Here is a 43,838-nt window from a genome sequence, read left to right as displayed (position 1 = left end):
GCCATCGTTGCATGAGCCTATGCCCGAGCAGGATACGCAACGTAGTAATGGAATCAGGAACGTGGCGTTGAGCGCGCTGGACTGCCCCGGGGGATGTAATCCGGGGGAAGGGCAGGCAGCGCGCGTTCGGGGAAGTTTTTTTTATCGCGCTCATCTGCGCGCATCCTGAGTCGCTGAGCCATCAGAAACCCATACGCAGCGATACTCAGTGTGGCGTGATGGTGAAAGCCACGCCAGCCTCGTCCTTCATAATGACCGAGCCCGAATTCCTGCTTCAGGTCCTGATAGTCGCGTTCGATGCGCCAGCGCATCTTGGTCACGAACACAAGCTGCTCAAGTGTCGCCTCCCCGGGAGCGGTAGTGAGAAAGTATTTGAGCGGCTCCGTATCGCCATCAGGCCATTCAATGAGTAGCCATTCTTCGTCGCGAACGGTACTTCGCCAAGTGTCGCGATGTGCGGGGCGAACCCGTACGGCGGCAAAGCGTGAGGAAAGTGCGGCGTTGCTGCCTTCCCGCCAGGTGACGGTTTGCCAGGCGTTCACGGGTAATTGCATGGCCAGTTCCTTCACCGCGATCGGTTCGTGTCCGGGCGCACGACGCAACAAGGTTGGCGGCTTGCCGCGCCCGCTCCATGGCTTGGGTGGAAGTGGTGCCGTGCCGGGCGCCCACACTGAGGTACCAGGCCGGATCCCTATCGCGTACAACAAACCCAGTTCCGATACGCCATCCCGGAAAGCGGTTTCATCACCGTACCCGGCATCGGCCAGCACGATGCCAGGCGCAACGCCGGATGCCATAGCCTCGCGAAGTTGTGCCAGCGCAATCTGGGGCTTGGTCGCGAAAGCCAGATCGTCGGGAATGCCTGCACGACGTGCACGGTCGCGGTCGTCATACCATTCCTTCGGGACATACAATTGCCAGGCAACCGGCAGGCTGCCGCGTTGCGTCGCGATCGACAGGCTCACGGCGATCTGGCAGTTATCCTGTTTGCCCAGTTGCCCACAATATTGCCGCGCTACGCCGACCGAATGCTTGCCCTTCTTCGGAAAGCCCGTGTCGTCGATAATCCAGTAATAGCCAGCCTCTTCAGCAGCGTGCAGGCCTAACGCGGGCATCACCCATTCGCGTACCCGCTCCAGGACCGCCCGGTCAGACCATTCTGCCTTGGCCACAAAATGGTGGAGTGACTGGTGCTTCGCACTCGCGTGCAGTGGATCAATGTGCGCGGCCATCGGCTCAACGCTCTTGCGTGACAACGGCATTACCAGGCCCGAACAATAACCCTTGAGGCCGGCATGGCGATCGGCGTGCCCTAACGCCTGCGCCAGATGATTCAGATACGCGTCAAATTCGTCCACATCTTCGCTCATCGCGATCGCCCGAAGTCTGTATTATTCAATACTACCAGGTATCGCTTCGCTGCAAATGGATTTTGTGACACAGTAAGACTAGGGTTATACATACCCTCCCAATTCAATTCATTTGCGGCAGGATGGTTGTGCCCGCACGCTTTGACCCGTTCCAATTCCCGATTCTGCCCAAGGGAATCAACGTGGACTATCCGCTTTCGGCAGAAAACAAGGCGCTGTTCGCGCATCCGAACGATCAGGCGCTCGACTGACGGATTGACGGCAAGACGCGGGGCAGGGACGCCGGGCAGGGTGCCGCGTTCCCTGTGTTTTGCCGCTCAACATCACACTGAAGGCAACGCCAGGAAGCCCGAGAAGTTCATCTGCCGCGACTGCGGCGCCCATGCGGGCAGACGCTCCCGGCCACGCGTCTGCCCATTGCGCATTGGCGCCCTTCAGTCGATCTTCGCGCGAACGACGCGGCACGCAGCAAGATCCCATGCGGCGCAGCCAACGCTCTTGAAGAAGACGGGTGCGTCGGGCTCGAGGTCTTTGCTGATGGCGTCGCCCAGCGAGTTCACTTTTGTCCAGTCGAAGCCTGCCTGAATCAGATCGCCCGCTTCGTACTTCGCACCGACCGGGTCGTCCACGACGATGAAACTGCTGTCGACCGTCGCTTTGCCCACTTCCGCGGCATCGGGAGTGAACGCGCCGACACCGACGACAAGGCGCCCGGCTCGAGCCGGTACGGCGTAGACGGGCGTTTTGCTCGTCGTGACAGTGACCACGACATCGACCGAGTCGAAGATACCGCCTTCGAGCGCGCTGAGATTGGGGATGACGCCGGCCATGCTCTCGACGAAGCTTCGCGTGCTTTCCTGCGACGATCCCCTCACGAAAATGCGCGCTTGCGGAAACAGGACCGAGAACGCTTCCACGTGGTTCGCCCCCTGCGTCCCTGTTCCGATGATGAGAATCTGCTTCGGCGCAGTGGAGTGGAGGGTCATGATGCCAAGCGCGCTGACCGCGGCGGTCCGGCGTCCGGTCACCGTGGGGCCATCGAGCACGAACAGCATCTCGCCCGTGAGCGAGTCGCACGCAATCACCTGGCCGTGGATGGTGGGGAGTTGGCGCTTGCGGTTGTCCGGACACACGTTGACCAGCTTGTGGATCGCGATATCGCTCGCGCTGGACGGCATCGACAGCATGACCCCGCCGTTCTGCAAGGGCACGCCCAGACGCTCGGGACTGACGATCTTCCCGGCGGCGTACTCCACTGTGGTCTCGCGCAGCACCTGGACTAGCGTTGGATAGTCCAGCATTGCGGCAGTGGCGTGTGCATCGAAAGTTCTGGGGTGCAGTGTGGTCATGGCTACGGTCGCTCGCCTCGTTAGCGTCATCGGTGAAGTGGATTGAATTTAAACCAAATGTGGCTATAATTCAATCCAGAATTGCCGTGCACACCGGAATGTGGCTAGATGTGGAGCCAATCCCCATAGGAATCGGTCTGGTTTTGCCTGCATCTCGAAGTGGTATATTGCAAACCAATGTATCGAAAGGTCGAACATGGCTTCCGCACGAATCGATTTGCCCGCGAATTTCCGGCCCCTCCAGATTTACGAGCAGGTTTCCGAGAAGATCCGGGCGGAAATCCAGGCCGGCAGGTATCTCCCGGAGTCGCGCCTGCCTTCCGAGCGCGAACTGGCCACCCTGTTCGGTGTCGGGCGTCCGGCCGTGCGCGAAGCGATCGGCGCACTCCAGAACGAGGGGCTGGTCGTCACGCGCAGAAACTCGGGCACCTATGTTTCGGAAAATGCACCCGAAGTGCTCGCACGGCTTGCCACGCCATCCGCGATTGCCGACGCGGGCCTTCAGGTGGACTACAGCCCGTCCGCGACGCTCGACGTTCGGCTGATTCTCGAGCCCGCCATCGCGCGCCGGGCAGCCGCACACAGGAAGCGCGACGCGCTCGCGGAGCACTATCTCGCGCAAATGGAAACGCTCACCGACGTTGCCGATGCGGAGGAGCGCGCGCTGTGGAATAACAGTGACCGCCTGTTTCATCGGCAGCTTGCGGTCATGACCGGCGACGCGCTCCTTGCGAAGCTCGCTCAGGAGATCGCCGAAACCATGGATCAGTCATTGTGGAAGCGCCTCAAGGATGACGGGATCTATGACCCCGCGCGCATCCGGCTCTACGTCGCCGAGCACCGGCTCATCTACGAAGCCATCGTGACGGGCGACGGCGACGCGGCCGCTTTCTACGTGGAGCAGCACATCCATCGCGTGCAGCGCGATATCGCGCCTGCCTGATACACCCCATACCTTTCACGACCCACGCAAAAAAGGCGCACGCGGAATGACCCGTCGTGCGCCCGAAACCCCGGTACAGGGGGAGAAGCGCTTCAGCGTACGAGGAAGCCGTATGTCAGGGGATCGCGCTCGTCGATGATCCATTGCGCGAAGCCGCAGATATACGCTTCGCCTTCGACTTCGGGTATCACGGCGGGAATGCCCTTCACCGAAGTCTCCTTCAGAACCCGGCCTTTGAAGACGGTGCCGACAATGGACTCGTTGACGATGGTTTCGCCAGCCTTCAATTCGCCACGTTGATACAGCTGGGCGACACGGCCGCCGGTTCCCGACCCGGTTGGCGAGCGGTCCACTTCGCGATCCGCGAAAACGCAGCAGTTCGCCTGCGTGGAGCCCGGATGCCGCGGCTTGTTGGCGATGATCGTTCCGTAGATGTGGTTGATCTCGGGGATCTCCGGGTGCTGTACCGGAAATGCCTTGTTCGCGGCTTCCTTTACCTCGGCCCCGAAGCGGATCAGCTGCTCGACGGCCGCCTCGCGAACCGGCAGATCGAAAGGCTCGCCGTCGACGTAAAAGTAGAAGGCGCCGCCATAGGCGATATCACCCGTGACCTCGCCGAAGGTGGGCGTTTGAACCGTCACGTCGCGCTTCCAGAGGAACGACGGCACATTCACGAAGCGGACCGTGCCGGCATGCTCGCCGTCCCATTTGACGAAGGCCTCGATGAAGCCGCAAGGCGCGTCGATGCCAACCCGGGTCTCGGGAATCGTTCGCTGAACCCAGCCCAGCTCGACGGCCGCGGTGGACAGCGCGATGACGCCGTGACCGCAGTGGTCGCTGTAGCCTTCGTTGTGCAGGAAGATCACGCCGAAGTCCGCGCCCGGGGAAACCGGCTCGGTGAGATAGCCGCCGTACATGTCGGCGTGCCCGCGCGGCTCGAACATCAAGGCGCGGCGCATGTCGTCGGCGTGCTCCTTGAGCCACGCGCGGCGCTGGACGATAGTGTTCCCCGGCAGGCGCGGCAGGCCGCTCGTGACGATGCGGAAGGCCTCGCCGCCGGTATGAACTTCGACGGTCGAAATGGTGCGGGTCGGTTTCATGTGCGTTGAATGGCTACACTTGTGGGAGACTTACTGAGCATACGGCACAGGAAACCCGTTGCGAATCACGTAGACCGTGGTCGGCGCGCCCACCAGATCGCCCTTTGCGTCGAACGAGTACGTGCCCGCTATGCCCTTGTACTGTTCCTTCGAAAGCTGGGCCATCAGCTTCGTCTTGTCCGTCGTCGTGCCCGCCTTGACCATGGCATCGGCCAGAAGCTTCACCCCGTCGTAATAGTTCACGCCATAGACCTGCGGGTCCGTGCGCCAGGTGTCGTGGTACTTCTTCAGAAACTCGCGGCCTTCCGGGGTTTTGTCGAGCGCGATGCCGCCTTGGGCGCAATACACGATCGAGGCCGCATCGCCGGCGACCTTGCCCATGTCCGGCGAGCAGATGCCATCGCCGCCGAGCAGCTTTGCACGAAGACCGCGCTGGCGCATCTGCTTGGCCATTGGCGCGCCCTGGGCTGCATAGCCGCCAAAGAAGATGACATCGGGATTCTTGCCCTTGATTGCCGTCAGGATGCCGAGGAAGTCGGTTGCCTGCGAATTCGTAAACTGACGGTCGACGATCTCCAGGCCGTTGGCTTTCGCCACCTGCTCGAATTGCTGGGCAACGCCCTGACCGTAGGCCGTTCTGTCGTCGATGATGGCTGCGGTTTTCACCTTGAGCGTCTTCACCGCGAACTCCGCCATCGTTCCACCAAGCTGCTCGTCGCTTGCACCGATGCGGAAAATATTCTTGAACCCCTGGCGCGTCAACGCGGGATTGGACGCAACCGAAAGGATGGGGATGTTCGCATTGTTGTACACGCGCGATGCGGGGATCGAGACGCCGGAGTTATAGGGCCCCATGACAGCGACAACGCCCCGGTCGGTCAGATTCTGGGCGACCTGAACACCCACTTTCGGGTCGGCCTGGTCATCCTGCGAATCCAGTTTGAACGTCACGGTTTTTCCGGCGACTTTGATGTTCTGCCTGTTCAATTCGTCGATGGCGAGGCGGGCGCCGTTCTCATTGTCCTTGCCATTTGCTGCCTGCGGGCCGGTAAGAGGTGCGGAATGCCCGATGACGACGACTTCCTGCGCGTGTGCCGTGATCGCGCCGAACGCCGACACGGCGGCCAGGGCGGTGAGAAGGTGCCGCATGGTTGGGTCTCGCTAGATTGGTTTTGGAAAGACCAATGTATTTCAATAGTGGTTTCATGGCAAGCAGTTTTCTCAAGAAAACCGGTATCTGGTTTTCTTTATAACCAGATCATGGGTCTGCCCGGTGGCAGTAAGGGCGACGGGATTTGTGAGATAAGGACGGCAGCAGCGGGGCCACGTTGGGCACTCGCCAGAGTCAATTGACATTCCCGAATGCCTCGGGGAAAACTCAAGACATGCGTCCATCAAAGATCGATCTGAATCTCTTCACCGTTTTCGAAGCCGTCTATCGCACGCGCAACCTCACGCGCGCGGCGGAGATGCTGTTCATTACACAGCCGGCCGTGAGCAATGCCCTCGCGCGCATGCGCAAGGCGTTCGACGATCCGCTTTTCGTGAGCACACCGGCCGGCATGATGCCCACGCCGGTTTCGGAGAACATCATCGGCCGCGTACGGGAGGCGCTTCAGCTGCTCGATTCGAGCACCCATGCCGGTGAACGCTTCGATCCGGCTTCGTCGCAACGGACGTTTCGCCTGAGCATGAACGACCTGACCGAGGCGTTGCTGCTTCCCGCGCTCGAAGAAGTGCTGCAGCGCCAGGCGCCTGGCATTCGCATCGAGAGCTACTTCACGACGCGCCGGGACGTTCCCGAAGCGCTCGCCAGCGGTGCGGTCAATCTCGCGATCGACGCTCCGCTAATCGACGATCCCCACCTCGAGCAGGAACCGCTGGGCCGGGACCGCTACGCGTGCATGGTGCGCCAGGATCATCCGTTCGCGAAGAAGAAGCTCACGATCGACGATTACCTGCGGCTCGGCCATATCCACGTCTCGAGTCGCCGGCAGGGGCCGGGCCTCGTCGATACCGAGCTCAACAAGCTCGGACTCAGGCGGACCATCCAGACGCGCGTTCAACACTATCTCGTCGCGCCATTGATCGCGATGCGGACCGATCTCGTGCTGACCGCGCCGCTCATGCTGCTCAAGCGTTATGACGCGCGTATTCTGGCGCTGCCGTTTGCGCTTCCCGATCTGGAGACGCATGGCTACTGGCACCGCAGCGTCGCGGGGGACCCGGCTCACCGCTGGCTGCGCGAGCAGATTGGCCGCCTCATGCGCAAAGCCAGGCAATAGAGGGTGTCACGAATCGTTATAGCCGGGTATCAATATAATAAATTTCCTGAATGCCGGCGCGCTCGCTATCCTTCCACTCATATTCAGACGAGGATGGCATGGCGGAACTCTATCTGGTACGGCATGGGCAGGCGTCTTTCGGCGCCGAAAACTATGACGAGCTTTCACCCTCCGGGCGCACCCAGTCATTGTGGCTGGGTGAATACTTCGCGCAGTCGCACCTGACGTTCGATCGTGTCGTGACCGGCACGATGCAGCGGCACGCGCAAACCGCTTACACCATCCTCACCGGCATGCGAGGCCAGCCTGTCGAGGTCGTGCAGGACGCGGATCTGAACGAGTACGATTTTCACGCGCTGTTTTCAGCGCTCGGCGAGAGCGGGCTTGCGCCGGGCCTGCTGGCCGAAAGCTCGATGAAGCCCTTCTATAAGGGGCTCAGACAGGTGTTGCAGCTTTGGTCCGAGGACCGCTTGCCTGGTCGCGTTCCCGAGACATGGGGGCAGTTTCAGGAGCGTGTCGAGCGGGCTCGCCTTGCCATTCAGCGTTTGGGCGGCAAGCGGGTGCTGGTGGTCAGTTCGGGCGGCCCGATTGCCGTTTTCGCGCAGCAGGTTCTACAGGCGCCGGCAGCCGCCGCAATCGCGCTCAACATGCAGATCCGCAACAGCAGCGTGAGCCAGTACGTCTACAACGACAGCGCAATGTCGCTGGTCACCTTCAATACGTTGCCTCATCTCGAACACGCCGAGAGGCGCGAACTCGTCACTTACGGTTGATTCGAATCCGGTTGCCCGCACCATCATGAATGCAAGTCTTCAGTTCGACGTCGAAAAGCTCACGCGCTATCTGGCGGCACACGTACCCGGCTTTCGGGGGCCCATGTCCGTCGAGAAGTTCGCTGGCGGGCAATCGAATCCCACATTCCTGCTCGAGGCGCAAAGCGGCCGCTATGTGCTGCGCAGGCAGCCGCCAGGAGAGCTGCTCAAGTCCGCACATGCCGTGGACCGAGAATTCCGCGTGCTGAGCGCGCTCAGCAATACGCCGGTGCCCGTCGCGCAAGCGCTGCATCTTTGTGAGGATCGCGAAGTGATCGGCAGCCTGTTCTACGTCATGAGCTACGAAGAGGGCGAAATCTACTGGGACCCGTCGTTACCCGCATTGCAGGTTGGCGAACGCGGGGCCTTCTACGATGCGCTGATCGGCACGATGGCGGCTCTCCACGACGTGGATGTCGATGCCGTCGGCCTTGCCGACTATGGCCGCGCGGGCAGCTACTTTGCGCGCCAGATCGACGTCTGGACGAGGCAGTATCGCGCGGCGCAGACCGATGAGTTCGATGCCATGGAAACGCTGATCGCATGGCTGCCGGCGCACTGTCCGGCCGAAACGGGCAAGGCTTCGCTCGTGCACGGCGACTTCCGCATCGACAACCTGATTTTCCGTCGCGGCGCGCCGCAGGTGCGCGCCGTTCTCGACTGGGAACTCTCCACGCTCGGCAATCCGCTGGCCGATCTCGCGTACTTCTGCATGTGCCTTCGGCTGCCTCCTCGAGGCCATATCATCGGGCTCGCGGGGCTGGACAGGGCCGCGCTCGGCGTGCCGGAAGAAGCCGCGATCGTCGAGCAGTATTGCCGGCTGCGGGGTATCGGAACGATCGAGAACTGGCATTTTTACCTCGCATTCAGCTTCTTCCGGCTTGCAGCCATCGCGCAGGGCGTGAAGAAGCGGGCCATGGCCGGCAATGCTTCGAACGACAAGGCGCGCCAGGTTGGCGAAATGGCAGGAGTACTGGCGGAAATGGGTGTCGAACTGATCTGAAGGCAGGCGATGAACGCGTGAACCGGAATACATCGAGGATAGTCGTGACTACTAATTTATTTGATCTGCAAGCCAAGATTGCATTAGTCACCGGCGCGAGCCGGGGCATTGGCGAGGAAATTGCGAAGCTGCTCGCGCAGCAAGGCGCGCATGTGGTCGTGTCGAGCCGCAAGCTCGAAGACTGCGAGGCGGTTGCGCGCGGAATCCGGGAGGCGGGCGGCAGCGCCGAGGCGTATGCCTGCCATGTCGGGCGTCTCGACGACATCCACGGGATCTTCCAGCACATTCGCACACGGCATGGCCGGCTGGACATTCTCGTGAACAACGCAGCGACGAATCCGTATTTCGGCCACATTCTCGACACCGATCTTTCGTCGTTCGAAAAGACCGTGGAAGTCAACCTGCGCGGTTACTTCTTCATGTCGGTGGAGGCGGGCAAGCTGATGCGCGAGCACGGCGGCGGCGCGATCGTCAATACGGCCTCGGTCAATGCGCTGCAGCCCGGCGACAAGCAGGGCATCTATTCGATCACGAAAGCCGCCGTCGTCAACATGACGCGCGCGTTCGCAAAAGAGTGCGGGCCGCTCGGCATTCGCGTGAATGCCCTGCTGCCGGGCCTGACGAAAACACGCTTTGCCGGTGCCTTGTTCGAAGACCAGGCGATTTACGAAAACTGGATGACGAAGATTCCGCTGCGCCGCCACGCGGAGCCTCGCGAAATGGCAGGCACCGTGCTTTATCTGGTTTCCAATGCGGCGAGCTACACCAACGGGGAGTGCATCGTCGTTGACGGTGGCCTGACGATTTGATCGTGGGAAGCGACGCGCTTCACCCACGCGCGCATCGCATGACATTCATCTGAATTTTGAAGGAAGAGCAAGATGGACTTTGCCTATAGCCCTAGAGTCGAAGCGCTGCGTGCACAGGTGCGCGCGTTCATGGATACGCATATCGTGCCGCGCGTGCGCCAATGGCACGAGGAAGTGAGCGCGGGACAATATCCCGTTTCGTTCATGGAGGAGCTGAAGGAAAAGGCGCGTGCAGAGGGCCTCTGGAACCTGTTCCTGCCGCATCTGCGCGACAACGAGCCAGGTACGCGCCTGACCAATCTCGAGTACGCGCCGCTTGCCGAGATCATGGGGCGCGTGGCGTGGGCCTCCGAGGTGTTCAACTGCAACGCGCCGGACACCGGCAACATGGAACTGCTTCACATGTTCGCCACGCCGGCCCAGCGCGAACGGTGGCTCGAGCCGCTGCTCGAAGGCCGGATCCGCTCGGCCTTCGCGATGACGGAGCCCGCGGTGGCTTCTTCGGACGCGACCAACATCACCACGTCGATTCGCCGTGACGGCGACGACTACGTCGTCGATGGGCGCAAGTGGTTCATCACGAACGCGGCGCACCCGAATTGCCAGCTGTTCATCGTGATGGGCAAAACCGATCCTGACGCGTCGAGCCACCGTCAGCAAAGCATGATTCTCGTGCCGCGCGATACGCCGGGCGTCAAGGTGATCCGCAATATCACGGTGGTCAATCACACGGCGCCGGAAGGCCACTGCGAGATCGAGTTCAAGGGCGTGCGCGTGCCGCGCTCGAATCTTCTCGGCGAAGAGGGCAGCGGCTTCGCGCTCGCCCAGGCACGCCTCGGACCTGGGCGCATTCACCACTGCATGCGCTCGATAGGCGCGGCGGAGCTGGCGCTCGAACTGATGGTCGAACGAGCCCAGGCGCGCACCGCGTTCGGCAAGAAGCTCTATGAGCACGGCTCGGTTGCGGAGTGGATCGCGAAGTCGCGTATCGAAATCGATCAGGCAAGGCTCTTCGTGCTGAAGGCCGCGTGGATGATCGACAACGTGGGCGCGAAGGAGGCGCGCAAGGAAATCGCGATGATCAAGGCGCTCGTGCCGGCTGTGCATACCGCCGTGACCGAGCGGGCCATACAGGTGTTCGGCGCGATGGGCTTGAGCCCCGACACGCCGCTCGCCGACAGCTGGACCTGGGGGCGTGCGCTGCGGTTCGCCGATGGTCCGGACGAGGTGCATCTGCAGAGCATCGCGCGCATGGAGATCAAGGCGCGGCCCTATGAACCGGGCCGCGACAATCCCTACCTGACGCCGGCGGCATAGGGCGCGGCCAGGTTCCAGAGCGTCCCGGCGCCATTGCCGCCACGAGTGAAAGGGCCGCCTGGCGCGCGGTACGCCAGGAGGCCGCCGGCCGTAGCCGCGCGTGCGGGACATCGCGGCCGCGCGCGCTTGACGAAGCCCGGCTCGCCCGAGCGACGCTGAACGGTCGAGCTGGTTGCGTCGAGCGTCGAGCGTCAAGCGTCGGGACGTCGCGAATGGCGAACCCCCGGTCAGGGCAAGGTTTCTCGGGATGACGTTTTCACAATATTCCTTCCATATCGAGCCCCGCCGGTGGCCGCGGCCAGTCGCGCTGCACGTCGAAGCCCTGCATAAGGTGCCTGATGACCGTCCGTTCGCCCGGCCGGGGCAACTGCCGGGCCGATGCCTCGCAATCTCATGAACACCCGCCCGTAAACCCTGCATTTCGGCCGATTAACCGCGGAGCCGGTACCCGACAATCTGTTGCTACGCGAGGTGGGCTGCATAGGGCGCCTACTGGTCGAACGACGAAACGGTATTCGTCACCACTCGCGACTTGTCGAGGCAGATATGTCAAGCAGCATTACGATTACTGACGAACTGATTGCTGAAATTGCGGACCGGATGGCCGACGAGGGCCAGAAGGTGTCACCTGTGGCCATCTGGTCCGAAGTCCATACCGGGTCGGTAGTCGCCGTGGCTGCGGCATTGCGCAAGTGGCGCGAAGCGCGCGCGCCGCGGGTGCCGCAGGTCGTGGAGCGTCCGGCTTTGCCGGAAGCCGTTACGGACACGATGCACGACGCGCTCGAGCGGCTGTGGACGTCGGCGCAGGACGAGGCTGAACGGGCGGTGGCGCGGCGTCTCGCCGCAATGCGTCAGCGCGTCGAGGACGCCTGCAGCGAGCGCGACGACGCGCTCGCGGAACTGCAAACCACCGTCCAGGAACTCGATGCGCTGCAAAGTCAGCTCGATCAAATGACGAGCGCCTACGACGCGAAGGTCGATGCCGTGGCGGGTCTGGAGGAGGACATCGCGCTCGCGGTGCAACGGACCGACGCCGCGGAGAGCCGCGCCCAGGAGCTTGCGGAGCGCGTTGCGGGCCTTCAGGCGGAGCTGGAAGGCGCGATGTCGGAACTGGCCGCGCAGCGTGAAGCGCGTTCGAGCCAGGGGCAGGGGCAGGAAGGGGCAGGCGTCGCAAACGAGGAAGAGGCGGCGACTACGGCGGCAGATGCGGTGGACGCAACCGAGCTGGACGAATCGGAGCGCGCAGCGCTGCAGGCGGCACATTCGGAAGCTGTCGCTCGCCTTGAAAGCGAGCTGGAAGCGATTCGGGCGGCGCTGCAAGCCGAGCAGGAAGCGCACGCAGCCCGGCGGGAAGAGGTTGCCGGCGCGCAGGCTGAACGAGATGCCGCCGCGCTCGAACTGCAAAATGCGCAGACGCAACTCGCCAGCCTGACCGACGAGCGCAATGCGGATGCGTCCGAAATCGCGAGGCTTTCGGCAAGCTTGTCCGAGGCGCAAGAGCAGGCAAGCATTGCGCAGCAACGCGCGGCCGAACTCGCCGAGAGCGCGGCGGCGAGCGAAGACGCTGAGGGCGTGGAAACGGCATCGTCGGCGGGTGTCGACCCGCAAGCACTCGAGGCGTTGAAGGCCCAGCTCGCGCACGAGGCGCAAACTCACGCTGCCGCGATTTCCGAAGCGCGCGAGAACATGAAGAAGTGGTCCGAATACGCGAACGGACTGAAGCAGCAATTGACTCAGGCCAACGAAAAGATGATCGTCGCCCTTGCACGTGGTGCAGGCGAGGCCTCGTTGAGCCGCCGGCTCGTCACCGAGCTGAGCCAGGTCAGCCCGGAACATGAGCTGCTGCGCAAGGACGTCCAGCAGCAAGTGGTCATCGAAGCGATCAGCGCCCAGCTCGAGCAGCAAGGCTACCAGTACGATGCGAAGACGGGCATGGTGTCGAAGCTGAACACCGAAAACGCGGCCGCATGACGGCGCCAATGGCGACGCAGGCAGTTGCACCGCCATGGGTGTTGGCGTTCGCCGACGAAGAGGCTTGTACGGCATCCAGCGTGAAGCCAGTCAGCGCATTGCGGTCAGTCGAATGACCGCATCGTGACGGTGGGGGACCGCGGTTGGCGGTCTCCCTCGTCGCCGGTCCTGGCGCGCTCGTTCAGGTTAGCCGCTGGTCGCTGCGGGAATCGAGTAAGGTTCTCATTGGTAGCGGCGGCCGAGCGCAGGAAGGCGATCCGGATGGCCAGCCGGCTGAAGAGCCGGGGGGCTGAAGTGTCCGTGCAGGACATCGGTCGTGAACCGCTCATGATGTTGTCTCGTCGTGCTTAACGGAGACGAAGAAATGGGCACAAGCGATGGCTACGCGGCGAATCGGGCGGTTCTCTATGCGGCATCGTTGATGCTACTCAGCTCGTGCGGGGGCAACTCCTGCATCGGGTTGGGCGAATGCGGCACAGCAAGTGGGCCGCCTCCTGTGTCCATATCGGGCACGGCCGCCACCGGCAAGGCGCTCGCCAATGCCACGGTCAGCCTGAACTGCGCACAGGGCGCGGGGACTGTGCTTTCCGACAGCGGCGGAAACTACGCCATCTCGTTCAACGGCGCTCCACCTTGTATCGTCACGGCGACATCGGCAGGCACGACGCTGCATTCCGTGGCGTTTGCTGGCGGCGTCTTCAATACGACTCCCGAAACCGAACTGGTGCTCGTGTATCTGGCGGCACAGCTGGGCACGAGCGAAAGCAGCTTGATTGCAAACTTTGCAGGCAACGGACAGTTCCAGAGCGTGCTGGGGAGCCAGTCCGACGTGCTCGCGGCGCAGTCCGCGGTGGTCGCGAATCTGCAAAGTGCCTATTCGTTGACACTGGCAGTGCCGGCATTTCTGACTACGCCATTTGTCACGGGGCAGGCGGGCGTGGACAGCGATCTCGTGGCCCTGCAGAACGCCGGCGCGATCGATTCCAACGGTATGCCCGGCGGCGCCGCTGTTTCGCAGCTAACTGCGGCGGGGCAGGCACATCCGCTGGTTGTCGCATCGACATCTTCGTCCGGATCAGGGGCCGGGGTTACCAGCATGGGGGCGGACCGGTAGCGGTTGGTTGTCGCGGTTGGCCAAGTGCGGGGTGCAATGAATCCAACGCGCCTCATGAGCGCATCATGCGAATCTCGATACGCAAGGCGGCAAGCCGGAGCGCCACCTTGCATGGCGCCGGCTGGATTGCTGGTGCCCTCTTTTGTTGAGGGCCCAGCAGTGGACTGCGCGTCAGTGCCTCGTAACGCCGATAGCCACGATTTCGTATCCGGGATCGGCGTGCTCGTTCGCCACTTTTTCCGCTTCCTCGAACGACAGAAACGACGTGGCTTCTCCTATCGCCGGTGCCATGCCGATGTCGCCGTCCTCCGCGGTGCAGAGGAACTGCTCGCCGGTTTTCACGACGTAGACGGTCATCATGTCTCCCTCCATGGTTTGCAGGGGAGTGTTCAGTCTAGCAGGCTGGAAGGGGTGCGCGCGGTTCGCCGGGTATTTTCCGTCATATGCCCGCCTGAGCCATGCCGGCCGCGATCCCGATTGTCGGAGCGTGATTCGAAGATCGCGTTCGCAAACTGATACTCGAATCTACATGGCCACTTTACCCAGGCACATCGCCGGGGAAACCACACCATCGAAAACGCCGCGGACTGCTTCGCTCGCGGGCCTGGCGCCGCACTGCCGCCAGAGTTCGTTACAGAGCCGATTGCTGCACCGGTTTGACCAGATGATCGTTGAAACCTGCAGCGCGGGTGCGCTGAGAGTCTTCGGTTGGCAGTCGCCCGCTATGGCGACGAGCCGCCATAGCGAAGCTGCGGGATGGCGCGGATTTTTTTGCGCGAGTTCGTAGCCGCTTATGCACGGAAGCCCGATGTCGAGCAGCGCCACGTCGGGGAGGAAAGCCTCGGCACGCTGGATCGCGTCCTGGCTGATGTAAGCCACGGCCAGCGTGTGCCCCTGCAAGGCGAGCAACGTTGATAAGGAATCCGTAGCATCATGTCCAGTCCGTCTCTCTTCTTCTGGTACGCGGCGGCCGTTGCGCTCGCCTCGCGCCGCGATGGCACAACGAAGGCACAACGAGCGAAGCCCCCCTCGCGAGGCTCAGGATTACCCACAAATTGTTCGTAATTCTGCGATGGGATGGCTTGTAAACGAAGACGGCGGATGTTAACTTTGGAGCCGTTCATGATCTGTGATGCCGGGCGTTGTCGGACACCCCTGACCTCGATGATTGGGCAAGTGAAGAGTTTGGTGCTGCCGAACTTGGCGACGCTCGCCTGACCAGACGGCTCGTGATGCTGGCGCGCAGGCTTTCGACGAGTCCTCATTGCTCTTTTCCGCAATCGTTCAATGTTTCTGAGCTGAAGGCGGCTTTTCGGTTTTTCGATAACCCGCAGGTGGATGTCGATGGCGTGCTGGGTGCGCACATTGGTCAAACGCTTTGTCGCATGCAGCAGGTGCCGATCGTACTTGCGGTTCAGGACACCACTGAGTTCAATTTGTCTCATTTGCGGGCAACCGACGGTCTGGGATATGGCTCCGATCCACACGTTCGTGGTTTCCTGATACACAGTCTGCTTGCGCTCACGCCTGAGGGGCTGCCACTCGGCGTGATCGGCCTGAAGACGTGGATACGTAGGCCGGAGGAGTTGGGCAAGAAACATCTGCGCGGGCAACGAAGCGTACAAGAGAAAGAGAGCGCGAAATGGCTCGAAGGTATCGAGCAGCTGGGCATACTCAAGACACACTGTCCGCATACGCAAGTCATCGGCGTGAGCGATCGCGAAGGCGATGTCTACGATGTGTTCCTGGCACGGCGGCCTGCCGGTGTCGACTGGCTGGTGCGCGCGTCGTGGAATCGACGCGTTGCGCACCCTGATCGATATTTGTGGGAAACCGTGCTCGCCTCGCCAGTGATTGGAGAAACGCAACTGCAGGTGCCTGCGCGCGAAAACCGACAGGCACGCACCGCACGGCTGGTTGTGCGATGCATGCCCGTACGCCTTCGTCCACCGCAAAATCGTCGTCGCGAGAGGCTTCCCGAAATTGAGGTATTTGCGATTCATGCGTTGGAAACGAACGTAGACAAAGGAACAGAGCCATTAGAATGGCTTCTGCTGACTTCGGTGCCTACCTATACGCAAGCACAGGCACTCGAGCGTCTGGCATGGTATGCACGCCGACGGACGATTGAATCGTGGCATCGTGTGCTTAAAAGCGGCTGTCGCATTGAAGCCCGCCAATTTGGCAATGTCGAACGATTTGTACGCGCCACCGCGTTGTTCGCCGTAGTAAGCTGGAGAATCCTGTACGCCATGCTGCTTGCACGGCTTGATGGAAACCTGTCATGCGAAGTATTGCTGCAGCCAATTGAGTGGCAGGCCCTGTACTGCCGTACGCACGGTAGTACCGAAATGCCCGATGAACCGCCCTCACTCGCGCAGGTGATTTTGTGGATCGCCAGACTCGGTGGCTATCTTGCCCGAAAGCGTGATCATCCGCCGGGTCCTACCGTCATCTGGCGTGGCTTTCTTGTTCTGCATGAAATTACGATGATGTACCGAATATTCAGGCAGAACGAATAGAACAATTGCGTTACTTGTGGGTAATCCTGAGCTCGCGAGGGGGGGCTTCGCTCGCGCGAGGCGCGTCGGTCACACGTCGATGGGACGATCATGCTCGCCCGCTAGCGGTTCCAGACCGGTCGTTTCCAGGCCCGTGGGGGCGGACAGCCAGTACGGTCGGCGCCCGTAGTAGTCGTGCAGCTGTGTGCCCCACGTTTGATCGGCCATCGAAGGCCAGTGGTCCTTGTCGAATCCGGGGTCGTCCTTGATGCGTTGCGCGGAGACATCGACGCGGAAGCACTTTTGCGCGGTGTCGAGCGTGAGTGCGCCCCAGGGGATCGCATGCAGCGTGGTGCCCATGCCGAGGAATCCGCCTTCCGATAGCACGGCATAGGCGACCCGGCCGCTGCGTACGTCGAGCATGATGTCGGAGATCTTGCCGACGTGCTCGCCGTCGGAGGACATGACCTTGTCGCCGTCGAGCGTCGCCGCAGCCATGATCTCGGGGCCGGGACCCTCACCGACGCCGCCGCCAACAATATTCACACCGGTACCGGCTGATTGGGATTGGGATTGAAGCGTAGTCATTTTGAACTCCTGTCTTTGGTGGAGACCTGTGGAGCGCAATTTGTATTCCGCATGCCCGCTCCGCGCTTGGCGTCCTCCCGGTGGCGGGCTCTTCCGTTTCAGCTACACCCTGTAAAACTGCGGCGTTTCTGTTCAAAGCTCCTTTGATTGCCGGCTTCCGGGCGGTGGAGGCACGCGCGTTGCTGTCGCCTTCGCAGGCATCGCAATCAACTGGCAGAGGCACCCCGTGGCAAGAACCCAACGGAGCACTGAAAAAGCCGCCGGGACTGGCACAGGCGGGAGCGCGCTCGCAGTGCAGGGCGCCAACGCCCGACTTTGTCCGGAAGACCTCCCTGCCGGCCTGCGCTATGTCGACGACTCGCATAGCGGCTATACGCGCAAGTGGACGGGCAGGGCATTCGTCTATTTCGACCGCCAGGGCAAGCGGATCGAGCAGGCAGCCGAGATTCGCCGCATCGACGCGCTCGCCATTCCGCCCGCCTATACCGATGTCTGGATCTGCCCGGACCCGCGTGGCCATCTGCAGGCGACGGGCCGCGACTCACGCGGGCGCAAGCAGTATCGCTACCACCCGCGCTGGCGCGAAACGCGCGACGCGAACAAGTACGAGCGCATGCTGGCCTTCGGCGCGGCGCTGCCGAAGCTGCGCGGCCGCGTGGCGCGCGATCTCGCGCTCGACGGCATGCCCCGAAACAAGGTGCTCGCCACGGTGGTGCGCTTGCTCGACCTGACGCTGATCCGGGTCGGTGGCGAGGAGTACGCGCGGGAAAACCGCACGTATGGCTTGACGACGCTGCGCAAGCGGCATCTCGAAGTTTCGCCGGGCACGCTGCGCTTGCGGTTTCGCGGCAAGAGCGGGATAGCGCACGATGTCGAAGTCAGCGATGCACGCGTGGCGCGCATCGTCAAGCGCTGCATGGATCTGCCGGGACAGGATCTTTTCCAGTATCTCGATGCCGACGGCTCATGCCATTCGGTCAGCTCGTCGGATATCAACGAGTATTTGCGCGAGATCACCGGCGCCGATTTCACGGCGAAGGACTATCGCACGTGGGCGGGCAGCGTGTTCGCCCTGGCGGCATTGAGAGCGCTCGACTGGGAGACGGTGACGCAAGCCCACAAGCACGTCGTCGCGACGATCAAGGAGGTCTCGCAACTATTGCGCAACACGCCGGCGGTTTGCCGCAAGTGCTATGTGCACCCGGCAGTGATCGAGGCCTTCGAAGCCGGTGAACTCGCACAAGCGCTTCCCGTTTCGCGCCGACGCGGCCTCAAGGCCGACGAGGCCGCGCTCGCGGTTTTTCTCGAGAAGGACGCGACGCGCCGCGCGCGCGAAGCGGCGTGCAAGAAGCGCGAGGGCGATGCCCGGCTGATCGGGCTGCTCGCGCAATCGCACGCTTGACCTGTGCTCGGACTAACGGGCACTGGAGTTGCGCTTACGCCCGCATGCGGCTCTACACGGCCGCCTGGTGGCCATTGCCTCTCATTCCCTCCCATTACCTTCTACGCAGATCGAGGACCTCGCATGATTGGTGTCGTCATTCCCGCGCACAACGAAGAATTGCTGCTTGCGTCATGCCTCGTCGCCGCCGTGCAGGCTGCGCGACACCCCGCACTCGGCCGCGAGACGGTGCGCGTGCTCGTGGTGCTCGACGCCTGCACGGACGGCTCGGCGGCCATTGCGCAACGCGCGGGCGTGGACACTTTGACCATCGATGCCTGCAACGTGGGCGTCGCGCGTGCAACGGGGGCGCGGCACATGATCAACGAGGGCTCGCGCTGGCTTGCGTTTTCCGATGCCGATAGCCGGGTCGCGCCCGACTGGCTGGCCGCGCAACTGGCGCTCGGCGTCGATGCCGTATGCGGACCGGTGATGGTGGACGACTGGAGCCACCACCCCGCCCGCACGCGCGAAGCGTGGCAGCGGCGCTATCGCGACGCCGACGGCCATCGCCACGTGCATGGCGCAAACCTCGGTGTTTCCGCGCAGGCGTACCGACGCGCGGGGGGCTTTGCGCCGCTCGCCTGCGGCGAGGACGTCGCCCTCGTCGAAATGCTCGGCGCGACGGGAGCGGTGATCGCATGGAGCGCCGCCCCGCGCGTCTTCACGAGCGCGCGTTTGGACGCGCGCGTGCGCGGCGGCTTCGGCGACACGCTCTCCGCGTGGGCGCGCGGCGAAGCCGGAGACGAAGCCGCGCATGCGCTCGCCGCGCCCTAGAGCAGCTTGTCGAGCGTGATGGGCAGCTCGCGCACGCGCCGGCCGGTGGCGTGGTACACCGCATTCGCTATCGCGGCGGCCACGCCCACCACGCCGATCTCGCCCACGCCCTTGGCACCGAGCGGATTCACCACGTCGTCATGCTCGTCGACGAACAGCACGTCGATGTCGCCGACGTCGCGATTGACCGGCACGTGATACTCGGCGAGGTTGTGATTCATGATGCGCCCGAGCGTGTGATCGAATTGCGCGTGCTCGTGCAGCGCCATGCCGATGCCCCAGACCACACCGCCCGAAATCTGGTTCGCCGCCGTTTTCGGTTTGACGATGCGGCCCGCCGCAATCGTGCTTACCACGCGCGCCACGCGAACCTGGCCGAGCGTCTCCTCCACGCGGACCTCCGCGAACACGGCCGAATGCGTCGCCATCGAATAGCGCTTCTGCGCGTCTTCGGGCTTGAGCGTGACCACCTCTTCCAGCGTTTGCATGCCCGCGTGCGTGAGCAGGTCGGCAATGCGCACGCGCGCGGCGTTGCCGCACAGGCGCACTTCGCCGTCCTCGACCGAGAGCGATTCAATCATTGCAGAGGCATCCAGATTGGCGAACGCGACGCCGCCATGCGCGCCCAGCAATTGCGCGAGCCGCGAGCGCAGCCGCGTGCATGCGAGCGAAGCGGCGCTGCCCACCGAGGAAACCGTCCACGAACCGCCCTGGATCGGCGCGGGCGGCAGCGCCGTATCGCCAGGCGCGAACTGCACGTCCTCGATGCGCATGCGCAGCGCGTCGGCGGCGATCTGCGAAATGGCGGTGTACGCTCGGTGCGGTTCTCGTGCGTGAGGACCAGCAGTACGCCGGGCAACGCCTGCGCGGCGCTGGCGTCGATGGCCACGATCTCCCCGCGTGCGATCGCGGCGTTGACGAGCGCGCCGTGCACGAGCCCGGCGGCGTCGAATTCGGCGGCGTAACGCGCGCTGCCGGTGACCTTGCTGCGGCCGTCCACGCGAGACAGCGGCGTGCCCATGCGCGCGTCGAGCGGCGCGCCGGATGAGGGCTCGCCGGCGCGGCGAGGGTCGAAGGCGGTGTTCATGCTGAGTCCTCCCCGCGGGCTTGTGCGGATAACGGCCGCGATTCGTGCGCACGTGCCAGCTCGAACGCGCGCACGATCGCGTGGCGCGCGAGATCGACCTTGAAGCCGTTGCCGGGGCGCGGGTCGGCCTGCGCGAGCATGGCGTCGGCGTAGCGTGCTATGGCGCGCGTATCGTCGGCGGCGCGGCCGATGAGCAGCGCCTCCGCTTCGCGGTCCCGCCACGGCCTGTGAGCGACTCCGCCCAGCGCGCACGCCAGGGTGTGCATCACGCCATCCTCGATCCGCAAGCCCAGCGCGACCGGCACGAGCGCGAACGCGAACGCATACGACTGGCGATCGCGCAGCTTCAGATACGTGAAATGCCGCGCGTAGCCTTCGTGCGGCAGTTCGACCGCGGTAATGAGCTCCTCGTCGGCGAGCGTCGTCTCGCGGTGCGGCGTGTGGCCCGGCAGGCGGTGCAGCGCGTCGAACGGCAGCGCGCGCATGCCGCGCCGGCCCGCCACATGCAGCGTGGCGTCGAGCGCTTCGAGCGCCACGCACATATCGGACGGATGCGTGGCGATGCAACGCGCGCTCGCGCCGAGAATCGCATGCATGCGGTTCACGCCGTCGAGCGCGCCGCAGCCGCTGCCGGGCGCGCGTTTGTTGCAGCACGTGGCGGTGTCGCAGAAGTACAGACAGCGCGTGCGCTGCAGCAGATTGCCGCCCACGGTGGCGGCATTGCGGATCTGCGCGGACGCGCCGGCGAGGATTGCCTCGGCGAGCAACGGATAGCGCTCGCTCACGCGCGCGTCCCAGGCGAGCGCGCTATTGGTCACGAGCGCGCCGATGCGCAGGCCGCCCTCGGGCGTGGCCTCGATGTCGCGCAGCGGCAAGCGCGTGATGTCGATGATCGCGGTGGGACGCATGACGTTCTCGCGCATCAGATCGACGAGATTCGTGCCGCTGGCGAGGAATTCGGCGTCGGGCGTGGCATGGTGCAGACGCACGGCGTCGGCTACGCTTTGCGCGCGCGCATAGGAGAAGCGGTTCATGGTTCGTCTCCTTCTCCCTGATCCGCCTTTTGCGCGCAGCGCACGGCGTCCACGGCATTCGCGATGTTGACGTAGGCGCCGCAGCGGCACAGATTGCCGCTCATCTGTTCGCGGACGTCGTCGCGGCAATGCGCGTGGCCCTCCGCGAGCAGCCACGCCGCCGAACAGATCTGGCCTGGCGTGTAATAGCCGCACTGAAACGCGTCGTGATCGATGAAGGCTTGCTGCAGCGCGTGCAGTGCTTCGGCTGGTGTCTGGTCAGCAAGGCCTTCGATGGTCGTGATTTGCGCGCCGTCGTATGCCACGGCCAGCGCGAGGCACGCATTGATGCGCGTACCGTTCACCCGCACCGTGCATGCGCCGCACTGGCCGTGATCACAGCCTTTCCTGGTGCCGGTGAGCAGGAGCTGTTCGCGCAGCAGGTCGAGCAGGCTGGTCCACGGCTCGATGCGCAGCGCGTGGCGCGCACCGTTGATCGTGAGTTCGACCGACACGGCTTCGGGAGATGAACGGGGTTCGATGGCGCGCGCGCCGGTCTTGCGTCGCGCGGGTGCGAGTGACTGTGTGCATGGCGGCCTCATTGCGTGGCAAGGATCGATGAATCGGGAACGACGCGTGCGTTACGGGCGGCCCCTCGCGGCGCTCGCGTTTCGCGGCGTTCAGCGCGGTAGTGCGCAATGATCTTGCCTGCCATGGCGAGTCGCGAGCGAGCGCGCGCGATGCGGAACGTCGCTTGCGCGACGTCAGAACGGCGCGCGCCACTGCCGCGTCGGCTTGCTCGCACGGCGCGAAGGCCGCGTCCGCCGCGTCCGCACGAAAGCACTACATCAAGAGGCCAAGCCCGCGATGCGCATCGAAACTGAAAGCGCCCCAAGGCGCAGTACCGTGTCGCCGCTCTTCGTGATCTCTCCCCATCTCGACGACGCGGTATTCAGTTGCGCCGCGCTGCTCGCCGCGTATCCCGGCGCGCTTGTGTGCACCGTATTTGCGGGTACGCCTGCCAATGCGCGGAGTACGTCATGGGATCGCGCGGCCGGCTACGGCGACTCGACGCAGGCCATGCGCGGCCGCTGGCGCGAAGACGATCGAGCCCTCGAATGGTGCGGTGCCCAGCCGCTGCGGCTCGATTTTCTCGACGGGCAATACGGCCCGCTGCCCGACGTCGCCGCGCTCACCGAAGCGCTCGCCGCGCAATTCGCACGGGTGCGTGGCGCGACGCTCGTCGTGCCACTCGGTGTGCATCATCCCGACCATGTGCGCGTGGGCGACGCATGGGTTGCGCTACTGCGCGCGGGCGGCATGGCGTCCTGCATTGTTTATGAGGATGCGATCCATAGAACGGCGCGCGGCGCGGTGGCGAAGCGGCTGGCTGAACTCGATGCGGCCGGGTTGCCTGTGACACCACTTGGCGAGAACTGGCGCGCAGCGCGGTTCGGTGCGCGCGCTCAGGCGCTGCGGCGCCACGGCATTCGCGCCTACGGGAGCCAGTTGCGCGCATTCGGCGCGGACTTTCCCGCCGATCTGGCCAGAGCCGAGCGCTATTGGCGCGTGGCGCGCGCATAGTGCGGGGCATCACCCAGAATGCTTGCCGTGCTCGTACGGTTCCGGCTCGAAGTCCACTCAGCGCACCGCCGGGAATGCTTGCTGAAGCGCATTCTCGCGTTTGAAGCCGAACGGATGCTGCTCGCCGGGTAGGCGGACTCGGCAAATCGGAAGGGGCAATCGCGGGGCTGCGAGCTCAGCGCCCGCGTTCGCGCCGCGCGACGCTCAGTGGATCGGCGCTCCAGACATCGAGCAGAAAGTCGGCATCTTCCGTGTGCACGACGCGATGCAGCGCGGCACGCTGTGCCTGTGATGCAAAGATGTCGTGCACGTCGCCGCTATCGAGCATCCACGCTTCGCCGCCGTGCCGCCAGTGGCAGCACACGAGGGTGCCATCCGCTTCCAGCGTCGATGTGGCGAGCGCCGCAAGCGCCGGGCAACCCGCCTCGCCCACGTAATAGGCGATCTCGCTCACCACAATCAGGTCGAAGCGCCCAATGGGCCACTCGTCGGGTATGGCAAGACGCTCCACACGCACATGCTCGAACGCCGCGAGCCGCAGGCGCGCGATCTGCACGGCGCGCGGCGCGAAGTCGGCGCACAGCAATGCCTCGCAGCGAGGCGCGAGCGCGGCGGAGAGCTCGCCCGTCGCGCAGCCCGGTTCGAAGGCACGTCGGTAACGGTCGCGCGGCAGCGCAGCGAGCGTCAGCGCGCGCTTGCGCGCCTCGTACCAGCTCGTGCGGTAGCGCCACGGGTCGGCGTCTCGTGCGAATTGGGCGTCGAAGTAGCCGGCGAAGGACGAGGGCGTGCTTTCCATGGCGTCAACGCAGATCAGAGCGACCAGTCTTCGGCGGCAGCAGCGATCTGCTTCGCGAGCGCCGCGAGATCGTGCTCGGCGTGGCTTTGGCGCACGAATACGGGTAGATCGGCCGCCATGCGCGCGAACCAGCGGTCGCGGCACAACGGCCCCGCGCCAAGCGAGCGTGCGCACGCGCGCAACGTGACCTCCACCGCGCTTTCCGTGGCGGCGCGCACGCGTAGCGCGAGCGGCATCGCGTCGGCCAGCGGTGAGGCGTCCAGCGTGTGCGCCGTTTCGCGCAGCAACGCGCGCGCAGCGCAGAGCGCGGTGTCCGCCGCGCCGAGGTGGGCTTCCAGATGCGGGTCGTCGCGCCGCTGCGCCGCTTGGCGTAATCGCACCGCGAGCGCGGCCGCGGCGCCATACCAGCACGCGGCAATGCCCGCGCCGCCATGCCAGAAGCCGCGCCGGCGCAGGTAAGCGCCGCTTTGGCCGATGAGCGTCGCACGCGCATCGAGCACGTCGACCTCCACGCTCTGCGTGGCCGCCATGCCGACGGCTTCCCAGCCGCGCGCCGTCACGGTCACGCCGGGCTGGTCGATGGCAAGCGCTGCCAGCCAGTCGTGCCCATCGCCGTCGACACAGGTCACGAGCGCATGCGTGACGAATGCCGCGCCCGAGCACCACGGCTTGACGCCCGAAAGCGATACCTGATCCCCGTGCCGCGAGGCGAAGCACAGCTCGCTTCGGGGGGGACGCGCTGCCCATACGCCCCAGATTTCGGGCTGCGCGCATCCGGCAGCCGACGCGCGCGGCGTGTCGAGTTCGGCATGAATCGCGAGTGCGTCGGCATGCGCCTCGTAGATCTTCGCGAGCGAGAGGTCATGGCCTGCCAGCCCTGAGAGAAACTGCCAGCGCGCGAGCGTGCGGCCGCTCCCGGGTTGCGGCAGCGACGGACAGTCCGCGACGAGCTGGCGTGCCGCGTCGCCTAGCGTCTGCGCATCGAGCGGCAGCGCGAAACCCCGGAGCAGCGCCGGAAAATCGGGCGCGCCGCGCTCCGCGCCGCGGGTCAGCGTGCGTACGCAAAGGGGCGCGTGTTGTTCCTGCTGTTCCATCAGAGCCCCAGGATGGCGCGCGCCGAATCGGTGGAAAGCGGTTCGCGCATGCGCTCGCTCAACAGCGCCATTTCGTGCTCGCAGCCACAGGCGAGTACGGCGCGCAGGCGGCCGAGACGGGAGTAAAGGACAACGAATCGATCGTCTCCCGGCCGCCCGGATATGGCCAGGTCGTCCCAGTGTTCGACGTGACCCAGATAGTCGCAGCGCTTGTCGTAATGCTCGGTCCAGAAAAACGGCACGCCGTCGTAGCGCGTGTCCTCGCCCAGCATGTTGAGCGCGGCAATGCGAGCCTGCTGTTGCGCGACCCGCCAATGTTCGATGCGGATTTTCTGGGGCGTGGCTCCCGTGCCGTTCAGGGGGAAACGGGCGATGTCGCCCACGGCATAGACGCCTCGGCCCGCGCGCATCGCGGCGTCCACCGTCACACCGCCGTCCTCGTCGAGAGGGATGCCGCTCACGAAGTGAGTCGCAGGACGCACGCCGATACCGGCAATCACGGCCTTCGCGGGGAGCGTGGCACCGTCGTCGAGGGCGACGGCTTCGACTTCGCGCGACCCTTCGAAACGCAAAGCCTTCGCGTGCCGGAATACGACGCCGTTCGCCTCGTGCCATTCGCGGAAGAGGGCACCCACGCGCGCGCCTAGTGGGCGCTGCAGCGGGAGTCCGTCGGGCGCGGCGATCGTCACCTCGACGCCGCGCTTGCGCAGGGCCGAGGCCGTTTCCAGGCCGATGAAACTGTCGCCCAGAATCACGGCGTGCTCGCCGGGCGAGAGCGCATGCAGGATGGCCGCGGCGTCGTCCACACTGCGCAGCGTGAAGACATGACCGAGGCCTGCGCCGGGCACATCGGGCCGCCGGGCCACTGAGCCGCTTGCGATCAGCACCGTGTCGAACGCAAACTCGCGACCGTCGGCGAGCGTCACCCGTTTCGTCGGGACATCGAAGCGCTTGACTTCGGTGTGGTCGATCCGCAGGCGCGGGTCGCGTGCCACGCCTTCGGGCAGGATGGGCGGGACGTCGCTCGGCGCCATCTCGCCCGCGGGTACGAACTTGCTGAGGCAGGTGCGGTCGTAGGGCGCTTGCGATTCGGCGGCAAACATCGTCACCTCGCCATCGAAATCGCCTTCGAGCAGCGTGGCGGCTGCGGCGGCGCCCGCCGCTCCGCCGCCCACGATGGCAAGACGCCGCGCTGAACCGGCATTCGCGCGGGTGACGTGCGGCTTGTGCAGACGTTTCGGCTCCAGTTCGACGAACACGCCGTTATTTTCGACCCGCACGGGGTACGAGAGCAGGCCCTCCAGCGCGGGCGGTTCGAGCCAGCGGCCATCGTCGATGGCGAAAGCCGCCTTGTGCCAGGGGCAAACGATGCGACCCTCGCATAGCGCGCCCTGATCGAACGGCGCGCCCGCATGCGGGCAATCGCCGGTGAATGCGCGAATGCGCCCACTGCTATGCACGATGAGGATCGGCACGCCTTCGATCTCGACGCGGCGCATGCCGTCTGCCGGCAATGCCGCGCTCTCCATCGCCTTGATCCATGCAGCCATTACGTGCTCCTGTCGGTCGTTCCGACAGGAGGCGCGCAAACGGCGTGCCGCAAAGCGCGAGGAATAGCGAAAAGCGCCAAAAAAAGCCGCGCCGTGTCGGCACATCGCTTGCGCGGCAATGGGAGATCGTCCCCAGCACCCGAAGGCGTACCCCAAAGGAGCAACCCATGCCACACCGCAATCGCACCAACGGCAAGCATCCCGGTGCCGACGCAAAGTCGCAAAGCCTCGAATCGCTTCGCGCGCATGCGCAGGACGAAGCGCTGCGCACCAATCAGGGCGTCAAGATCGCCGACAACCAGAACACCCTGCGCGCGGGCGCGCGCGGTCCGTCGTTGCTGGAAGATTTCATCATGCGTGAAAAAATCACGCACTTCGATCATGAACGGATTCCGGAACGTATCGTGCATGCGCGCGGCTCGGCCGCGCACGGCGTGTTTCGGGTGTATGAGTCGCAGTCCGAACTGACGCGTGCCGCGTTTTTGCAGGACCCCGCGAAGGAAACGCCCGTGTACGTACGCTTTTCCACGGTGCAGGGACCACGCGGCTCGTCGGACACCGTGCGCGACGTGCGCGGCTTCGCGACGAAGTTCTACACGGACGAGGGCAATTTCGATCTGGTCGGCAACAACATGCCGGTGTTCTTCATCCAGGACGCGATCAAGTTTCCCGACTTCGTGCATGCCGTGAAGCCCGAGGCACCCGACGAAATGCCCACCGGCGGCACGGCGCACGACACGTTCTGGGACTTCGTCTCGCTCGTGCCGGAAAGCGCGCACATGGTCGTCTGGGCCATGTCCGACCGCGCAATTCCGCGCAGCCTGCGCATGATGGAAGGGTTCGGCGTGCATACGTTCCGCTTCGTCAATGCCAGCGGAAAGGCACGCTTCATCAAGTGGCACTGGCGGCCCGTGCTGGGCTCGTACTCGCTCATCTGGGACGAAGCGCAGAAGATCGCGGGCAAGGACCCCGATTTCCACCGGCGCGATCTGTGGGAGGCGATCGAGCGCGGCGACTATCCCGAGTTCGAACTCGGCGTGCAGGTCATCGAGGAGCGCGACGAGCATGCGTTTGGCTTCGACCTGCTCGATCCGACCAAGCTGGTACCAGAAGAACTCGTGCCGGTGCAGATCATCGGCAAGATGACGCTCAACCGCAACCCCGACAACTTCTTCGCGGAAACGGAGCAGGTAGCGTTTCATCCGGGGCATGTCGTGCCGGGCATCGACTTCACGAACGACCCCTTGCTCCAGGGGCGTTTGTTCTCCTATATCGACACGCAGATCAGCCGGCTCGGCGGCCCGAACTTCCACGAGATTCCGATCAACCGTCCCGTTTGCCCTTTCCACAACAACCAGCGCGACGCCATGCACAGGCAGACCATCAACGTGGGCCGGGCTTCGTACGAGCCCAACTCAGTGAGCGGCGGCTGGCCGAAGGAGACGGCGCCGAAAGACGGCGGCTTCGAGAGCTACCAGGAGCGCATGGACGGCGTGAAGATTCGCGTGCGCAGCGAATCGTTCGCCGACCACTTCTCTCAGGCGAAGCTCTTTTACGGCAGCATGTCCGAACCGGAAAAGGAGCACATTCAGGCCGCCTACGCATTCGAGCTGGGCAAGGTCACGAAGCCGGAAATACGCGAGCGCACGGTCAATGAAATTCTCGCGAACATCGACGCCGGCCTCGCCGCGAACGTGGCGCAGGCGCTCGGCCTGCCAAAGCCGAAGCCGGGCAGGAAGCCAGGCAAGCCCGAACCGGCGAACTCGCCCGCGCTGAGCCTGCTCAATCGTGGGCAGCCCGGCATCAAGACGCGGAAAATCGCCTTGCTCACCGCGCCCGGCGCAGACGCCGATCTGCTCAAACAACTGCGCGACGCCTTCGCGAAAGAGGGCGCCACAGCGCTCGTCATCGCGCCTACGCTTGAACCGATTGGCGAGATTGCACCTGATGCCACCATCGCGGGCATGCCTTCGGTCATGTTCGATGCGGTGTTCGTGCCAGGCGGCGAAAAGGCGACGGAGGCACTCACGCAATCGGGCGACGCGCGTCACTTCGTGCTCGAAGCATTCAAGCATCTGAAGGCGGTCGGCGCGATCGATACGGGCCGGCTATTGCTGGCCGCCGCGCAGCTTCCCGAACAGGCAGCGGGCGTGGCGACCGGCGACGCCGGCGATCTCAAGCGCGTACTCAAGGCGTTCATCGAAACGGCGGGGCAGCATCGCGTGTGGTCGCGTGCGGCGCAGGCACGAGCAGTGGCCGCCTGAAGACGCGGCGTAGTGTGGGGCCGCACGAGCGGCCTCATCAGAGAGGAAGGAACGAGCGAGGCGCGGGGCACGGCGCACCCACGCGCAATCGCGCTTCTGGCGCTACGCAAGAGCGCTTCTGGGCGAGGCGCTGCCGTTCACCTCTTCACTGATCGCAAGTCACCTCGCTCTTGGGCGCGACGATAATCACCGGGTAGGTTCCGCGATCGAGTTCCACGCGCACGACCACGGTAGTCGTGGTGGGGTCGCTATCGTCGTAGACGCTGACCTTCTCGTCCTTCAGCAGCGTCACTCCCGTGCAATTGGAGGCATGGTTTCCATCATCGGAAATTTTGCATTGAATTTCGTTTTCGCTGAGGTAGCGATACCTGTCCCTTTCGGGCGTGGCCAGATATTCGCGTACGCTTTGCATTGAGCCCGCAATACCTGTGACGTAGCCGATAGCGCACTCGCGCTGTGCGTTCGAATCGCCAGCCGATGTCTGGGCTATCGCGAGGGTGGGAACCAGGGCGATGGCGGCGAAAAGAGGCGAGATGATGACGCGCTTCATGATTCTGTTTTTGTCACGGAATTGAGTTGCGCGATTTTAGCGCTATCTGGCGCACAGCGTCTTCGCAGCCCCGCAACCGTGGAGCCGCGCATGCCTGCCTTTCAGTGCGATGGCGATGTCAGGAACTTAGGCGAATGGGCTTATCGGTTGTAAGCTGTCCATAGCGGCCGCCAAGCCCTATGAAGCTCGGGCCGGCCCTCGATCATTGAACGCAAGGTTGGGTAACATGCGCACTTTCGTTCAGAAGCCGCAGGCACGCCACGAGACTGCGACTACGCCCACGCAATCGTCGATACTGGGTCGGCCGAATTCCGCGCGCAGGACCAGGGCAAGCTCGAGCCCCTTCGTGCGCGATGAGGTACTGCCCAACGGCCGTGTGCGGTTGGCAAACGACTCACGCTGAACTACCCATTGCCGAAATTGAGCGAAGCCGCGAAAGCCGATGTCGAGGCGCGTGCGCAAGAGTTCGCTGCGTTGCCGCCCGATCAGCGCTCGACGATCGATGAGGAGGCGGACCGGCGCTTCTGGCCTCTGGCTAGCCGTTTCGCTGGTCGCGATCGGGCTGGACGGTGCGGCGCTCGTGAAGGCATTGAAAGTCGCGGCGCCGGCGGCCAAGGTATTCAGCGAAACCGGCAGCGCGGCAAAGTTCGAGGAGACGCTAGCGAAGGCCACTGAGCTTTCCGAGGGCGTGCGCAACGCGCTCAACAAGCAGGCGAAGGCTGAGGAGGCGTTTACCAGGGCGGCGGAAGACCTCAGCAACTACGTGCGCGTGAAGCTGTACTCGGGCCTCGACCCCATCTACCTGGACAAGGTGAGAAAAGCGGCGTACTACGCGGCCGAGGAGAAAATTCGTGACTTCCAGGTCTTCCTCGCAAAGCTCAAGCAGCAAAAGTTCGCCAAGGCCATCAACTTCGACAATCTGACTGCTGCCGAACTCGAGCAACTCGAGGCGGCGTTCAACACTGGCGTCAAGAACTTCGAGTCGGCCGTGCCTCCCTTCGCGGTCGAAGTTCCGTTCGCGTCCGGCAGTAAAGAGGCGACGTTCGGACCGGGGGTGAATTGCTGCTCGAGGGCGAGCAGCTCTCGTCAGAAGGCGCCAGGCACGCCGAAGTTTTCAAGCAACTCGGGCTATCGCACGCGTACGCGGGGCACGGCGCTGGACGCGACGTGCTCGCGATCGCCAACGAGGCGCTCCAGAACGCTGCCAAGCCCGGCGGCGCGGGCATGTCGAGCATTTTCGCCACCGACGAGGCGATGTTGCGCAGCCTCACGGCAGCACAGGCCGAGGTCGCGGCCGGCAAGGGTATCGAGAGCGGCGCGAAGACACTCATCGACATTCCGGCAACGCCGAACACTGGCCGTGTATTCATCGCCAAGTCTAAAATGCCTGCGGGCGTCACGCCGCTCAACGAAACGCCCCTCACAGCCCTGCCGGACGTCGCCGAAGTCCCCGCCACGCACGTGAGAGCGTTGTTCACCAAGACGGACAAGGGATTCGAGATCTTCGACATTTTCCCGGGATTCAGCCCATGAACCTTCGACTGGCCTACCAGGGGCCGTCAGCGCCCGCGACTCCGGTTGCCGACCCCGACGGCGCGGTCTACTCGCTGGCGGCCGCGGGCGCTAGCGCGGCCGTGGAGTTCGGAGAGCGCTACCGCCTGCCCCTCGACGGAACAACGGGACTTGCCGAGCTATACCAGCAAGTCGAGCGGCTGCTCGCCGTGCTGCGCACTGGCAAGCCGGCGCCGGGCGACGACCGGCTGCGCGCCGATTTGCCCGACGTCCCCGCGACCGCGATCATGCATTCATGGCACTTTCCGTCGTATATGGTCGAGATGCCGGTGATCGCGTTCGCCATCGACGGGCCGCTTACGCGTGTCTACACACGCACGCTCTCGGAGGCGCAGGGGCGCCCGCTAGTGGTCGGCGAGAAGCGTGATCTAGCCGATGCGGTTGTTATGCCGACGGCTGCGCTTCTAGACGAGGCCCAGACCTTCATCGACCGGATTGGCCGCGACGCCGCAGCGCTCATTCAGCGGCGCCGAGATTGAGCAGCCGCACCGCGTTCTCCTTGAGAATCAGCGGCCGCACCTCGGGCTTGATGTCGAGCGTGTCGAAATCCGCAAGCCAGCGGTCTGGCCGGATCAGCGGAAAATCCGAAGCGAACAGCACGCGTTCGCGCAGCAGCGTGTTCGCGTACTTCACGAGCTCCGGCGAAAAATATTTGGGCGACCAGCCGGAAAGATCGATATAGACATTGGGCTTGTGCAGCGCGATGGAGAGCGCCTGTTCCTGCCACGGCCACGACGGATGCGCGATCACGATCTTCATGTCGGGAAAGTCGGCGGCCACATCGTCGAGATAGATCGGTTCGGAGTACTTCAGACGCAACCCGCCACCGCCGCGCATGCCCGAGCCCATGCCCGAGTGACCGCTATGAAACACGGCCGGCAAGCCATACTCGGCGATGACTTCGTAGAGCGGCCACGCGAGCCGGTCGTTCGCGAAAAAGCCCTGCATCGTAGGGTGAAACTTGAAGCCGCGCACGCCGTGATCCTCGATCAGCCGTCGCGCCTCGCGCGCGCCCAGCTTGCCCTTGTGCGGATCGATGCTGGCGAACGCGATCATGATGTCGGCGTTCTGTTGCGCGAAGTCCGCGATTTCCTCGTTGGCGATGCGCCGGCGCCCGATGTTCGCCTCGCAATCGACCGTGAACATCACGAAGCCGATCCCGCGCTCGCGATAATGCTCGATCGTTTCCGGAATCGTCGGGCGGCGGCCCTGTTTGAGCACGGTGCCGAAGTACTTGTCGGCGGCTTCGTCGAACTCCTTCGCGAAGAGGTCGGGCGGCTGGCAACACGACACCTCCGCGTGGACATGCGTGTCGATGGCAACGAGCTGGTCGATGTTCATGCGTGTCTCCTGGTATTTTTAATCGCTGGCGCGCGTTCGCTATGCCGCGCGCAGGTTGCGTACGCACGCATGCAGCAGCGCGTGCAGTTGCTGAGCCGTTTCGGTGTCCATATCGTCGAGCATCGCGCCTTCCACGTGGTCGGCCGCGGCGTCGCATTCGCCCAGCAGTGCATTGCCGGCCTCGGTGAGCGAGAGCAGCACCACGCGACGGTTCATTGCGTCGGGCTCGCGCATGACCCAGCCGTTCGCTTCCATCGTCTTCACGACTTCGTTGGCCGCCTGCGGCGTGATGAACGAGCGCTCGGCGATTTGCGCGTTCGACGAACGGCCGCGCGCGCGCAGCACCGAAAGCGCAGTGTATTGGGGCAGCGTGAGGCCGTGGCGCGCGAGCACCTCGGAAAGCCGGCGCGAAACGATGCGGTCGAGCTGGCCGATCAGGTAGCTCAGGCGCATGGGCGGCACGGCATGCAGGTTGCCTTCGGCGGGCTGCCGCGTGGCTCGGGCGCGCGGCGCCGCGGCGGGAGTCTTTGGTGTCATCGCGTTCAAGGGCTGCTTACGGGGGGTTACGGGGGTTTACGGGTTTGTACCGACGAGATCATATTCTACTTTACATATCAGGTAGCCTGATAGTAAATTGATTTCAAGCCGCGAGTGCGGCAGTGTCCACGGAGATAGACGATGAGTTACGAAGGTCGCTGGAAAACGGTCAAGGTCACGGTGGAAGGCGGTATCGCCTGGGTGGCGCTCAATCGCCCCGACAAGCGCAACGCCATGAGCCCCACGCTCAACAAGGAGATGATCGACGTGCTCGAAACCGTCGAGCTCGATCCCGAGGCGCAGGTGCTCGTGCTGACGGGCGAAGGCTCGGCCTGGACGGCCGGCATGGACCTGAAGGAATACTTCCGCGAAGTCGATGCGGGGCCCGATGTGCTGCAAGAGCGCATTCGCCGTGACGCGAGCCGTTGGCAATGGCAGCTGCTGCGCATGTATTCGAAGCCGACCATCGCGATGGTCAACGGCTGGTGCTTCGGCGGCGGCTTCTCGCCGCTCGTGGCGTGCGATCTCGCCATTGCCGCTGACGAAGCCGTGTTCGGCCTCTCCGAGATCAACTGGGGCATTCCGCCGGGCAACCTCGTGAGCAAGGCGATGGCCGATACGGTCGGCCATCGCGAGGCGCTGTACTACATCATGACGGGCGACACGTTCACGGGCCAGCAGGCCGCGAAGATGGGCCTCGTCAACAAGAGCGTGCCGCTCGCGCAGCTGCGCGACGAAACCGTGGCGCTGGCCGCGAAGCTGCTCAACAAGAATCCGGTCGTGCTGCGCAATGCGAAGCATGGTTTCAAGCGCTCGCGCGAACTCACGTGGGAGCAGAACGAGGACTATCTCTACGCGAAGCTCGACCAGGCCAACCATCGCGATCCCGAAGGCGGCCGCGAAAAGGGCCTCAAGCAGTTCCTCGACGAAAAGAGCATCAAGCCGGGTCTGCAGGCCTACAAGCGCTGAGCGGCTGCATCGAACAGAACGAACGGAGGAGACGAAGACATGCATGAAACCGGCCTCTTGATCGGCGGCGCCGCGCGGCCCGCATCGAATGGCAAGACGTTCGACCGCATCAATCCGGCAACGGGCAAGGTGGCCACGCGCGCCGCCGCCGCCACGATGGAAGACGCCGATGCGGCGGTCGCCGCCGCGGCGCGCGCGTTTCCCGCGTGGGCCGCGCTCACGCCCACGGAGCGCCGCAAGCGTCTGCTCGCCGCCGCCGAGCGCATGGATGCCCGCACGCCGGAATTCATCGCCATTGGCGCGGCGGAAACGGGCGCGATGGCGAACTGGTACGGCTTCAACGTGATGCTGGCCGCGAACATGCTGCGCGAGGCCGCGGCGATGACGACGCAAATCGACGGGGCTGTGATTCCGTCGGACGTGCCCGGCAGCCTCGCGATGGCCGTGCGCCAGCCGTGCGGTGTCGTGCTCGGCATGGCGCCCTGGAACGCGCCGGTGATCCTCGCCACGCGTGCGCTCGCCATGCCGCTCGCGTGCGGCAACACGGTGGTGCTGAAGGCATCGGAGGGATGTCCCGGCGTCCATGCGCTGATCGGCGAGGTGCTGAACGAGGCGGGTCTCGGCGAGGGCGTGGTCAACGTGCTCACGCACGCACCCGAGGACGCACCCGCCATCGTCGAACGCCTGATTGCGAATCCGGCCGTCAAGCGCGTGAACTTCACCGGCTCGACGCGCGTGGGCCGCATCGTCGCGGAGCATGCGGCGCGGCATCTGAAGCCCGCGCTGCTCGAACTGGGCGGCAAGGCGCCCGTGCTCGTGCTCGACGACGCCGATCTCGACGCAGCCGTGGAAGGCATCGCGTTCGGCGCATTCTTCAATCAAGGGCAGATCTGCATGTCGACGGAGCGCGTGATCGTCGACCGGAAGATCGCCGATGCATTCGTCGAAAAGCTGGTTGCCAAGGCGCGCACGCTCAAGGCAGGCGACCCTACGCAGCCCGGCTCGGTGCTCGGTACTTTGGAGAGCGAAGCATCGGCTCGGCGCATACGCGCACTCGTGGATGACGCGCGCGAGAAGGGCGCGGGCCTGCCGCTGGGCTGCGAGGTGAACGGCGCCGTCATGCAGCCTGTGATCGTCGATAACGTCACGCGCGAGATGAAGCTCTATGCCGACGAATCGTTCGGCCCGGTAGTGACGGTGCAGCGCGTGGATGGCGACGAAGAAGCGCTGCGCGTGGCGAACGACAGCGAATACGGTCTTTCGGCGGCGGTGTTCAGCCGCGATATCGCGCGGGCGATGAACGTGGCGAAGCGCATCGAATCGGGTATCTGCCATATCAACGGGCCCACGGTGCACGACGAGGCGCAGATGCCGTTCGGCGGCGTAAAGGCGAGCGGCTACGGGCGCTTCGGCAGCAAGGCATCGATTGCCGAGTTCACCGATCTGCGCTGGATCACCGTGCAGACCGGCCCGCGTCACTATCCGATCTAGGTTTCGGGCGGTCTATCCACGCGGCCAGCCGGGCTGTGCCGCGCACGAAGCAAGTCATGCCGCCCGCGTGCATACACGTGAGGCGGCTCAACCAGGAGACAGGTTTTGGAATCGGACCAAAGCCACGCATTTGGCGGCGCGCCCGGATACCGGCGCGTGGCCATTGGTTCCGTCACGCCGCGCATCGAGCAGCGCGGCGAGTGCTGGTATATCGAAGCACGGGAACCACTCGGCGCCTACCCGGAGCGTTTCACGGATCGCCTCGCTAGCGGCGAGCGCGAACACCCCGAGCGGCTGCTGGTCGCACGGCGCCATGCCTCGGGCGCATGGCAGGGCATTAGCTACGCGCAGATGGCCGAACGCGCGCGCGCGATCGGCGAGGCGCTGTTGCAGCGCGGCCTCAGCGAAGAAAGGCCGCTCGTCATTCTTTCGGGCAACGGGCTCGAACACATGCAGATGGCGCTCGGCGCGATGTGGGCGGGCATACCGTATGCGCCGATTTCGCCCGCATATTCGCTGATGTCGGGCGATTACGGCAAATTGCGTCACGCGCTCGACCTGCTTACGCCGGGCCTCGTTTTCGCCGATGACATCGATGCCTACGGCAACGCGCTCAATGCGGTTCTTCCCGCCGATATCGAATGCGTGAGCGCAACGCCTTCCGTCACGCGCAGCGTGACGAGTTTTGCGTCGCTGCTTGATACGCCGCCGCGCGACATCGATGCCGTGCATGCGAAGGTGAGCGGCGACACCATCGCCAAGTTCCTTTTCACCTCCGGCTCCACGCGTTTGCCGAAAGCGGTCCCCACCACCCACCGCATGCTCTGCGCCAACCAGCAGATGCTGCTCGAAACGTTTCCGCAATTCGGCATCGAGCCGCCGGTGCTGGTCGACTGGCTGCCATGGAATCACACGTTCGGCGGCAGCCACAATGTCGGCATCGCGCTCTACAACGGCGGCACGCTGTATATCGACGACGGCAAGCCCGTAGAGGGCAAATTCGACGAAACGTTGCGCAATCTGCGCGAAATCGCGCCGACGATCTACTTCAACGTGCCCAAGGGCTGGGAAGAGCTGACGATCGCGCTGGAAACCGACCCGACGCTTCGTGAGCGCTTCTTTTCCCGCGTGAAGATGTACTTCTTTGCGGGCGCGGGGCTTTCGAAGGCCGCGTGGGAGCGGCTCGAACGCGTGACGCTCGATCATTGCGGTGAGCGCATTCGCATCATGGCGGGTCTTGGCATGACGGAAACGGCGCCGTCGTGTCTGTTCACGACCGGCCCCGTTTCCGGCGCGGGCTACATCGGCTTGCCTGCGCCCGGCTGCCAGACGAAGGTCGTCCCGGTGGACGGCAAGCTCGAAGTGCGTTTTCGCGGCCCGAACGTGATGCGCGGTTACTGGCGTGCGTCGCCGGAGCAGGCGCGCGACGTCTTCGACGACGAGGGCTACTACCGCACGGGCGACGCCGTGCGTTTCGTCGATCCGGCGCGCCCGGAAATCGGGCTGGCGTTCGACGGCCGCATCGCCGAGGACTTCAAGCTCGGCTCGGGCACGTTCGTGAGCGTCGGGCCGATGCGTGCGCGCATCGTCAGCGAAGGCGCGCCGTATGTGCAGGATGCGGTGATCACGGGCATGAATCGCGACGACGTTGGTGCGATGATCTTTCCCCGGCTCGACGCATGCCGCGAACTCGCGGGCGTGGGTGACAGCGCCACTGCACAGCAGGTGTTGAGCGCGCCGCCTGTGCGCGCGTTTTTCGCCGGACTGCTTGCGCGCCTGAACGCGCATGCAACGGGCAGCGCGACCTTTATTGCGCGCGCGCGCCTGCTGGTTCAGCCGCCATCGCTGGACCGTGGTGAGATCACCGATAAAGGCTCGATCAACCAGCGCGCGGTGTTGCAACATCGCGCGGCGCTGGTGGAGGTCATGCACGCGCCAGCCGGTGAAGACCCCGAGGTGATCTACGCGCCAGCGCGCGATCGCCGCAAGGAGACCACGCGATGAGTGCGAACTGGCAAGCGCCATTGCGCGACATGCGCTTCGTGATGGAAGACTGGCTCGACGCCGCATCGTGGTGGCGCGAAGTGCCCGAATGGGCCGATCTCGACGCGCAGATGGCGCAGCAGGTTCTCGAAGAGGCGGCGCGTTTCGTCGCGGAGCGCATCGCGCCGCTGAACGCAAGCGGCGATCTCGAAGGCTGCCGCTTCGAGCAGGGCGAAGTGCGCACGCCCTCGGGCTTTCGTGAAGCCTATGCAGACTACGTCGCGGCAGGCTGGCCGACACTCGCGCTCGGCACGGCGAGCGGCGGCCAGGGCTTGCCGCAGTTGCTCGATGTGGCGTTGCAGGAAATGCTCGCGGGCGCCAATCATGCGTGGCTGATGTCGCCGGGGCTCACGCACGGTGCCACCGTGTGCCTCGAAGCGCACGGCTGCGCACGGACGAAGCGCGAATGGCTGCCGAAGGTCGCGAGCGGCGAATGGCTCACGACCATGTGCCTCACCGAGCCGCAGGCAGGCAGCGATCTCGCACTGTTGCGCGCGCGTGCCTTGCCGGATGCAGATGGCGAGAGCTACCGCATCGACGGTAGCAAGCTTTTCATTACGGGCGGCGCGCACGATCTCACGGAGAACATCGTCCATCTCGTGCTCGCTCGTTTGCCCGACGCACCGGCCGGCACGAAAGGCCTCTCTCTGTTCGTCGTGCCGGCGTGGCTCGATGATGGCAGGCAGGGCCGCTCGCACAATGGCGTGCATTGCGAAGGCATCGAAAAGAAAATGGGCCTGAAGGCGAGCCCGACCTGCACGATGCGTTTCGATGAGGCGCGCGGCTGGCTGGTTGGCGAGCCGCATCGGGGCCTGGCGTGCCTGTTCGTGATGATGAATGCCGCGCGCCTGCAAGTGGCGATGCAGGGCGTCGGGCACGCGCACAGCGCGTGGCAGCGCGCGCACGCCTATGCGCGCGAGCGCGTGCAGATGCGCGCCGTGAGCGCGCCCGCGCATGCGGGCAGCGCACCGGGCGGTGCGGCGCCCATCGCGTTCCATCCGGCGATGCGGCGGATTCTCATGGAGTTGCGCGCGATCGTGGAGGGCGAGCGCGCGATAGGCTACTGGATCGCGCACTGGCTCGATATCGCCTCGCATCATACGGACTCCCAGGCACGCGCGCAGGCACATCGTATCGCTTCGCTGCTCACGCCGGTCGCGAAGGCGTTCTTCACGGCGAATGGCTTTGCGGCAGCTTCGAGCGCGCTGCAGGTGTTCGGCGGCTACGGCTACATTCACGAGTACGGCGTGGAGCAGACGCTGAGGGATAGCCGCGTTTCGATGCTCTATGAAGGCACCAACGAGATCCAGGCGATCGACCTGCTGATCCGCAAGGTGCTCGCCGACGAAGGCGCCGCACTCGGCATGTTGCTCGAGCATGTGTTGGCGGAGGCGCGGTGTTGCGCAGCGGGCGAGGGCGCGGTGCAGGCGGCCGGTGTGCGCCTTCTGGCGCTCGCGCAGGACGTCGAGCGCGTGACGCGCGCCATCGTGCAACGCCACGCCGCCGACCCCGAAACGGCGTATCGCGTCGCCGACGACTACCTCGCACTGATCGGCTGGCTGCTGCTGGCGTTCGCGTGGGCGCGTGCGTCGCGTCTCGCGTGGGCGCCCGAGCGGGAGGGCGATGGCTTCTACGCACAAAAACGCGAAACCGCGCGTTTTTTCTTCGACTATCCGCTGGCGGCTTTCGGCCATCGCCTCGCGCTGGTCGAAGCGGGCTGCGCGGCGCCATTGCCGCATCTGGCGGAAGTGGACTTCGTGCATTAGCGCCGGCGCAGCCCGAGCGGCGACAACGACCACTACGACAATTAAGACTACGAAGAAAACAAGGAGACAACGATGGAGACATCGACAACGCCGCTGGCCGCGCACCGCGTGACTGGCGCGGCGTGGGTGCTGGGTTTGTGTTTTGCCGTCGCCATGCTGGAGGGCGTCGATCTTCAATCGACAGGCGTGGCTGCACCGCGCATGGCGCGCGAATTCGGGCTTTCCATGAGCCAGATGGGCCTGGCCTTCAGCGCAGGCATGTTCGGGCTCCTGCCGGGCGCGATGATCGGTGGGCGGCTCGCGGACCGCATGGGCCGCAAGCGCGTGCTGTTGCTTTCGATGGTCGCGTTCGGCGCTTTCTCATTGCTTACCGCGCACGTCTCTTCGTTCGCCATGCTGCTGGTCGCCCGGTTGTGCACGGGACTCGGCCTGGGCGGCGCGATGCCCAACCTCATTGCGCTCTCGGCCGAAGCGGTCGCGCCGCGGCTGCGCAACACGGCGGTCAGTGTCATGTATTGCGGCATGCCGCTCGGCGGCGCGCTGGCCGCGATGATCGGCGTGCTCAGCACGGGCGACGCCGCGTGGCGGCACATCTTCTACGTGGGCGGAATCGCACCGCTGCTGGTCGCGCCGCTCGTCCTCGCGTGGCTGCCCGAATCGGCGGCTTATGCCGCGCAAGCCACGCGTGCGAACGCCGAGGACGGGCCTCCGCCCACGCTAGCTGTCCTCTTTGGCGAAGGCCGCGGCGCGCGAACATTGCAAATCTGGTTGAGCTTTTTCTGCACACTGATCGTGCTGTATTTCCTGCTCAACTGGTTGCCTTCGCTGATCGTGAGCCGCGGCCTCACGCGTACGCAGGCGGGCATCACGCAGATCGTGTTCAACGTGGGCAGCGTTGTCGGCGTGCTCGCCGTGGGCACGCTCACGGACCGCTGGAAGCCGCGGCGCGTGGTGGCCGCGATCTATGCCGCTATCGTGATTGCGCTCTTCATGCTTGCGGGAGTACGTGAGCTCAAGTGGATCTCCATTGCGGTCCTGCTTGCAGGCATGGGCGTGGTCGGTGCGCAATCCATGCTGTATGCGCTCGCGGCAACGAGCTATCCAACGCGTATGCGCGGCACCGGTGTGGGCGCCGCCGTGGCGGTGGGGCGCATCGGCTCGATCGTGGGGCCGCTCGTGGCCGGGCAACTGCTCGCCGGCGGCGCGAGCGCGACGACCGTGATTGGGGCGAGCGTGCCCGTTGCGGCGGTCGCCGCATTGACCGCGTGGCTCGCACAGCGTCCCGCCAACGTGGCTTGAGCGCATGTGCGAAGTCCGGGCAGAGGTGATCGAAACGAATCGGGGAGTTCACGGTTGCGATTCTTTTCGGCCTTTGCCCGGCGCCTTGTGTCGACAGGTGCCGGCACGCGTCGCATGCCGGCGGTCGTCAAGCCTCAACCGGCGTATCCGCTGTATCGGTTTTATCGGCTGTATCGGTGGTATCAGCCGTGACGGCGTGACGCAGCTTGCGCGTGACTTCATCGAGCTTGTCACCAAGCAGGCGACGCACCGTCACATAGAACACCGGAATCAGCAGGAGGCCGAAGAACGTGGCAAACAGCATGCCGCCGATCACGCCCGTGCCGATCTCATGGCGCGACGCGGCACCTGCCCCGCTGGAGATCACGAGCGGCACCACGCCGATGATGAACGCCAGCGACGTCATCAGAATGGGCCTGAATCGCTGCTTCGCCGCACTCATGACCGCCTCGTAAAGCGTCATGCCCTTGGCCTGCCCGTCCACGGCGAACTCGACGATCAGAATCGCGTTCTTGGCCGCGAGCCCGATCACCGTGACCATGCCGATCTTGAAGTAGATGTCGTTGGGCACCTTGAACAGATGGCAGAACGCCGACATGCCCAGCAGACCCAGCGGTACGGTCAACAGCACCGCAACAGGGATCGACCAGCTCTCGTAAAGCGCCGCCAGGCAGAGGAACACCACCACGATCGACAACGCCATCAACGCCATCGCCGAATTCCCCGCGAGGATTTCCTGGTAGGACTGGCCGGTCCAGTCGGACGCAAAGCCGGCGGGCAGTGACTTGCCGACGATGTTGTCGAGGATCTGCATGGCCTGGCCGGTGGAGTATCCGGGCGCCGGCGTGCCCACGATCTCGACGGCCGAATAGCCGTTGTAGCGCGGCAGCGCCTGCGGGCCGACATCCCACTTCGCCTTCACGACACTCGAGAGCGGCACCATGTTGTACGGGCTGATGGCGCCATTGCTCGCCGACGGATTGACGGGGCTCAGCGCGCCGCCTGTCGAGCTTGCCGTGGCACCCGTGCTACCCGTGCCGCTCGGGGTGTAGATGTGCCCCAGGGCGTCGAGGCCCATGCGGAACGGCCCATCGGCCTGGAGGAACACGCGCTTCACACGCCCGCCGTAGGTGAATTCGTTCACGTAGACGGGCGCGAGATCCATCTGGATACTGTTATAGACATCGGGCAGCGACAAGCCCATCGATTGCGCCTGAACGCGGTCCACGGCCAGTTCGAGCTGGGGGGCTTCCGGCAGCGAGTTCGGGCGAATGCCGAATAGCTTCGGGTTGTGGTTTGCCTCCTGAAGCAACTTGTTTTCCGCCTGCGTGAGCTCGGCGCGCGATTGGCCATTGCGTGCCTGCAGATACATGTCGACGCCGGCGAACTGGCTCAGTCCTCGAATCGTCGGCAGGTTGGTCACGAAGATCCGTGCGCTGTCAACGCCGTGCAGGATCTTGTTGGCCTGCGGGATCAACTGCATCGCGCTTTGCGAGCGTTTGCTCCAGTCGGTGAGCTTGATGAACGCCATCGCGACGTTTTCGCTCTGACCGACGAAGCTGAACCCTTCTACCGCGAAGACGCTGTCGATGTCTTTGCCGATCGGGCTCTTCTTGAGCTTGTCGCCGACTTCGTCCATGACCTGCTGCGTGCGCGTGAGCGTCGCGCCGGAGGGCAGGTTGACGATCGCCAGGATGACGCCCTGGTCCTCGTCGGGGACGAATGCCGTCGGCAGGTGTGTGTAAAGCACGCCGGCGAGTGCGCAGAGCGTGACGAACAGGATCATCCAGCGCGGCGTGCGCCGGACCATGCGCGCGACGCCGCCCACGTACCAGTTGCCGAACCGGTCGAACCCGCGGTTGAACCACTGAAAGGCGATGTTCTGGCTCGCATGATGCGAAGGCTTGAGGATCGACGCGCAAAGCGAGGGCGTGAAGGACAACGCAAGGAACGCCGAGAACAGCATCGATACGGCGATCGTCAGCGCGAACTGCGAATAGATGATGCCGGTGGCCCCCGGCTGCATCGCGGACGGCACGAACACGGCAGCCAACACGAGCGTGATCGCGACGATCGCCCCGGAGATCTGGCTCATTGCCTTGCGCGTAGCGGCCTTGGGACTCAGACCTTCCTCGCGCATGAGACGCTCGACGTTCTCGATCACGACAATGGCATCGTCCACGACAATGCCGATGGCGAGCACCATCCCGAACAGGTTGAGCTGGTTCAGGGAGAAGTGCATGAGCGACAGGCCGATGAACGTGCCGAGCAGCGCGACCGGAATGACGAGCGTCGGGATGATGGTGGCCCGCACGTTCTGCAGAAACAGCAGCATCACGAAGAACACGACGATGACCGCCTCGACGAGCGTATGCACGACGTCGATGATCGAGGCCGTGATGAACGGCGTCGTATCGTAGGGCACGGTCCACGTCACGCCGTCGGGGAAGTCGCGAGCCAGTGTGGCCATTTCGGCCTTGATGGCTTTGGCCACCTCGAGCGCATTTGCACCCGGCAGCAGATAGACGCCGAGGCCGCCCGCGGCTTTGCCGTTGTAGGCGGCGGAGGTGCCGTAGCTTTGCGCCCCGAAACTGACACGCGCGACATCGCTCAGGCGAACCACGCTGCCATCGGTGTTCGTGCGCAAAATGATGTCGCGAAACTGCTTGAGCGAAGAAAACAGCTTGTCGCCCGACACCGTCGCCTTGAACACCTGGCCGTTCACGGCCGGGTCCGCACCTAGCGACCCCGTTGCGAACTCGGCGTTTTGAGCCTGCACCGCGCTCATCACCTGCGAAGTCGAAAGACCGTAGCCCTGCAGCTTGTCGGGATTGAGCCAGATCCGCAAAGCGTATTCGGAGCCCAGCATGAACGTATTGCCCACACCGTTGATTCGGCCAACGACGGGTTGGATCTGCGAGGCGATGATGTCGCTCAGGCGCCCCGCATCGACGGTGGGGTTGCTGGAATTCAAGCCGACGAACATGAGAATGTCCGGGCTCGATTTCGCCACGACGACGCCTTCCTGCGTCACCTCGGGCGGCAGCAGCGGCTGCGCGAGCGCCACCTTGTTCTGGACCTGTACTTGCGCGATGTCCGCGTTGGTGCCGGGTGCGAAGGTCAGCGTGATGATCGCGGTGCCGTTCGCATTGGAGGTCGAGCTGAAGTAGAGCAGGTTGTCGATGCCGGTCAACTGCTGCTCGATCACCTGCGTGACCGTCGATTCCATCGTCGAGGAGCTGGCTCCCGGATAGGTCGCGGTCACCGTGACCTGGGGCGGGGCGATGTCCGGGTAGGAATCCACCCCGAGGTGCTGCAGCGAGATCGCGCCGAACAGGCAGATGAGAATCGGGACGACCCAGGCAAAGACGGGCCGGTCAATGAAAAAACGTGGCATGTGCGGCCCCTTACGATTTACTGCCCAGACGACGATCGCCCGATGCGGCTGCCGGGCTCGCCTGCGATAGCCTCGTGTCTTTGTCGGCGCCTTGCCACGGCGTGG

The 43,838-nt window shown here is 64.4% G+C and carries 38 protein-coding genes and 2 pseudogenes; 21 read left to right on the top strand and 19 right to left on the bottom strand.

All coding sequences use genetic code 11. The features are described 5' to 3' along the window. Positions 1 to 53 precede the first annotated feature (53 nt). On the bottom strand, positions 54 to 1,370 hold the full coding sequence (locus tag VMJ11_RS21570) for an IS701 family transposase (RefSeq protein WP_325621576.1): 1,317 nt from the start codon (positions 1,368 to 1,370) through the stop codon (positions 54 to 56). Between the two features lie 128 nt (positions 1,371 to 1,498). On the opposite strand from VMJ11_RS21570, the gene VMJ11_RS21565 reads away from it, so the two are divergent. Then, positions 1,499 to 1,621 carry a hypothetical protein gene (locus VMJ11_RS21565; RefSeq protein ID WP_414694442.1) on the top strand — a complete coding sequence of 41 codons (123 nt, stop codon included), beginning with the start codon at positions 1,499 to 1,501 and terminating at the stop codon, positions 1,619 to 1,621. 183 nt (positions 1,622 to 1,804) lie between these two features. Here the strand turns inward: VMJ11_RS21565 and lhpI are convergent, their stop codons facing one another. Next, positions 1,805 to 2,719, bottom strand: a complete 915-nt coding sequence (gene lhpI / locus VMJ11_RS21560; protein WP_325621574.1) for a bifunctional Delta(1)-pyrroline-2-carboxylate/Delta(1)-piperideine-2-carboxylate reductase — start codon at positions 2,717 to 2,719, stop codon at positions 1,805 to 1,807. Positions 2,720 to 2,915: 196 nt separating this feature from the next. Between lhpI and VMJ11_RS21555 the strand changes: the two genes are divergently transcribed. Further along, positions 2,916 to 3,662 (top strand): FadR/GntR family transcriptional regulator, encoded by a 747-nt coding sequence (locus VMJ11_RS21555; RefSeq protein WP_325621572.1) that lies wholly within the window; start codon positions 2,916 to 2,918, stop codon positions 3,660 to 3,662. A 92-nt stretch (positions 3,663 to 3,754) separates the two neighbouring features. Here VMJ11_RS21555 and lhpH read toward each other — a convergent pair whose 3' ends face one another. Continuing rightward, the gene (gene lhpH, locus VMJ11_RS21550; protein ID WP_325621570.1) at positions 3,755 to 4,762 is read right to left on the bottom strand and encodes a trans-3-hydroxy-L-proline dehydratase; all 1,008 of its coding nucleotides are present in this window, start codon (positions 4,760 to 4,762) and stop codon (positions 3,755 to 3,757) included. 30 nt (positions 4,763 to 4,792) lie between these two features. Then, the gene (locus tag VMJ11_RS21545; protein WP_325621568.1) at positions 4,793 to 5,911 is read right to left on the bottom strand and encodes a branched-chain amino acid ABC transporter substrate-binding protein; all 1,119 of its coding nucleotides are present in this window, start codon (positions 5,909 to 5,911) and stop codon (positions 4,793 to 4,795) included. Positions 5,912 to 6,147: 236 nt separating this feature from the next. On the opposite strand from VMJ11_RS21545, the gene VMJ11_RS21540 reads away from it, so the two are divergent. The 7 genes from VMJ11_RS21540 (at position 6,148) to VMJ11_RS21510 (ending at position 14,073) form a co-directional block, all read left to right on the top strand. Beyond that, complete coding sequence (locus VMJ11_RS21540; protein ID WP_325621566.1) at positions 6,148 to 7,047, top strand: LysR family transcriptional regulator; 900 nt, start codon at positions 6,148 to 6,150, stop codon at positions 7,045 to 7,047. Positions 7,048 to 7,145: 98 nt separating this feature from the next. Beyond that, a complete protein-coding gene (locus VMJ11_RS21535; protein ID WP_325621580.1) occupies positions 7,146 to 7,820 on the top strand; it encodes a histidine phosphatase family protein in 675 nt (224 codons plus the stop codon). A gap of 25 nt (positions 7,821 to 7,845) precedes the next feature. Next, positions 7,846 to 8,862 carry a phosphotransferase gene (locus VMJ11_RS21530; RefSeq protein WP_325621564.1) on the top strand — a complete coding sequence of 339 codons (1,017 nt, stop codon included), beginning with the start codon at positions 7,846 to 7,848 and terminating at the stop codon, positions 8,860 to 8,862. A gap of 44 nt (positions 8,863 to 8,906) precedes the next feature. Further along, the gene (locus tag VMJ11_RS21525) at positions 8,907 to 9,671 is read left to right on the top strand and encodes an SDR family oxidoreductase (protein WP_325621563.1); all 765 of its coding nucleotides are present in this window, start codon (positions 8,907 to 8,909) and stop codon (positions 9,669 to 9,671) included. Between the two features lie 72 nt (positions 9,672 to 9,743). After that, a complete protein-coding gene (locus tag VMJ11_RS21520; RefSeq protein ID WP_325621561.1) occupies positions 9,744 to 10,988 on the top strand; it encodes an acyl-CoA dehydrogenase family protein in 1,245 nt (414 codons plus the stop codon). A gap of 546 nt (positions 10,989 to 11,534) precedes the next feature. Continuing rightward, complete coding sequence (locus VMJ11_RS21515; RefSeq protein ID WP_325621559.1) at positions 11,535 to 12,959, top strand: DNA-binding protein; 1,425 nt, start codon at positions 11,535 to 11,537, stop codon at positions 12,957 to 12,959. Between the two features lie 364 nt (positions 12,960 to 13,323). Next, entirely contained in the window at positions 13,324 to 14,073 is a 750-nt protein-coding gene (locus VMJ11_RS21510; RefSeq protein ID WP_325621557.1) for a hypothetical protein, read from the top strand. Between the two features lie 171 nt (positions 14,074 to 14,244). Here the strand turns inward: VMJ11_RS21510 and VMJ11_RS21505 are convergent, their stop codons facing one another. Together VMJ11_RS21505 and VMJ11_RS21500 are read right to left on the bottom strand one after the other, a co-directional pair. After that, entirely contained in the window at positions 14,245 to 14,433 is a 189-nt protein-coding gene (locus VMJ11_RS21505; protein WP_325621555.1) for a hypothetical protein, read from the bottom strand. A gap of 165 nt (positions 14,434 to 14,598) precedes the next feature. Continuing rightward, positions 14,599 to 14,982, bottom strand: coding sequence for a hypothetical protein (locus VMJ11_RS21500; protein WP_325621553.1), 384 nt, complete (start codon positions 14,980 to 14,982; stop codon positions 14,599 to 14,601). A 233-nt stretch (positions 14,983 to 15,215) separates the two neighbouring features. On the opposite strand from VMJ11_RS21500, the gene VMJ11_RS21495 reads away from it, so the two are divergent. Further along, positions 15,216 to 16,595 carry an IS4 family transposase gene (locus VMJ11_RS21495; protein ID WP_325621551.1) on the top strand — a complete coding sequence of 460 codons (1,380 nt, stop codon included), beginning with the start codon at positions 15,216 to 15,218 and terminating at the stop codon, positions 16,593 to 16,595. Positions 16,596 to 16,664: 69 nt separating this feature from the next. On the opposite strand, the gene VMJ11_RS21490 is transcribed toward VMJ11_RS21495, so the two are convergent. Then, positions 16,665 to 17,162 carry a PRC-barrel domain-containing protein gene (locus VMJ11_RS21490; protein WP_325621549.1) on the bottom strand — a complete coding sequence of 166 codons (498 nt, stop codon included), beginning with the start codon at positions 17,160 to 17,162 and terminating at the stop codon, positions 16,665 to 16,667. Positions 17,163 to 17,454: 292 nt separating this feature from the next. Between VMJ11_RS21490 and VMJ11_RS21485 the strand changes: the two genes are divergently transcribed. After that, entirely contained in the window at positions 17,455 to 18,564 is a 1,110-nt protein-coding gene (locus tag VMJ11_RS21485; protein WP_325621547.1) for a DNA topoisomerase IB, read from the top strand. 123 nt (positions 18,565 to 18,687) lie between these two features. Further along, the gene (locus tag VMJ11_RS21480; RefSeq protein WP_325621545.1) at positions 18,688 to 19,380 is read left to right on the top strand and encodes a glycosyltransferase; all 693 of its coding nucleotides are present in this window, start codon (positions 18,688 to 18,690) and stop codon (positions 19,378 to 19,380) included. Here VMJ11_RS21480 and VMJ11_RS21475 read toward each other — a convergent pair. The 4 genes and pseudogenes from VMJ11_RS21475 to VMJ11_RS21460 form a co-directional block, all read right to left on the bottom strand. Further along, a pseudogene (locus tag VMJ11_RS21475) lies at positions 19,377 to 20,192 on the bottom strand (xanthine dehydrogenase family protein molybdopterin-binding subunit); the annotation flags it as partial. The gene VMJ11_RS21480 and the pseudogene VMJ11_RS21475 sit on opposite strands and share 4 nt — an antisense overlap. Positions 20,193 to 20,254: 62 nt before the next feature. Next, positions 20,255 to 20,401, bottom strand: a pseudogene (locus VMJ11_RS34525) (hypothetical protein); the annotation flags it as partial. A gap of 62 nt (positions 20,402 to 20,463) precedes the next feature. Then, positions 20,464 to 21,501 (bottom strand): xanthine dehydrogenase family protein subunit M, encoded by a 1,038-nt coding sequence (locus VMJ11_RS21465; RefSeq protein WP_325621543.1) that lies wholly within the window; start codon positions 21,499 to 21,501, stop codon positions 20,464 to 20,466. Further along, a complete protein-coding gene (locus VMJ11_RS21460) occupies positions 21,498 to 21,995 on the bottom strand; it encodes a (2Fe-2S)-binding protein (protein ID WP_325621541.1) in 498 nt (165 codons plus the stop codon). The genes VMJ11_RS21465 and VMJ11_RS21460 overlap by 4 nt, the downstream gene beginning before the upstream one ends. A 391-nt stretch (positions 21,996 to 22,386) precedes the next feature. On the opposite strand from VMJ11_RS21460, the gene VMJ11_RS21455 reads away from it, so the two are divergent. Then, positions 22,387 to 23,064, top strand: a complete 678-nt coding sequence (locus tag VMJ11_RS21455) for a PIG-L deacetylase family protein (protein ID WP_325621539.1) — start codon at positions 22,387 to 22,389, stop codon at positions 23,062 to 23,064. A 175-nt stretch (positions 23,065 to 23,239) separates the two neighbouring features. On the opposite strand, the gene VMJ11_RS21450 is transcribed toward VMJ11_RS21455, so the two are convergent. The 3 genes from VMJ11_RS21450 to VMJ11_RS21440 are packed head-to-tail and all read right to left on the bottom strand — an operon-like array spanning position 23,240 to position 26,504. Further along, positions 23,240 to 23,860 (bottom strand): SAM-dependent methyltransferase, encoded by a 621-nt coding sequence (locus tag VMJ11_RS21450; protein ID WP_325621537.1) that lies wholly within the window; start codon positions 23,858 to 23,860, stop codon positions 23,240 to 23,242. A gap of 14 nt (positions 23,861 to 23,874) precedes the next feature. Next, positions 23,875 to 24,954, bottom strand: a complete 1,080-nt coding sequence (locus tag VMJ11_RS21445; RefSeq protein ID WP_325621535.1) for an acyl-CoA dehydrogenase family protein — start codon at positions 24,952 to 24,954, stop codon at positions 23,875 to 23,877. Continuing rightward, positions 24,954 to 26,504, bottom strand: a complete 1,551-nt coding sequence (locus VMJ11_RS21440; RefSeq protein WP_325621533.1) for an FAD-dependent oxidoreductase — start codon at positions 26,502 to 26,504, stop codon at positions 24,954 to 24,956. The genes VMJ11_RS21445 and VMJ11_RS21440 overlap by 1 nt, the downstream gene beginning before the upstream one ends. A 125-nt stretch (positions 26,505 to 26,629) precedes the next feature. Here VMJ11_RS21440 and katE point away from each other — a divergent pair, with 125 nt between their 5' ends. Then, on the top strand, positions 26,630 to 28,768 hold the full coding sequence (gene katE / locus VMJ11_RS21435; protein ID WP_414694443.1) for a catalase HPII: 2,139 nt from the start codon (positions 26,630 to 26,632) through the stop codon (positions 28,766 to 28,768). Positions 28,769 to 28,913: 145 nt separating this feature from the next. Here the strand turns inward: katE and VMJ11_RS21430 are convergent, their stop codons facing one another. Together VMJ11_RS21430 and VMJ11_RS21425 are read right to left on the bottom strand one after the other, a co-directional pair. Then, positions 28,914 to 29,318, bottom strand: coding sequence for a hypothetical protein (locus VMJ11_RS21430; protein ID WP_325621528.1), 405 nt, complete (start codon positions 29,316 to 29,318; stop codon positions 28,914 to 28,916). A gap of 240 nt (positions 29,319 to 29,558) precedes the next feature. After that, positions 29,559 to 30,077 (bottom strand): hypothetical protein, encoded by a 519-nt coding sequence (locus VMJ11_RS21425; RefSeq protein ID WP_325621526.1) that lies wholly within the window; start codon positions 30,075 to 30,077, stop codon positions 29,559 to 29,561. Between the two features lie 300 nt (positions 30,078 to 30,377). On the opposite strand from VMJ11_RS21425, the gene VMJ11_RS21420 reads away from it, so the two are divergent. Both VMJ11_RS21420 and VMJ11_RS21415 read left to right on the top strand, forming a co-directional pair. Continuing rightward, positions 30,378 to 30,851 (top strand): hypothetical protein, encoded by a 474-nt coding sequence (locus tag VMJ11_RS21420; RefSeq protein WP_325621524.1) that lies wholly within the window; start codon positions 30,378 to 30,380, stop codon positions 30,849 to 30,851. Next, positions 30,848 to 31,369: a hypothetical protein gene (locus VMJ11_RS21415; RefSeq protein ID WP_325621523.1), complete on the top strand. Its 522-nt coding sequence runs from the start codon at positions 30,848 to 30,850 to the stop codon at positions 31,367 to 31,369. The genes VMJ11_RS21420 and VMJ11_RS21415 overlap by 4 nt, the downstream gene beginning before the upstream one ends. On the opposite strand, the gene VMJ11_RS21410 is transcribed toward VMJ11_RS21415, so the two are convergent. Beyond that, positions 31,347 to 32,231 (bottom strand): amidohydrolase family protein, encoded by an 885-nt coding sequence (locus VMJ11_RS21410; RefSeq protein WP_325621521.1) that lies wholly within the window; start codon positions 32,229 to 32,231, stop codon positions 31,347 to 31,349. The two genes, VMJ11_RS21415 and VMJ11_RS21410, sit on opposite strands and share 23 nt — an antisense overlap. Positions 32,232 to 32,270: 39 nt before the next feature. Continuing rightward, positions 32,271 to 32,768 (bottom strand): MarR family transcriptional regulator, encoded by a 498-nt coding sequence (locus tag VMJ11_RS21405; RefSeq protein ID WP_325621519.1) that lies wholly within the window; start codon positions 32,766 to 32,768, stop codon positions 32,271 to 32,273. Positions 32,769 to 32,909: 141 nt separating this feature from the next. Between VMJ11_RS21405 and VMJ11_RS21400 the strand changes: the two genes are divergently transcribed. The 5 genes from VMJ11_RS21400 (at position 32,910) to mhpT (ending at position 40,336) form a co-directional block, all read left to right on the top strand. Then, a complete protein-coding gene (locus tag VMJ11_RS21400; protein ID WP_325621517.1) occupies positions 32,910 to 33,737 on the top strand; it encodes a p-hydroxycinnamoyl CoA hydratase/lyase in 828 nt (275 codons plus the stop codon). 39 nt (positions 33,738 to 33,776) lie between these two features. Next, positions 33,777 to 35,228 (top strand): aldehyde dehydrogenase, encoded by a 1,452-nt coding sequence (locus VMJ11_RS21395; protein ID WP_325621515.1) that lies wholly within the window; start codon positions 33,777 to 33,779, stop codon positions 35,226 to 35,228. A gap of 105 nt (positions 35,229 to 35,333) precedes the next feature. Next, a complete protein-coding gene (locus VMJ11_RS21390) occupies positions 35,334 to 37,232 on the top strand; it encodes a feruloyl-CoA synthase (RefSeq protein WP_325621513.1) in 1,899 nt (632 codons plus the stop codon). Next, complete coding sequence (locus tag VMJ11_RS21385; protein WP_325621511.1) at positions 37,229 to 39,037, top strand: acyl-CoA dehydrogenase family protein; 1,809 nt, start codon at positions 37,229 to 37,231, stop codon at positions 39,035 to 39,037. Before VMJ11_RS21390 ends, VMJ11_RS21385 begins: the two co-directional genes overlap by 4 nt. 72 nt (positions 39,038 to 39,109) lie before the next feature. Beyond that, positions 39,110 to 40,336: a 3-(3-hydroxy-phenyl)propionate transporter MhpT gene (gene mhpT / locus VMJ11_RS21380; protein WP_325621509.1), complete on the top strand. Its 1,227-nt coding sequence runs from the start codon at positions 39,110 to 39,112 to the stop codon at positions 40,334 to 40,336. A gap of 127 nt (positions 40,337 to 40,463) precedes the next feature. On the opposite strand, the gene VMJ11_RS21375 is transcribed toward mhpT, so the two are convergent. Then, positions 40,464 to 43,733 carry an efflux RND transporter permease subunit gene (locus VMJ11_RS21375; RefSeq protein WP_325621507.1) on the bottom strand — a complete coding sequence of 1,090 codons (3,270 nt, stop codon included), beginning with the start codon at positions 43,731 to 43,733 and terminating at the stop codon, positions 40,464 to 40,466. Positions 43,734 to 43,838: the final 105 nt, after the last annotated feature.

Origin of the sequence: Paraburkholderia sp., from assembly GCF_035501035.1 — a bacterium.
In the GTDB taxonomy this organism is placed as follows: domain Bacteria; phylum Pseudomonadota; class Gammaproteobacteria; order Burkholderiales; family Burkholderiaceae; genus Paraburkholderia.
This window is presented reverse-complemented; position numbering and strand designations above follow the sequence as displayed.

Excerpts from the sequence above, each read along its gene's own strand:
- lhpH (WP_325621570.1), bottom strand. The coding sequence starts at position 4,762 with ATGAAACCGACCCGCACCATTTCGACCGTCGAAGTTCATACCGGCGGC.
- VMJ11_RS21570 (WP_325621576.1), bottom strand. The coding sequence starts at position 1,370 with ATGAGCGAAGATGTGGACGAATTTGACGCGTATCTGAATCATCTGGCG.
- VMJ11_RS21555 (WP_325621572.1), top strand. The coding sequence starts at position 2,916 with ATGGCTTCCGCACGAATCGATTTGCCCGCGAATTTCCGGCCCCTCCAG.
- VMJ11_RS21510 (WP_325621557.1), top strand. The coding sequence starts at position 13,324 with ATGGGCACAAGCGATGGCTACGCGGCGAATCGGGCGGTTCTCTATGCG.
- VMJ11_RS21445 (WP_325621535.1), bottom strand. The coding sequence starts at position 24,954 with ATGGAACAGCAGGAACAACACGCGCCCCTTTGCGTACGCACGCTGACC.
- VMJ11_RS21415 (WP_325621523.1), top strand. The coding sequence starts at position 30,848 with ATGAACCTTCGACTGGCCTACCAGGGGCCGTCAGCGCCCGCGACTCCG.
- VMJ11_RS21405 (WP_325621519.1), bottom strand. The coding sequence starts at position 32,768 with ATGACACCAAAGACTCCCGCCGCGGCGCCGCGCGCCCGAGCCACGCGG.
- VMJ11_RS21395 (WP_325621515.1), top strand. The coding sequence starts at position 33,777 with ATGCATGAAACCGGCCTCTTGATCGGCGGCGCCGCGCGGCCCGCATCG.
- VMJ11_RS21480 (WP_325621545.1), top strand. The coding sequence starts at position 18,688 with ATGATTGGTGTCGTCATTCCCGCGCACAACGAAGAATTGCTGCTTGCG.
- lhpI (WP_325621574.1), bottom strand. The coding sequence starts at position 2,719 with ATGACCACACTGCACCCCAGAACTTTCGATGCACACGCCACTGCCGCA.
- VMJ11_RS21515 (WP_325621559.1), top strand. The coding sequence starts at position 11,535 with ATGTCAAGCAGCATTACGATTACTGACGAACTGATTGCTGAAATTGCG.
- mhpT (WP_325621509.1), top strand. The coding sequence starts at position 39,110 with ATGGAGACATCGACAACGCCGCTGGCCGCGCACCGCGTGACTGGCGCG.
- VMJ11_RS21505 (WP_325621555.1), bottom strand. The coding sequence starts at position 14,433 with ATGATGACCGTCTACGTCGTGAAAACCGGCGAGCAGTTCCTCTGCACC.
- VMJ11_RS21430 (WP_325621528.1), bottom strand. The coding sequence starts at position 29,318 with ATGAAGCGCGTCATCATCTCGCCTCTTTTCGCCGCCATCGCCCTGGTT.
- VMJ11_RS21490 (WP_325621549.1), bottom strand. The coding sequence starts at position 17,162 with ATGACTACGCTTCAATCCCAATCCCAATCAGCCGGTACCGGTGTGAAT.
- VMJ11_RS21520 (WP_325621561.1), top strand. The coding sequence starts at position 9,744 with ATGGACTTTGCCTATAGCCCTAGAGTCGAAGCGCTGCGTGCACAGGTG.
- VMJ11_RS21450 (WP_325621537.1), bottom strand. The coding sequence starts at position 23,860 with ATGGAAAGCACGCCCTCGTCCTTCGCCGGCTACTTCGACGCCCAATTC.
- VMJ11_RS21385 (WP_325621511.1), top strand. The coding sequence starts at position 37,229 with ATGAGTGCGAACTGGCAAGCGCCATTGCGCGACATGCGCTTCGTGATG.
- VMJ11_RS21440 (WP_325621533.1), bottom strand. The coding sequence starts at position 26,504 with ATGGCTGCATGGATCAAGGCGATGGAGAGCGCGGCATTGCCGGCAGAC.
- VMJ11_RS21410 (WP_325621521.1), bottom strand. The coding sequence starts at position 32,231 with ATGAACATCGACCAGCTCGTTGCCATCGACACGCATGTCCACGCGGAG.
- VMJ11_RS21375 (WP_325621507.1), bottom strand. The coding sequence starts at position 43,733 with ATGCCACGTTTTTTCATTGACCGGCCCGTCTTTGCCTGGGTCGTCCCG.
- VMJ11_RS21535 (WP_325621580.1), top strand. The coding sequence starts at position 7,146 with ATGGCGGAACTCTATCTGGTACGGCATGGGCAGGCGTCTTTCGGCGCC.
- VMJ11_RS21400 (WP_325621517.1), top strand. The coding sequence starts at position 32,910 with ATGAGTTACGAAGGTCGCTGGAAAACGGTCAAGGTCACGGTGGAAGGC.
- VMJ11_RS21545 (WP_325621568.1), bottom strand. The coding sequence starts at position 5,911 with ATGCGGCACCTTCTCACCGCCCTGGCCGCCGTGTCGGCGTTCGGCGCG.
- VMJ11_RS21540 (WP_325621566.1), top strand. The coding sequence starts at position 6,148 with ATGCGTCCATCAAAGATCGATCTGAATCTCTTCACCGTTTTCGAAGCC.
- VMJ11_RS21530 (WP_325621564.1), top strand. The coding sequence starts at position 7,846 with ATGAATGCAAGTCTTCAGTTCGACGTCGAAAAGCTCACGCGCTATCTG.
- VMJ11_RS21465 (WP_325621543.1), bottom strand. The coding sequence starts at position 21,501 with ATGAACCGCTTCTCCTATGCGCGCGCGCAAAGCGTAGCCGACGCCGTG.